This window comes from Ruegeria sp. CDSA221, assembly GCF_059611825.1.
In genome coordinates, this window is the sequence record NZ_JBXWPK010000019.1 from 1 (window position 1) to 56,837 (window position 56,837).

The following is a 56,837-nucleotide window of genomic DNA, read 5'->3' on the forward strand; positions in this document are numbered from 1 at the left end:
AAGCCGAAGCCGAAGCCGAAGCCGAAGCCGAAGCCGAAGCCGAAGCCGAAGCCGAAGCCGAAGCCGAAGCCGAAGCCTCTCTTACGTCGCCTGATCAGACCGTCGCAGAACCGCCGGTCGAAAAACGCGGCGGCTTTATCCCGGCGCTGATTGGCGGTGCGATTGCTGCGGCGGCCGGGTTCGCTCTGGGTCAAAGCGGCGCGTTTTCCTCGGGTGAGTCCGGCGCAATCGCTGCGCTTGAGGCGAAGCTGACCGCACAATCCGATCAGATTTCAACACTGTCGAAGTCTCTGACCGACGGGTCGGACCTGTCCCAGAAGATTGACGCGCTGACCAGCCAAATCAGGCCAATCACCGCTGATCTGGATGGGGTGAAGTCCAGCATATCCGATCTGACCAACAAGGTTGATCCGCTTGCCAGCCGTTTGGCCGAGTTGGAAAGTGGCGCGCTGACGCAGGGCGCTTCACCTGAAACCGGCGCGGCCATCGAGGCCGAGCTGAAAAAACTCCAGGACTCTTTGGCCGCGCAACGGGCCGAGGTGGAAAAGATGGTGTCCGACGCTCAGACGCTCGAGGCCGAGGCTGCAGCAAAATCGCTGGCGGCGACCAATGCAGCCCTTCTGTCACGGGTGCATGAACAGTTGAATACGGGTCAACCTTATGGCGACCTGATTGCAGAACTGAAGGCCGCAGGCGTAACCGTTCCCGAGGCGCTGGCAGCACCGGCGACCGAAGGTGTCGCGACGATTGCAGCACTTCAGGACAGCTTTGCGCCCGCTGCGCGCACGGCGTTGGCCGATGCGCGGGACGCGGACAAGGGCACCGGAATTGTCGCGTTTTTGCAGCGCCAGACAGGTGCACGTTCGGTTACCCCGCAAGAAGGTGACAGCCCCGATGCGGTCCTATCGCGGGCTCAAGCCGCTTTGTCGGGCGGAGATGTCTCTGCTGCCCTGGATGAGCTGAAATCCCTGCCCGATGCAGCCAAAGCTGCATTTGAAGGGTGGGAACAGGCGGCCCAGACGCGGGTTTCTGCTGTGGATTCTGCAAATGCGCTTGCCTCAAGCGCGAACTCGAACTGAGGGGCCTGCTATGCTGTGGTCACTGTTTAAGATCCTTGTTTTTGTTGCGATTGTCGGCTTGCTGGCTCTTGGCGCCGGGTTCCTTATGGAAACCAAAGGCGGGGTGCAGATCACAGCGGGTGGCACGGAATACACGCTTGGTCCGCTTCAATCGGTCATTGCGCTAGGCGTGATGATCATTGCGATCTGGCTGTTCTTCAAGCTGCTGACCCTGCTGATCGCCACGCTGAAATTCCTCAATGGGGATGAAACAGCCCTGTCGCGTTATTTCGACCGCAGCCGGGAACAGCGCGGATATCAGGCATTAACCGATGGGATCATGGCGCTTGCCTCGGGTGAGGGGCGGATCGCGATGAACAAGGCCGCCAAGGCCGAAAAGCTGCTGAACAAACCCGAGCTGACCAACCTGCTGGTGGCCCAGGCCGCCGAGATGAATGGCGATACCCAAAAGGCATCTGAAACCTATAAGAAACTGGTGACGAATAATGCCACGCGTTTTGTGGGGGTGCGCGGTATCATGAAGCAGAAGCTGGCCGAAGGCGATGATGACACCGCCCGGAAGCTGGCCGAAAAGGCATTGGCCATCAAGCCACGCCATCAGGAAACGCAAGATATCCTGCTGGGCCTGCAGACCAAGTCGCAGGATTGGGCTGGGGCGCGATCAACGCTGACCGCCAAGCTGAAATCCGGGCATTTGCCGCGCGATGTGTTCAAGCGCCGCGATGCGGTGCTCGCTTTGTCCGAGGCAAAGGGCATTCTGGACGAAAGTTCGACCGTAGAACAGCAGGAACAGGCAATCGAGGCCAACCGCCTTTCCCCTGATTTGGTGCCTGCCGCAGCGATGGCTGCCCGTGCCTATATCGAAAAAGGCAAGCCGCGTGCCGCAACGAAGATTCTGAAAAAAGCATGGGAGGCACAGCCACATCCCGATCTGGCCCATGCTTTTGCCGATATTGCACCGGATGAATCACCGGCCGAGCGCATCAAACGCTTTGCGACGTTGACCCGCATACACGCGCAGAATCCGGAAACCTGCCTGATTCTGGCCGAGTTGAACATCGTCGCCGAAGATTTCCCCGAAGCCCGCCGCGCGCTGGGGGATGTGGTCGAAAAACAGGCTGATGCCCGCGCCTACACGCTGATGGCAGCGATTGAACGCGGCGAAGGGGCCTCGGATGTGGTTGTGCAGGGCTGGCTGGCAAAGGCGCTGAACGCGCCGCGCGGGCCGCAATGGGTCTGCGACAACTGCCATGACATTCAGCCGGAATGGGGTCCGGTCTGTCAGAACTGCCACAGCTTTGACACGCTCAGCTGGCAAACGCCTCAAACTCCAGAGATCGCCTCAGCCACCGGTGTTCACATGTTGCCATTGATTGTTGGCGCGCTTGAGGACAAGGCCAAGCCCGACATGGAAGAGGTCGACGAGGCCGATGAGCCTGAGGTTATCGAGGCTGAGATCGAACCGGTTCGGCCTGATATCGAACCTGCCATCGACGAAAAGACCTAGCGCGCACTTTCCACGTCGAAGGCGTCGTTCCACAGCTTAAACAGCTCGGCCCGTCGGTTCTGATCTCTGGCTACCAATAGGGCCGGCGATAGGGCGATGAACCTTCGGGCGCTGGGCGTTAACCCCGTATCGGCGGTGTCCATCTGGGCGACGAGACCCGAAGTTGCCAGCAGGGTTTGCGCCTGTGGCGACAGGAGAAAATCCAAGAATTCCGTGGCGGCTTGTTTGTTCCGCGCCTGGCGCGGGATCATCAGGGCACGTGACAGGACCAGAGTATAGTCTTCTGGCAGGATCACCCCAATGCCCGGGGCCTTGGCATTGGCCACATAAGACCCCAAAACGTTATAGGCGATCAAAAAGCGCCCGTTAGCCACATCGCGGATGATTTCCGCAGAACAGCAAGTGGCCACCGCGTCGATACGTGCAAAACCTTCGATCAAAGAGCCGAAAGTCGTGGCCTCAAGGCTGTCTCCATAGGCAAACAGATAACCCAGACCCGAGGCCGCGATGTCATAGGTTGCCACGCGCCCACGCAGTAGATCCGGCTGGGTCCGCATCATGTCCAGCAGGGCGAACCGGCTGCGTGGGACGTTCTGATCCTTTAACAAGGTCTTGTTGTAGACGATGACGGCGGGTTCGGTGGTGATCCCCCACAGCTCATCCCGCCAGCGTCGCGCGGCGGGCAGGGCATTGGTAAGGTCGGATTGAAACCGGTGTCCGCAGGCCGAATTCACCAGCCAGACCATCTGTTGAATCGCGGATGAGAACACGATGTCTGCAGGATTCTCACCTGATTTACAGACCGTGCGGCTGTGTTGGAACAGAGCGTTAGATCCCCATTGTTCATAAGTGACCTGCAGATTGGGGTTCAGCGCCGTAAATCGTTCGAGCACGGGGGCGATGATCGCAATGTCGGTGGTTGACCGGATCAACATCGGATCCTGACCTGCGCCGAATTCTGCGATGGCTTCTTGGGCGCGCGAAAGCGAAGGAATCAAACTTAGCGCTACAAGGGCTAGGGCTCGGATCATGTGCTGCTCTCATCTGTTCTGGCCGGGAAACTCAGCGCAGCGCGAAACCCGGTTTCATCCCGCCCCATCTCAACTCGGCCGTCAAAGGCCTCAGCGGTGGATTTCACGATGGACAGGCCCAGGCCGGTGCTGTCCTCGCCCGAACCGGTGCTGCGATTGAACCGGTCCCCCAGCTGATCGGCGATTATGGTCGCAGGTCCGGGACCCTGATCGCGCACCCACAGAACAGCGCGCGCGCCCTCTTGCGCGGCGCCAATACGGACGGGTGGCAAACCATGACGCAGAGCGTTGCCAAGCAGGTTCTTGGCGGCTTCGCCGATCGAAAAGGCATCGCCATTCACAAGAACTGGCGTATCGCCGATTTCCAGACGCACCTCGATGGTGGGGGCCATCAATTCATGATCGCTGTGTTCCAGCACGTCCAGCGCCACTTCGCGCAGGTCGACGGGCAGCCGCGGGGCGCTGTCGATACGGTGGATCACCATGGCGCGCGACAGCAACTGATCCAGCAGCGTGCCCAGTGACCGGGTGCGCCCCAACAACCGATCCAGCGCGCGCGTGCGGGCTGGAAGGTCGGGATCGTCCTGCGCAATCTCGGCCTGGACCCGGATGGCGGCCACGGGTGTGCGCAGCTGATGAGCGGTGTCGGCAATCAGGTTGCGCATCGTGTCTACCTGCCGGTCCAGCCGCCCCATGAACCGGTTCATTGCGCTTAGCATCACCTGCAATTCGCGTGGCAACCCGTCGCTGGCCATCGGTGTCAGGTCATAAGGATCGCGACGGGTCAGGTCATCGGACAGCGCCTCAAGCGGGCGCAGGGCCGAGCGGGTGACAAACCACGACATGATCAGCAGCAACATCCCGGCCACCGCCATGGGCAGCAAGGCATCGCGCATCAGGCCCACGGTCATGGATTGGCGCGCGCGCAGGGTTTGGCCGACCAGAATTTCCACCTCGCCCGAGAAATCGCGCTCGGCAAACAGGCGGGTAACGCGGACGAAACGGGCGGGTTCCCCGTTCAGATCAGAGGCGAAATAGACCGGCGCAGTGCCAGTCTGTGGCGGCACCTCGATCGCGGTGTCCCGGTCCAGCCCGGTGATGAAGGGGCCATCCGGCACCTGTACCGCATAGAAAATCCGGTCATCCGGCGCCTGTGCCAACAGTTGAAAGGCCGAGACTGGAAGATCGACAAAGGGTTGGCCATCTTGAATGCGAACGGATTCGGCAATGTCACTGGCCGCGCCCAGCAGCAGCCGGTCATAGGCCTGCCGCGCAGCAAGGCGACCATTGGCCCAGATCGACAGACCAACGAGAAACCCGCCCAGAATCAGGATCAAAACCACCGCGCTTAGAACGCGGGCCGTCAGGCTGTGGGGCAGGCGCAGCCTAGTCATTCAGACCGATCCGATACCCCACCCCACGCTGGGTGGTAATGCTGATGGCGCTGCCGGTGAATTTTTTGCGGAGCCGTGCGATATACAGCTCGATCGCGTTTTCCCCCACATCGGCGTCTTCGAACCCGTAAAGCGAGTTATACAGCCGTGATTTCGACAGATACTGACCTTCGTGCCGGATCAGGGCGTCCAGGACCGCCGCCTCGCGCGCGGTTAGGTTCAGGCGTTTACCGTTCAGCGTGGCGCTGCGATCCTTGGCGGCATAGCTCAGCGGACCCAGCGTGATCTGTTCGCTTTTGCGATCGGCATCGCGCCGGACAAGGGCGCGCAACCGCGCCTCAAGCTCGCGCTGGTCAAAAGGCTTGCCCAAATAATCGTCGGCACCTTTGTCCAAAGCGGCGACACGATCTTCGACCGAAGTCAGTGCCGTCAGCATTAGCACTGGGGTGCGGTCGCCGCTGTCTCGGATTTTGCCCAGAAAGTTCAGGCCGGACCCGTCAGGCAGGTTTATATCCAAAAGCATCGCGTCATAGGTTTGAACTGCGCGGAAATCACGCGCGGATTCGACAGTGGTCGCCAGATCGCAGACAACGCCCGACCGCGCCAGATGAGCTATTACGCCTTCGGCCAGATCTACGGCATCCTCGATCATCAATACGCGCATTGTCCCCCCGCGCCCTGCCCTGAATTTCTGTGACAGGTTCGTGACAGCATTATTCTGTAAACAGTACCAGCCCGCAAGGACAGTCCCTTGCGGGAACAGGTTTCGGTTGCAGGACGCAGCCCAAAAAGACCAGAGGAGGAGACACGAATGAAACTGTTTGGAACAAGCGGCGCGATTGCGGCTGCTGTTTTTGCCCTGTCCGGCGTGAGCGCCAGCGCACAGGAATGTATTGCCCCGGCCAACCCCGGCGGCGGTTGGGATTTCACCTGCCGTCAGGTCGGTAAATCTCTGCAGGATCTGGGTCTGATCGACCAGACCATGCAGGTTGTGAACCTGGCCGGCGGCGGTGGCGGTGTTGCCTTTGCCGAGGTCGTCAACAAGCGCGGCGAGGATAATGAGCTGATCGTAGCGGCCAGCGCAGCCACGGCGACCCGCCTGGCGCAGGGCGCCTATCCAGGCAACACCATGGATCAGGTGCGTTGGCTAGCGGCCATCGGTGCGGATTATGGCGTGATCGCCGTTGCAGCCGATAGCGCGGTTAACACGCTGCCCGACCTGTTGGATCAGATCAAATCCGATCCGACGTCTGTGTCCGTGGCGGGCGGTTCCGCCGTGGGCGGTTGGGATCACCTGAAGGTTCTGATCGCGGCCAATGCCTATGGCATCGAGGACGTACGGTCGGTCAAATACATCGCCTTTGATGGCGGCGGCGAAGCTGTGACCCAGCTGTTGGCCGGTTCGGTTCAAGCCTTTACCGGTGACATCTCGGAAGCCAAGGGTTTTGTCGACTCGGGCGATATCAAAGTCATCGCCGTATTGGCGCCTGAACGTCTGCCCGGCGAATTCGCTGATTTCCCGACGGCCAAGGAACAGGGCATTGATGCCATCGGCGCAAACTGGCGCGGGTTCTACGCCCCTGGCGGAATGAGCGATGAGGCCTATGGCGATTGGGTCGGTAAGATCGGTGATCTTTACGCCTCGGATGAATGGAAAGAGGTCATGGCCGCCAATGGTCTGGCCCCGCTGGACCTGCAAGGCGCAGCTTTCCAGGATTTTGTTGCGCAATCCGTGGGTCAGATCCAGACCATCTCGAAAGAGATCGGTATCATCAAATAAGACCAGCACTCACCTGAGAGCGGGGTGTCGCGCCGGGCGCGCGGCACCCCGACCAGGCCCATACTTCCCTTACATAGGAGATACCCATGAGTGATCGCATATTCGGGGTCTTCGGCATTCTTCTTGCCATCGGCTTTGCCCTGTCAGCGCTGGCGATTGAAGAGAGCTTTCTGTCAGACGCGGTTGGCCCCAAGGCCTTTCCACTGATTGTCGCCGCCATCCTTGGCCTGTCCAGCGCGGTCATCGCGTTGCGCCCGGATGCCGAGCCCGAGTGGCCCGCGCTGGGCCGGCTGGTCGAAGTCGGCGCCGCTGTAGTCGTGATGATGTTCTATGCCGAGCTGTTGCCGGTTCTGGGATTTGTAATCTCTACCGCCTTTGCTGCGGCTTACCTGGCCTGGCGGCTGGGATCTGGTCCGATCGAAAGCGTAATGGTCGGAATCGGTACTTCTGTCGGTATCTACGTCATCTTCCATCTGGTTCTGGGCCTGTCACTGGCTCGCGGACCATTGGGTTTCTAAGGGGAACGTCATGGAAACTCTTGCATCCCTTGGCGATGGATTCGCTATCGCGCTAACATGGCAAAACTTGTTGCTGGCCCTGCTGGGTTGTTTTCTGGGCACGATCATGGGCGCGTTGCCCGGTCTGGGCCCGTCGAACGGCGTGGCCATTCTGATTCCTCTTGCGTTCACGCTGGGGCTGGGCGCGACGCCGTCTCTGATCCTGCTGACCAGTGTTTATTATGGGGCAATGTATGGCGGGAGAATCTCGTCGATCTTGCTGAACATCCCTGGGGACGAGCCTGCGATGATGACCTGCTTGGACGGGCATCCGATGGCCAAAAAAGGCCTTGCGGGCGAGGCGCTCTCGCTGTCCGGTATCGCCTCATTCATTGGTGCGTTTCTGGCCACATGGGGCCTGATCTTTCTGGCGCCGCAGCTGGTCAAGATCGCGCTGCTGTTTGGACCGGCTGAGTATTTCGCCCTGTTCGCGCTGGCCTTCATGACGCTGGGCGGCGTGTCCTCGACCAATCAGGCGAAATCGGCTTTTGCCGCTGCGCTGGGCCTTGGGTTGGCGACCATTGGTGTCGATACCCAGACCGGCGTACCGCGGTTCACCTTTGGTGAGGTGCACCTGTATGATGGGCTGGATTTCCTTGTCGCCATTGTCGGCCTGTTTGCCCTGTCCGAAGTGTTCATCTTTCTGGAAAACCGTCATGGCGGGTCGGATGCCGCTGGGCGCAAGTTGAATATCGGGCGGCTTTACCCGCCGATGTCAATGATCAAGCAATGCATGCCGACCATGCTGCGCACCTCATTCCTGGGCTTTCTGGCGGGGGTTCTGCCGGGGGCCGGGGCGTCTTTGGGCTCGTTTATTTCCTATTCGATGGAGAAACGGCTGGTCGACAAGGACAACACATTTGGCACCGGTGATCCGCGTGGCGTCGCCGCGCCCGAGGCCGGCAACAACGCCGCCGCCGGGGGGGCCTTGGTGCCGATGCTGGCGCTGGGCGTGCCGGGGTCAGGGACCACCGCCGTGCTGCTGGCGGTTCTGCTGGCGTTGAATATCACGCCCGGACCGCTGCTGTTCACCCAGAACCCGGATGTGGTCTGGGGCCTGATTGCGGCACTGTTCATTGCCAACTTTATGTTGCTCGCGATGAATATCCCGATGGTGGGCTTGTTCACCCGCGTCCTGATGGTGCCCTCGCGTATCCTGATGCCCGTCGTGGCGATGGTCAGCTTTGTGGGTATTTACGGCATCTCGGGGTCCAGCTTTGATCTGCTGGTGATGATTGGGTTCGGTGTCATGGGCTGGGTTCTGCGCAAGCTGGACGTGCCGCTGGTGCCGATCATTCTGGGCACGCTGCTGGGCAACTCGATGGAGAATAACTTGCGCCGCGCAGTCACCATCGACAATGGCAACTGGTGGACGCTGGTTGACAGCCCGCTGGCCATCGGCTTGTGGTCCATTGCCCTGATCGGATTTGTTCTGCCTCTGATCGTAGGCGCGCGTGTCAAAGCCAAGATGCATCAGCGCCGCGACGAAGAGGGCGCGATCAGCGACTGACCGCATTGGGCGTCACCGCAAACCGGTGGCGCCCGATTAGGTAAGATTTGGGGTCGCGTATCCTGATCTGAAACAAAAAATTGAAACATTTGGCAAAAACCGCGTTATTGATAGGCACAAAGCTGTTGTGCGAAGGATGCCAGAATGGAACTCAGTGACGAAATCCGCATCGCTGCCCCGCGGGACGTGGTGTATGAGGCGCTGAACAACCCCGATATCCTGCAGGAATGTATCCCCGGCTGCGAAGAGCTGACCCAATCTTCGCCGCAAGACCTTGAGGCAAAGGTGGTTCTGAAAATCGGTCCGGTGAAAGCGCGGTTCGCGGGTCAGGTCACGCTGGATAAATCCAAGGCACCGGACGGATTTTCGCTGCAGGGCGAGGGCAAAGGCGGGGCTGCGGGGTTTGCCAAGGGCGGTGCCGATGTGACCCTGACCGAAGACGGGTCCGAGACGGTTCTTGCCTATACTGCTAAGGTGGATGTCGGCGGCAAGATCGCCCAGCTTGGCAGCCGTTTGATTGCCGGGACTGCCAAGAAACTGTCGGGGAAATTCTTTACCCGGCTCGGAGAGATCGTCTCAGAACAATCCGGCAGCTAGCCAGTTTCGCGCATTTCAGTTGACGGCGACCTCATTCGGCGCAATCACAAGAAAAACTGGCGGGCCAAACCCGAAGCAGGAGGCCAGAGTGATGGATTACGCGCAGCTGGAACGTCTTGAGAAGCGGGTTTCACTCAAGCCCAATGACCGACAGGCCATCCGGCAGCTTGTGACGATGCTGGAATACTCCAACCTGCCGAAACAGCATCTGGGCGCCTACAGCAAAGCGCAGCTTGAGGTGACGGGCGGGTTGAAAAAGGGCTGGCAGGCAGCCCTGGTCGACACAGGGCGGCAGACCACCGCCTATTCTGGTTGGATGAAAGCCCTGGACATACAGAATATCCAGTTGGCCGTGCCCATCGCCCAGATCTATGTGGGTCAAACCATCACCATCAATGGCGAGCATGGGAATTGCGGCCAACGCCTGAATTTCTTTGAAGAAACCAAGGTGATTTGTGGCCTGTGCCACGAGTGCTACAAGGTGCAGATCCTGCCAGAGAACCTTGAGGGGATGTTTCAGGTCTATTTCTTGCTGCTCATTCTGCAGCTGCCCAGGGACAATGCCAGAAAAAGCATGATCGAGCTGCGCGAAGCGGTCAAGTTTCCCTATAAGGCGTATATCTATTGTGAGTCGATCGAAGAGGCGAAAGAGTGTCTTGCGATTTTCCGTGCCGCACAGGTGGAATTTGAGATCACCGGGGTTCATTCGAAAATATCCCACGGATGTTCTGAATACAGTATGGAATACCCCGCGTTTAAGTATTCCGAGGATGCTGGGGACAACTTTGAAACACCATCCGATTGGAGCGGGATCGAAGAGGCGTATTTCACGGACATTCCGATGCCTGCCCCGGAAAGACCAAGCAATTCCAAACCGATCCTCAGCTTGCGGGACGTTTTTGCCTTTCGCACATGGGTCAGGTTCGCTGAGCTGATCGGTGATAAATCCTGCGAAAAATATGGAACACGTCTCGGCCCGGAGCTGCCTCAGCCCTTCGTCAAGCGTGTACAGGGGCAGGCGCGGGACCGGCACAGGGAAATGGTGGAGCTTTCTGCACAGGGTTAGCAGCTGTAGCCCATGTGCCAGTGCTGACGCGCGACCGTGGTCTAGACCGGAAAGTCCAATCCCAAATCCACGGTGCGCGCCGAATGGGTCAATGCACCTGAAGAGATATAGTCAACACCCGTTGCCGCGATTGAGGCGATGCGATCCAGCTTTACATTGCCCGAGGCTTCGGTCTTGAGCCTGCCATCCACCATCGCCACCGCCTCGCGCAGCATGTCATTGTCCATATTGTCCAACAGGACGACCGAGGCGCCTCCGACCTCAAGCACTTGGGCCAGTTGGTCCAGGCGATCCACCTCGATCTCGACGGCCATCATGTGGCTGGCATGGGCCTTGGTGGCCTCCAGCACCTGACGCACCCCGCCAGCGGCTGCGATGTGGTTGTCCTTGATCAGGATCGCATCTGACAGAGAGTAACGGTGGTTGAAGCCGCCGCCATGCAGCACGGCCAGTTTTTCAACCAGACGCATTCCAGGGGTTGTTTTGCGGGTGCAGGTGACGCGGGCCTTCGTGCCTTTGGTCTCGGCCACAAAGCCTGCGGTCTTTGTCGCGATCCCGGTCAGACGACCGGCAAAGTTCAGGGCCACCCGTTCGCCCGACAGGATTGAGGCGGCAGATCCCTTGATGGTCATCAGCGTATCGCCTGCCTTACAGGGTTGGCCATCGGCAATATGCGTGGTGATGTCCAAAGAGGGGTCGATCAGGCGAAACGCCAGCGCCGCGACCTGCATGCCGGACACGACCGCATCCTCGCGCGCGTTCAGGCAGGCATCATAGGTGGTATCCGCCGGGATCACCGCGCGGGTGGTGACGTCGCCATAGCTGCCAAGATCTTCCATCAGGGCAATGCGGATCATCGGTTCAAGGACAAGATCGGGAACGGTAGAGAAGCTCATGATTGCTCCTTGCAGGCCTGCGCCCGGATGGCGAGTGCTTGGGAAAAGTACATTTCGGACCTTTTGCCGGGTCCGGCCGAGGGGTCGGGAAAATCGGATCGCTCATGCGCGCCGCGGCTTTCTTCGCGCGCTAAAGCGCCCGCCGCGATCAACGTGGCGGTGGCGCACATGTTCAGGAAAGACGGGTTGTCGCTGTTCGCCGCCTCTAGCCGCGCGATGATGCCAAGCGCTTTGGTCAGGCCCTTGCGATCACGGATAACGCCAACATAGCAGGTCATGGTTTGGCGCAGCTTGGACACGGCTGCAGGGTCAGATGGGGTGCTGCCGTCCTGAAAGTTGATTTCCAGCGGCGGCGTCGCGCTAGGTGTTGGCAGGGTCCGGGCGATGCCTTCCGCGCAGATGCGGGCATAGACCAGCGCTTCAAGCAGACCGTTCGAGGCCAGACGGTTGGCGCCGTGCAACCCGGTCGAGGATGCCTCACCGCAGACCCATAAGCCGTCGATACTGGCGCATCCGCTGGTGTCGGTCGCGATGCCACCCATGTGGTAATGCGCTGCGGGGGCGACGGGGATGGGCTCCTGCGCCGGGTCGATTCCATTGCGGGCGCAATATTCCGCGACCGAGGGGAACTGAGCCTTGATCTCCTCGCCCAGAACCTCGCGCGTGTCCAGCATGGGGCGGTTGCCCGCCTGAACCTGAGCATAGATGGCGCGGGCGACGACGTCGCGCGGGGCAAGCTCGGCATCCGGGTGGATGGCCTGCATGAACCGCGCGCCATGACGGTTGACCAGAATGGCGCCTTCACCGCGCAGCGCTTCGGTTGCCAGCGGCGCAGGGTCTTCGCCGACATCCATGGCGGTGGGGTGAAACTGCACAAATTCGGCATCCGAAATCAGCGCCCCCGCGCGCGCAGCCATACCGATGACCTGCCCACGGATACGCGGCGGGTTGGTGGTCAGCGCATAGAGCCCACCGGACCCGCCCCCGGCCAGCAACACGGCAGCCCCGCGCAGCATCACTGGGGCTGACCCGCCCTTATCCGCACGCTGAATGCTGACGCCGGTAACACGCCCATCCTCGACATCCAGCCCTAGGGCCATGGTGCCCTCCAGCACCTGGATCGAGGGTGTTTCCCGGACCTGCTCGATCAGGGCGGCCATGATCTGTGCGCCTGCCTGATCGCCCTTGACCCGGACGACGCGGGCAAAGCTGTGCGCGGCCTCGCGCGACAGCACGTAATCGCCGCCCGCGGTCCGGTCGAAAGGCGTGCCCAGCGTGGTCAGGTCCAGAATATAGTCGCGCGCCTGACGCGTCACCAATTCGGCCACCTGCGGGTCAACGGTGCCCGCACCGGCATTTACGGTGTCGTCCGCGTGGCTTTCCGGGCTGTCATGGGCGTCCATCGCCGCAGCCACTCCCCCCTGCGCCCAGGCGGAACTGGCACCGTCGCCCAACGCTTCAGGAGAGATCACCACCACCGGATGCGGGGCCAGTTTCAGCGCAGCATACAGCGCGCCCAACCCGGCGCCCACGATGATAACGCGGTCGGTGGTGAGGGTTTCCATCTCGGATCAGAGACCCAGCTTTCGCGACAGATCGATCATCGCCTGCACCGAATGGCGCGCTTTTTCCGCGATCTCGGCGTCAACCTCGACCTGACCTTCCATCGTGTGCAGCACATAGAGGATCTTTTGCAGCGTGATCTTCTTCATGTAGGGGCACATGTTACAGGGGCCGACAAAGTCGACCTCGGGCAGTTCATCGGCGATGTTCGAGGCCATCGAGCATTCGGTGATCAGCATCGCCTTTTCGGGCTTCTCGGTGCTGACATATTTGATGATCCCGCTGGTCGAGCCAGAGAAATCGGCCTCGGCCACCACTTCGGGCGGGCATTCCGGGTGGGCAATCAACCGCGTGCCCGGATTCCATTTGCGAAAATCGCGCAGGTCCTGCGCTGTGTATTGTTCATGCACGATGCACGAGCCCGGCCAGTACACGATGTTCTTGCGGCTTTCATTTGCCACGTTCTGCGCCAGATACTGGTCCGGCGTCATGATGACGGTGTCGGATTCCATCGCATCGACGATCTGAACGGCATTGGACGATGTGCAGCAGATATCGGATGCCGCCTTCACCTCGGCGGTGGTGTTCACATAAGAGACGACCGGCGCGCCGGGATATTTGGCGCGCATCTCGTCAATCCCCTCGGCGGTGATGCTTTCGGCCAGCGAACAACCCGCGGCCATGTCTGGCATCAGCACGGTTTTCTGGGGGCTCAGGATTTTCGAGGTTTCGGCCATGAAATGCACGCCCGCCTGCACGATCACATCGGCTTCGACGTCGCTGGCCTTCATTGCCAGCTGCAAGCTGTCACCCACGAAATCCGACACGCCATGAAAGATTTCAGGCGTCATGTAATTGTGGCCCAGAATGACTGCGTCCCGCTCTTTCTTGAGCGCATTGATCGCCTTGATATAGGGCGCATAGATTGCGAAATCCGGTGGCGCCACCACCCGGTCCATCCGTGCATAGATATCCTGCATATCCGCGACCAATCCGGTCGAAGGTGTCAGGTCATAATGCTGAGAAAGCACATTGGTGATGCTCTGGTGAGTGACATTCATCTCGGCAGTCCTGCCTTGCGTATTGGGGTGGGAAGGGGGTCGGAATTCGTGCTGCCCGACCGTCCAAGAAAACGGTTGATTTCAAAGGCGCACGCCTTTGATCGCACAATTCGAGCGGTTTTGGTCATGCGATCTGGATCATTCCGCATAACCGATGCCTTCGGTCGATACACATGCATAGCAAATCGGCATGAAAAACCGCTCTGAATGTCCTACTCAGTTGCGGGATGCATACGGTGAATTCCGGGCGCGGTAAACATACAAAACCCCAAGCCAATACCGGTATACGTGGATGAATGCGCTTACCTGCTGCAAATTTGCAGTTCGCGGAACAGTTTGTGGTCATCTCGGGCCGGGTCTCTGACGAGGTGTATGGTCCGGGCGGCACGGCCCAACTTGTTACATTTCGTAAGAATTTAGAAAACATCAGGCAAAACTTGACGCTGATCGTGTCGACGTCCCTTATTCGGGGCGTTGGCGTCCGGGCCAGACCCGGACCCGCCATTTCCGGCCCGGGGAGGGGCCGGGTGGGGAGGAGAAAAAGATTGACTCAGACGCAGTCAGGCGCTGAAGGGATGCAGTCTCTTCCGGCGCTGCTACACCGCAATGTGATTCAGTTCGGGGATGCCCCGGCCTATCGCGAAAAGGAATTCGGGATCTGGCAATGCTGGACCTGGGCCGAGGCGGCCAAGGAAATCCGCGCCATTGCGCTGGGGTTTCTTGAGATTGGCGTTGAGAAGGGCGACCATATCGCCGTCATAGGCCGGAACCGCCCGGCGCATTACTGGTCGATGGTTGCGGCCCAAATGGTGGGTGCGATTCCGGTGCCGCTCTATCAGGACGCGGTCGCCGAAGAGATGACATATGTGATGGAACATTGCGGGGCGAAATATGTCGTCTGCGGTGACCAGGAACAGGTCGATAAGGTCATCGAGATTCAGGAAAAAGTTCACCAGATCAAACACATCCTCTACACTGACAAGCGTGGGATGCGGAAATATGATCATTCCCAGATGAACGCGCTGGACGACATCAAGGCCGAAGGCAGCGCAGGTCATGCTCGCTTTGATGCCGAGCTGGACGCGCGTATCGCTGCGATCACCTATGATGACACTTGTGTGATGCTGTATACCTCGGGCACCACAGGCAAGCCGAAAGGCGTGGTGCTGTCGAACCGCAATGTGATCGAAAGCGCCAAGAATTCTGCAGAGTTTGACCACCTGACCCGGAATGAGGACATCCTGTCCTATCTGCCGATGGCTTGGGTGGGTGATTTCATCTTTTCCATTGGTCAGGCCTATTGGTGCGGGTTCTGTGTAAACTGCCCCGAAAGCGCTGACACGATGATAACCGACCTGCGCGAGATCGGTCCGACCTATTTCTTTGCCCCGCCGCGGGTATTTGAAACGCAGCTGACCAACGTCATGATCCGGATGGAAGATGCGGGCAAGCTGAAGCAGCGTATGTTCCACCATTTTATGGCCCATGCCAAAAAGGTGGGTGGGTTACTGCTGGATGGCAAAGCGGTCGGGTTTGGTGATCGGATCAAATACGCGCTGGGCAATCTGCTGGTCTATGGGCCGCTGAAGGATACGCTGGGGTATGGCCGGTTCCGGGTCGGTTATACGGCAGGCGAGGCGATCGGGCCTGAGATTTTCGATTTCTACCGCTCGCTGGGGATTAACCTGAAGCAGCTTTATGGGCAGACCGAGGCGACGGTCTTCATCACCGTGCAGCCCGATGGCGAGGTGCGCGCCGATACGGTTGGTGTGCCCGCGCCAGATGTCGAGCTGAAGATCGCCGAAACGGGCGAGATCTACTATCGCTCGCCAGGTGTGTTTGTCGAATATTACAACAACCCGGACTCGACCGCCTCGACCAAGGATGCCGAGGGTTGGGTGGCCACGGGTGATGCCGGGTTCATTGAGGAAAGCAGCGGTCATCTGCGGATCATCGACCGCGCCAAGGACGTCGGAAAAATGGTCGATGGCTCGATGTTTGCGCCGAAATATGTTGAGAACAAGCTGAAGTTCTATCCCGATATTCTTGAGGTCGTGCTGTTCGGCAATGGCAAGGATCGCTGCGTGGCGTTCATAAATATCGACCTTACCGCCGTGGGGAACTGGGCCGAACGCAACAACGTCGCCTATGGGTCCTATCAGGAACTGACGGCACATCCGCAAGTGTTAGAGACAATCAAGTCCCATGTGGAAGCGGTCAACAAATCGGTCGCCGCCGATGAAATGCTGTCGGGCTGCCAGGTGCATCGCTTTGTGGTGCTGCACAAGGAACTGGATGCGGATGACGGCGAGATGACCCGAACCCGCAAGGTGCGCCGGGGCTTTGTCGAAGAGAAATTCCACGACATCATCACCGCGCTTTATGACGGGTCTTCAAGCGTTTCGACCACGACCGAGGTGACCTATGAGGACGGCCGCAAGGGTTCGATCAGTGCCACACTTGAGATCGTGGATGCGCCGGTTGTAACGGTCGCGCAACACAAGGTAGCGGCGGAATGAAGTCCGGTCCTGCGCCGCTCGACCTATGGTCATCGCCCGCCCGCCATTCCGTGTATTGCGTAAGTCAAGGAGGGGCTGATGTTGGATAGTTCCGAAGGATATGTCACCGAAGACGGCCGCAAGATCGGCGGCGTCGTGATGGAGATGAAGAACATCACTCTGCGCTTTGGCGGTGTGGTGGCGATCAAGGATATCTCGTTCGACATCCGTGAGGGTGAGATCCGCGCCATTATCGGTCCGAACGGGGCGGGTAAGTCCTCGATGCTGAACGTGATCTCGGGGTTCTATGTCCCGCAAGAGGGCGAGGTCTGGTTTCACGGGGCCAAGCGCCCTCCAATGCGGCCCTATGAGGTCGCGCGGCAGGGGATTGCACGAACATTCCAGAACATCGCCCTGTTCGAAGGGATGAGCGTTTTGGACAACGTCATGACCGGGCGCCTGAACTATATGAAGACCAATATCCTGCAGCAGGCTTGGTGGAAGGGTAAGGCCGAGGCCGAAGAGACCGAAAACCGCGAGGCGGTCGAACGGATCATCGACTTTCTCGAAATCCAGCATATCCGCAAGACGCCCGTTTCACGCCTGCCCTACGGCTTGAAAAAGCGGGTCGAACTGGCCCGGGCGCTGGCCGCTGAACCCAAGCTGTTGCTGCTGGATGAGCCGATGGCCGGGATGAATGTTGAAGAGAAAGAGGACATGAGCCGCTTTATCCTCGACGTGAATGATGAATTCGGCACCACCATCGCCCTGATCGAACATGACATGGGCGTGGTGATGGATCTGAGCGATCGTGTGGTCGTGATGGATTACGGCAAGAAGATCGGCGACGGCACGCCTGATGAGGTGCGCAACAATCAGGAAGTCATCGATGCCTATCTGGGGGTGAGCCATGACTGATCTACGGAACGGGCTGAGAAAATTCGACGAATTTTCCGGGATGACGCGCCAGATGAAATCTGTTCGGAGGACATAGGATGCCTGAACAACTCGTATTTGCGATGGAAGTCATCCTCAACGGTCTTATGGCCGGGGTGCTCTATGCGCTGGTCGCGCTGGGCTTTGTGCTGATCTACAAGGCGTCAGGGATTTTCAATTATGCGCAAGGGGTTATGGCCCTGTTTGCCGCGATGACTCTGGTCGGGATCATGAACGGGCAGGTGCCGTTTGCACATCTGATCAATGCGACTTTCGGGACGCATATCCATTACTTTGGCTGGAGTGTCCCTGCGCTGCTGGCGATTATTCTGACTATGGCGGTGATGGTTCTGCTGGCTTGGGCGGTGCAGCGGTTCGTGATGCGCCACCTGGTTGGCCAAGAGCCGATCATCCTGTTCATGGCCACCATCGGGCTGGCCTATTTCCTTGAGGGCGTGGCCGACCTGATGTGGGGGTCCGAGATCAAGACGCTGGATGTAGGCCTGCCGCAGGGCATCAACCTCTGGCTCGATGAAGCGACCTTTAACGTCTTCGGCTATGGGTTCTTCATCGACAATCTGGACATTGTGGCAACGGTAATTGCGGCGCTGCTGGTGGCGGCGCTGGTTGTGTTCAGCCAATATACCAAGCAGGGCCGGGCGATGCGCGCGGTGGCGGATGACCATCAGGCGGCGCTGTCGGTCGGGATTTCGCTGAACTTCATCTGGATCATGGTCTGGTCTGTGGCCGGGTTTGTAGCGCTGGTCGCGGGTATCATGTGGGGCACCAAGTCTGGCGTGCAGTTCTCACTGTCGCTGATCGCGCTCAAAGCGTTGCCGGTGCTGATGCTGGGCGGGTTTACCTCGATCCCCGGAGCCATCGTTGGAGGGTTGATCATCGGTGTGGGTGAGAAACTGTTCGAGTTCGCCATTGGCCCGATGGTTGGCGGTGCGACCGAGAATTGGTTTGCCTACGTGCTTGCGCTGATCTTCCTTGTGTTCCGGCCGCAGGGTCTGTTCGGTGAGAAAATTATCGAGAGAGTATAGATGGATAAGCTGGCACCCCTTTTCAAATCACTCCCCGTTGTATTGCTGGTTTACGGATTTGCTCGGTCGCTGGGTGATTGCTTCGAGATCGGTCTCTCAGGGTCCAGTATGGCGCTGGTGGGTGATACAGAGTGGGAGATGAGAATGCTGCTTTATGTCGGATATCTCAGGGCTCTGGACTCGCTGTTCTTCTACGCGGCCCTAGCTGGTGTCTTACACTGGCTTAACAAACGCCGGTCTGAGGTGAGCGTATGACTAAACTCATCGCCATTCTCAACGTTATCGCATGGGCCGGGTTCTGGGCGTTTGGGTATATCGCCCTGACCTCGGACGATCTGACCGACAGCCAACTGACGATTGCCGCGATCCTGGCTTTTGCCGGGTTGGTCACGGGTGTCATGGCCTACATGAAACTTGTGCGCGCCTCAGAGGCGAGCGGATATGCCAAAGGCTCCAGCCAACTGAACACTGTCGCCCGCGACCGGGCGCAGGAAGAATGGGGAAAGTAAGACATGTTTTATCGCGAGGCCGGAGATTTCAAAACCTCTTACGTGGAAGACAGCCAGACCTTTCCGATCAAATTTGACCGGTATCGGTACTATGTGGTGCTGGCAGTGGCATTTGGGATCATTCCATTCATCATCAATGACTACTGGGCGAACGCGCTGTTGCTTCCGTTTCTGATCTATGCGATCGCCGCCATCGGATTGAATGTATTGGTTGGCTATTGCGGGCAGGTGTCGCTGGGTACCGGTGGGTTCATGGCTGTAGGAGCCTATGCCTGCTACAAGCTGATGACGGCCTTTCCCGAAGTCAGCATGTTCATCCATGTCATCCTTGCGGGCGGGATCACCGCCATTGTCGGTGTTCTGTTTGGATTGCCTTCGCTTCGGATCAAAGGGTTCTATTTGGCCGTGGCCACGCTTGCGGCGCAGTTCTTTCTGGTGTGGCTGTTCAACCGTGTGCCGTGGTTCTACAACTACTCGGCATCTGGGCAGATCAACGCGCCCGAGCGGGATGTGTTCGGCATCATCATCACAGGCCCGAATGCTCCGGCCTGGGCAACCTATCTGTTCTGCCTGATCTTCCTGACATTCTGCGCCATCATTGCACGGAACCTGACTCGGGGAACGACTGGCAGGACATGGATGGCAATCCGCGACATGGATATCGCGGCCGAGATCATCGGGGTAAACCCGCTCAAGGCAAAACTGACCGCCTTTGCTGTCAGCTCATTTTTTGTGGGTATCGCGGGGGCGCTATTCTTTGCGGTCTATCTGGGCGCGGTTGAGGTTGGCGAAGTCTTTGGCATCCAGAAATCGTTCCTGGTCCTATTCATGGTCATTATCGGCGGATTAGGGTCTATCTTCGGCTCCTTCGCCGGGGCAGCATTCTTGGTATTGTTGCCGGTTGTTTTGAAGGTGGTCGGTGTCGATCTATTGGGCTGGCCCACTGATATCGTTGCGCATCTCAATCTGGTGATCGTCGGCGCACTCATCATCATGTTCTTGATTCTGGAACCGCATGGGCTGGCGCAGCTTTGGCGTGTGGCGAAAGAGAAACTCAGACTCTGGCCGTTTCCGCACTGACGGGCAGGCCCAAAGACAAGACGGGTGCAAAGCCCGAATTCAACATCGGACCAATCAAGGGAGGAGACACCCGATGAAGACGAAACTGGCAACCCTGGCGCTGGGCGCCATGATGGCCGCAGGTCCGGCCATGGCCGACCTTGTGTTCCCGTCGCTCAGCTATCGAACGGGACCATATGCGGCAGGCGGTATCCCGTTTGCTGACGGCTATGCCGATTATTTTACACTGCTCAACGAGCGTGATGGCGGCATCGGAGGTGTTTCGGCCAATGTGATCGAATGCGAAACCGGCTATAACACCGAAAAAGGCGTGGAATGCTATGAATCCACAAAGGGCGAAGGCGCCTTGGTATATCAGCCATTGTCGACCGGCATTACATACCAGCTGATCCCAAAAGTGACTGCAGATGGCATTCCGCTGCACACGATGGGCTATGGCCGGACCTCTGCTGCGAACGGCAAGGTATTCAGCCACGTGTTCAACTATCCGGCCAACTACTGGAACGGAGCGTCGGGCGCGATCAACTATCTGCTGAGCGAAAACGATGGTGACCTGAACGGTAAGAAAATCGCACTGGTCTATCACAACTCGGCCTATGGCAAGGAACCGATCCGCACGCTGGAGACTCTGGCTGAAAAGCACGGGTACGACCTGACGCTGCTGCCTGTTGACCACCCCGGTCAGGAACAGAAATCGCAGTGGCTGCAAATTCGCCGCGAAAAGCCTGATTATGTAATCATGTGGGGCTGGGGCGTGATGAACCAGGTCGCGGTGCAGGAAGCTGCGAACATCCGCTTCCCGATGGAAAACTTCATCGGAGTCTGGTGGTCTGGCGCTGAATTTGACGTGCAGCCCGCGGGCGACAAGGCAAACGGCTATAAGGCACTGACCTTTACCGGGCTGGGCATGGACTATCCGGTCTATGACGATCTGCAGAAATACGTGGTGGATGCAGGCAAAGCGGCGGGTGCGGGCGATCAGCTTGGCTCGGTTCAGTATAACCGCGGTCTCTATGCCGCCATGCTGGCCGCTGAAGCTGTGAAGACTGCGCAGGGAATCCACAATACCGCTGATATCGACGCATCCATGATGCGCGATGGTATGGAGGCGCTGGAAATGACCAACGCCAAGATGGAAGCGCTGGGCATGACCGGTTTCGGGCCTGAATTCTCGGTCTCGTGCGAAAATCACGGCGGACCCGGCCTTGTCGGCGTTGTGCAGTGGGATGCTGCGGCCGGAACCTGGAACCCGGTTCAGGACTTCCAGCCGACCGATGCAGATGTGATCAACACGTTGATCGAAGAAGATTCTGCAGCCTATGCAGCGGAAAACAACATCACACCTGGGTGTGAATAAGTGGCTGGCCCCGGTCTTGATCCGGGGCCGCGAAACTGACCAGAGCGGCGGGTAGCCGCCGCTCTATCCCAACGGTCCCTCTCGGGACAGGCATGAGGACACGCGCTGATGCTGGATGCGGCACAAACCACTGACGTGCAGGCGGAAACCCTGCTTGAGGTCAACAATATCGAGGTGATCTACAATCATGTGATCCTTGTGCTGAAAGGCGTCAGCCTAACGGTGCCCAAAGGGGGCATTACGGCCCTGCTGGGCGGCAACGGGGCAGGCAAGACCACCACACTCAAGGCGGTGTCGAACCTGCTGCATTCGGAACGGGGCGAAGTCACCAAGGGATCAATCAAGTATCGCGGGACCAGCGTGCATGAAAGTGAGCCTGCCGATCTGGTGCAAAAAGGCGTCATCCAGGTGATGGAGGGTCGCCATTGTTTCGAACATTTGACGGTCGAGGAAAACCTGCTGACCGGCGCCTATACCCGCAAAGATGGTAAGGCCGCGATCCAACAGGATCTGGACCTTGTTTACACCTATTTCCCACGTCTGAAGGAACGCCGCCGCAGCCAGGCGGGTTACACGTCGGGCGGAGAGCAACAGATGGTTGCGATGGGTCGGGCGCTGATGTCGCGGCCCGAGACGATCCTGCTGGATGAGCCGTCCATGGGGCTGGCCCCGCAGCTTGTCGAAGAGATTTTCGGCATCGTCCAAGATCTGAACGAAAAAGAGGGCGTCTCGTTTCTGCTGGCCGAGCAGAACACCAATGTGGCGCTCAGGTTCGCACATTACGGCTATATTCTTGAATCCGGCCGCGTGGTGATGGATGGCCCAGCTGCCGAGCTGCGCGAAAACCCCGATGTTAAGGAATTCTATCTGGGCATGTCGGATGACGGCCGCAAAAGCTTCCGCGATGTGCGCTCATACCGCCGCCGCAAGAGGTGGCTGTAGGCGGATGGAGGATTTGGCGATGACGAAATTCTACGATGCGCTAGAAACCCGCTCGGCCGACCAGCGCGCCTCTGAACAGTCTGAGGCGTTGCAGGTACAGATCACGCGCGCGAACTCGGCTCCGGGGTTTGCGGCGCATATGGCGGATGTTGATACGGCAGCTGTAAAGTCGCTGGATGACCTTGTGAAGCTGCCAGTTCTGCGCAAGTCCGATATGGCTAAGGCGCAGGCGTCGCGCCCGCCCTTTGGCGGGTTTACCGTCAAACCGGCCCGGCATTTCCATCATGTTTTCCAGTCGCCCGGCCCGATCTATGAGCCCGGCAGCACCGATCACGACTGGTGGCGGATGGGGCGGTTCCTGCACGCAGCAGGTGTCGGGCCCGGAGACATCGTTCAGAATTGCTTTGGCTATCACCTGACCCCGGCGGGCATGATCTTTGAAAGTGGCGCGCGGGCGGTGGGGGCTGCGGTGCTGCCTGCCGGCACAGGCCAAACCGAACTGCAGGTAACCGCCGCGCGCGATGTCGGCTGCACCGCTTATGCGGGCACACCGGATTACCTCAAGGTCATTTTGGACAAGGCCGATGAGATGGGCGTGGCACTGGATTTCGTGACTGCCGTTGTTGGCGGCGGTGCTTTGTTCCCGTCTTTGCGTCAGGAGTACGCCAATCGCGGTATCGCCTGTCTGCAATGCTATGCCACCGCCGATCTGGGCAGCATCGCTTATGAAAGCCCCGCGATGGACGGGATGATCATTGATGAGCATGTCATCGTCGAGATCGTCACCCCCGGAACCGGAAACCCGGTCGCGCCGGGTGAAGTGGGTGAGGTTGTCGTGACCTCACTGAACCCCGATTATCCGCTGATCCGGTTTGCCACCGGTGATCTGTCGGCGGTTCAACCTGGTCAGTCACCTTGCGGTCGCACCAACATGCGCATCAAGGGCTGGATGGGACGCGCGGATCAGACAACCAAGATCAAGGGTATGTTCGTGCGCCCTGAACAGGTCGCGGCGCTGGTCGACAAGCATGATGAAATCGTCAAGGCGCGCGTCATTGCCGCCCGCCAGGGTGAGATGGACACGATGACGGTTCAGATCGAAAGCGCCGGCGGAAATGACTTGGCTTATGCGAAATCCGTCGTCGAGGTGCTGAAGTTGAAAGGCGCGATCGAAGTCGTGGCGCCGGGATCGCTGCCGAAAGATGGTTTGGTGATCGAGGATCAGCGCGTCTACGAATGAAGGCTGTGCAACTCTGCGGCAGTATGTGTCGCAGATTTGTTTCGCTGCCCACTGGTGTTTCCGAGCGTTTTGGTCGATTAAAGACGGACTCTGCGCCTTAGCCAGTTAAAGCCGGGATCATGGCCGATATCGAAATCTCTGAGCACGGAAGGCGCAACCGCGGCGCTGTAGGTACACGCCTCGTCGGCGTGGTGGCCTGCCTTGTGGCGGCAGCCTGTCTGTTGCCGATGCTTGCGGTTGTTCTGGCCGCAACGACGGGCGGCACGGATACGGTTTCGCATCTCCTGGAAACCGTTCTGCCCGGCTATGCGATGACGACACTGATACTGGTCGTGCTGGTGGCCACGGGCACGTTTTCCATCGGCGTGGGCGCAGCCTGGCTGGTGACGATGACGCGGTTCCCCGGCGTGCGCATTCTGGAAATTGCGTTGGTGCTGCCGCTGGCCTTTCCGGCCTATGTGCTGGCCTATGCCTATACATTCATTCTTGATCACCCGGGCATCGTCCAGACCACCCTGCGTCAGGTAACGGGCTGGGGCCCGCGCGACTATTGGTTCCCCGAGATTCGGTCGACTGAGGGTGCGGCAGTGATGTTGATCTTAGTCTTGTATCCTTACGTCTACCTGCTGGCCCGGGCCGCTTTTCTGCAGCAGAGTGCAACGGCCTTTCTGGCAGCGCGCGCGTTGGGCAAAAGTCCGTGGCTGGCCTTTTGGCACGTTTCGCTGCCGATGGCGCGTCCCGCGATTGCGGGTGGCGTGCTACTTGCCATCATGGAAACCATCGCCGATTTCGGAACCGTGGCCTATTTCGGGGTGCAGACATTTGCCACGGGTATCTATACCAGTTGGTTTTCGATCGGTGATCGGGTGGGTGCGGCGCAGCTGGCGCTCTGCCTTCTGGGCTTTGCGCTGGTCATGGCCGTGGCAGAACGGATGCAGCGCGGGAAGGCCAAATACTATCAGGCAGGCAAAAGCCACGCCTCGCTGCCATCCGCTCGGCTGAAGGGCTGGCAAGCGGGCGCGGCTTTTGCCCTGTGTGCCATACCGGTGCTGTTCGGATTTCTGTTGCCGGTGTTCATTCTGGTTCAGATGGGGATGGAGTCCGAACAGAACCTTCTGTCACGGCGCTATCTCGGGTTCATTCAGAATTCGCTGACGCTGGCCGGTGTGGCGGCGGTTGTCACGGTTTTTGCGGCCATCAGCGTTGGGTTCTTTCAGCGATTGCGGCCGGGGAGGGTGTCCTCTGGTGCCGGGTACATGGCGCGGCTGGGCTATGCGGTTCCAGGCGGTGTGATCGCAGTCGGGCTGATGGTGCCATTTGCCAGTTTCGATAACGCACTGGATGCATGGATGCGGCAGAATTTCGACCTGTCGACCGGGTTGCTTGTTACCGGTTCGATCTGGCTGTTGGTAGCCGCTTATATGGTGCGGTTTCTGGCCGCCGCGCTCAGCGCATATGAGGGCGGGCAGAGCACGGTGCATGCCAATATGGACGCAGCCTCGCGGTCTCTGGGGCAGACGCCGCTGGGGACGTTGCGCCGGGTGCATTTGCCGATTCTGACGCCATCGCTGCTGACAGCGCTGTTGATCGTCTTTGTGGACGTGATGAAAGAACTGCCCGCGACCCTGATCATGCGGCCTTTCAATTTCGATACGCTGGCCGTGCAGGCCTATAGGCTGGCCTCAGACGAACGGCTTGAGGGCGCCGCCGTGCCCTCGTTGGTGATACTGGCAGTGGGGTTGTTGCCGGTGATCCTGATCTGCCGACAGGTTGGGCGACAGCGCTAGCACCGACGAAAAAGTCACACCCGATTGCGGATAGGCTTGATTCGAACACGTTTTCCGGCAAGGCTTGGGGCATGAACATGCAGCCTCCCAGCCGGTTTTCTGCAAACCCGACCCAGATGCCTGTCGCGTTTGACCGCCACGAGATGTCCCAAATCCTTTCTGTCTATGGCCGGATGGTCGCCGCCGGAGAATGGCGCGATTACGGGATCTCGAACCTGCGTGATATGGCGGTGTTTTCCATCTTCCGCCGCACGGCAGAGCATCCGATTTATCGGGTCGAAAAAGATCCGCGTCTGCGCTCCCGGCAAGGGATGTATTCGGTGGTCGGTATGGATGGCCGCATCCTGAAGCGCGGCCATGATCTGCGCACGGTGCTGCGGGTGTTGGAGCGCAAGCTGATACGGTCGGTCGACTTGGATTAGAGCCTTTTATGGGCGGTCACGGGCCCATCGCCCTGTTCCAGAATGCGCGTGATTGCAACATCCATCGGCTCAAAGGTCACGTCCATGTGGAACGCATTTGCGTGCAGCAGCATATTGTCGCCGTAGACCCAGGCCACATGCCCATTCCAGAACAGCAGATCACCGCGCTGAGCGGGTGTGCCAGGGGTCAGCGCCTGACCCAGATCACGCTCTTGGTCGCCACTATCACCGGGGCAGGGCAGCCCACAAGCCAGCATTCCGGCCTGAACCAGACCTGAACAATCCAGCCCGAACCTGCTGTTGCCACCCCAAAGATAGGGCGTTCCCAGAAACATTTCGGCCACGGCGACCGGATCGGTCAGGGTTATGTTGATCTGTTTGGCGTGTATGGCCGGGATAAAGCCCAACTCCGTCTCAATAAATCCATTCTGTTCGGACATTGTCTGAACCTTGCTGCCAAAGCTTAACGAGGTTCGGTCCCGGGATTTCATGTTCGGTTGCTCATATGCATGTGTTGACGGTGCCGTGATCCAGTGGGTGGCAGGCACATCTGGGGCCAGACAGTCTGACCGGACCCAGCCCGCATAGCCGTCCTTGTCCGAGGTGATCCGGCTCCAGCCGTCACGCTCTTCATCTGTGCGAACGCTATCCCCATACAACAGCTGGCGATCGCGGGGCCCGTCGGGATCACGCATCAGGTCGATGACCGGCTGTATGATGCGGTGCCGGGTCATATGCCCAAAATCTCAGGCAGGGCCGTCAGAAGGGCGCGGGGCCCCTGACCGAATCCGCCCTTGCTGCGTCCGGGTTCTTTGCTGCGTTGCCACGAGAAGATGTCGAAATGCATATAGGGACTGTCACCAACAAATCTGCGCAAGAACAAGGCGGCAGTAATCGAGCCTGCAAAACCACCCGCCGGTGCGTTATCCAGGTCGGCAATGCCGGGTTCAATCAGACCCTCATAGGGGTTATGGAATGGCATGCGCCAGACAGGATCGGCTGCTCTGCCTGCGGCGCGGTTCAAGGCATCAGCCGCGGCATCGTTGTCGGTATAGAATGGTGCAAGATCGGCGCCCACCGCCACACGTGCCGCCCCGGTCAGTGTCGCCATCGAGATCACCAAATCCGGCTCGCCCTCATCCGCCAGCGCCAATGCGTCGGCCAAAACCAAGCGCCCTTCGGCATCGGTATTGTTAATCTCAACCGTCAGCCCCTTGCGCGAGGTCAGGATGTCGCCGGGCCGGAAGGCGTTCCCCGCAACCGAATTCTCAACCGCCGGGATCAGCACCCGCAGTTGCACGGGCAGCTCCAGCGCCATTATCATCCGGGCCAGCCCCAATACATTTGCGGCCCCGCCCATATCTTTCTTCATCAGCCCCATCGAGGCGCCGGGTTTCAGGTTTAGCCCTCCAGTGTCAAAGCAGACGCCCTTGCCGACAAGGGTCAGCTTTGGGCCTGTCACGCCCCAATTCATCTCAATCAGACGGGGCGCTTGTGCGGCGGCGCGGCCAACCGTGTGGATCATGGGGAAGTTCTGCTCTAGCAGGGTATCGCCCAGAACAACCTCGAAAGAGGCGCCGAATTCCTGTGCCAGGGCTTCGGCTGCGCTATGAAGCTGTTCCGGTCCCATATCCGAGGCCGGAGTATTGACCAAATCGCGGGTCAGCGCCTCGGCCCCGGCCAGTACCTCAAGCCGGGGGGCGTCGATCCCGTCGGGGGCAACCAAACGAGCCTTGGCCGGGGATTGGCTGGCATAGCGGTCAAAGGCATAACCGGTCAGCAACCACCCCAGGCATTCAGTTTCCAGATCAGCTTGGTCTATGCCCGACGCGATGTGATATGCGCCTTCGGGCAGGGCTTCGGCGGCGGCGGCCAGCGGAAACCGCTTGCGGGACCGGCCAGTGGCTGTGCCATACCCCGCCAAAGCAGACTGTACCGCACCGTCAGGCCCTGGAATCAGCAAAACCTGACCCATCGCACCGGTGAATCCGCTGATCTTGGCCCAGGCCGTCACTGTTTCGGGCTGACCCGTCAGCCAGTCGTCCAGATCCGGCTGGGCAATGACGTGAAGGGGGACAGATGCGTCCGACGATGGTGCGAAAGACAGGGTCATGAAAATCTCGACTGTTGTGGCTTATGCCCAACCTAGCCGTCCATGGACCGTCCGCAAGCCCTGTCAGACCGAAAGATCTTGCTGATCCCAGATCACGGTCAGCGATTTCTCACCCACCCTGATCAGCCGCGACAGCGTGGCCCCGGCGGCGACCGAGTCGCCCGCGTCCACATTCTGCGCCACATCATTCGCCACACAGGCCAGCGCCATCATTCCGATCTGTTCGGCAATGGCCACAATGGATCGTGCACATTTGCGCAGCCCGGCCCAGTCACGCTGTCTCCAGAACCGCTCGCAATTCGACAGGCGCACCGCCAATTCCTCGACCGTGCGACACAGCACGTCCAACGCGTTTTTCTCACCCAGTTGTCGATACAGCCCATTCAGACGATCCGAATCCAGCCGCACTGTTTCTTTGTGTTCAAGCGTGACGATCTTTTCCACCACATTCACCCCAATTCTATACGCCCCCACGGCATAGCCCGAATGTGGTGCGCAATTCCTTTGCAAAACCTTGCCATGGGGCAGGATAATGGCTCGAATTTTCTTCGAATTCAGGTTACAGCAGTCCACCGAGACATGAACAGGGACACAAGAATGGAATTCGCCAAACCTCTGCCAAACTATCTGGTCAATCGGTATCATGGCTGGAAAGCCACGACATATTCGGAAAATCAGGTCTGGTATCGCCGTCTTGCCACCGAAGGGCAGCGTCCGCGGGCCATGGTGATTTCCTGTTGCGACAGCCGGGTTCATGTCACCTCGATTTTTGGGGCGGATCAGGGTGAGTTCTTTATTCACCGCAACATTGCCAATCTGGTGCCGCCTTATGCGCCCGACGGCGATCATCACGGCACCAGTGCTGCCATCGAATACGCGGTGACCGCGCTGAAAGTGGCGCATCTGATCGTGCTGGGCCATTCCCAATGCGGTGGTGTGCAGGGCTGTATCGACATGTGCAAGGGCCAGGCACCACTGCTGGAAGCCAAAGAAAGCTTTGTTGGTCGCTGGATGGATATCCTCAAACCAAAATATGATCTGGTTGCCGATATCGAAGACAGCACCGACCAAGCGCGCCAGTTCGAACGGCAGGCGGTTGTTGCTTCGCTCGAAAACCTGATGACCTTCCCCTTCATCTCCGCGGCGGTAGAGAGCGGCTCGCTCAGCCTGCACGGTTTGTGGACAGATATCGGTGAAGGTGGCCTTCAGTGTTATGATCCCGGCGAAAAGAAATTCGCGGTCGTCTGACCCGGCGGATTTTCGACAATTTCAGGCAGCGCGGATCAGACTACTGATTCCGCGCTGTTTTTTTGATAAGTTTGGGATGTCATTTTAGGGATTCGGAGCATTCCATGCGATTGATCAAACGTGTTCTTGTCACCGTGATAGTCTTGATTCTGGTTCTGGTAGGGGTGTCCTTTATATTGCCAGGCAAGGCAGAAGTTTCGCGTAGCATCACGATTGATGCCTCGCCCGAGGTCATCTTTCCTTATGTCAACTCCATGCAAGAGACCGAGAAATGGTCGCCATGGTTATCTCGTGATCCCGAGACGAAGCTGACCTATGGCGGGCCTGATTCTGGGGTCGGGAATGTGCTGAACTGGTCGTCGGATCACCGGCAGGTCGGCACCGGTTCGCAAGAGATCACCGAAAGCGTTGAAAACCAGATGGTCAGAACCGCCTTGGATTTTGGTCCAATGGGCACTGCTATTGCCATGTTTGAACTGCAGCCGGAGGGCAGCGGCACCAAAGTGACCTGGGGGTTTGAATCCGAATTGGGTATGAATCCCATGTCCCGCTGGATGGGGCTGATGATGGATAAATGGGTTGGCGGAGATTACCAGCGCGGGTTGGATAATCTGAAAGCGCTGGTCGAAGGGTAAACGAGGTCAAACCCTTGACCGGAGTGATCAGCCGAGGGCCGGATTGGCCAGTTGAAACTCAAAAAGCCACCATTATTTCATTTTCTGAACACCGTGTTGGGACATTTAACGCGCTTTTTCCTCGATAAACACATGTTAAAGCAGCAGGGTTAGGTAGACCGCCATGAGTATCAATCGTCGTGTTTTCGCCTCCGGAGCGTTGGGAATCGGGCTAACGGCATTCTTACCGGTTGGGGGCTATGCGTTGGCTATGGCCGCGGGTCAGGTCGCGCACCGAATTCTGGCCGCTGAAAAGCTGAGCTTTCTGTCCGAGAAGGTCGCCAAATCCGCAGTTCTGGTCAGCATCGGCGGAGCAGTTGATCGGAACCTGAGTGAATTGCAGCAGGCGCATGATGAATTTGACGATATCCTGCTTGGCTTCAAAGAAGGCAAAGGGTCGTCCGGTATTGACCGGGAAAGATTCTATTCCGTCAACAAAGCGCTTGAGGAAGTCGCCAGCGTTTGGGTGCCATACCGGACCGCGGTCGAAGACATCGTTGCTGACAAGTCGATCAACGAAGCGCAACTGAACATGATCGTTGGCAATGTCGAGGCACTTGAAGAATCCTGCCACGCCGTGGTCCGCAAGCTAGAAGCGGCCTATGGCGAGGTCGATATTGAACCGTCGATGGCCCTGGCATTGGAATTCGCAGGTCGTCAGCGGATGATCACCCAGAAGATCTGCAAAGAAATTGCGCTGGCCGCCACCGGAAAAGAAACCGCAGAACACCACGAAAAGTTCAAGAAGAATGCTGCCAAGTTTGGCAAGATCGTCGATGCGTTGATTGGCGGCGGCAATGACTATCTCAAGATGTCTGAACCGCCCAGCGATGCCTCGCTTGAGGCACTGGAACAGGTAAAGGCCCAGTGGAATGAGCTGCAACCAACCGTCGAGGCCCTGAACGCCGCAGAGGTGCCAAGCCTGGAGGACGTTATGCAATTCTGTGCAAAAATGGATGTGCTCGAGAAAGAATCCGAACGTGCGGTTCTGCTGTACGAGGATGCGATCAAGATCGCCTCTTGATTGGGGCTGCGCCGTATCGGCGGGCTACACGAACAACAATCACTTTAATCTGATCCGGGTCCACTACAGAGATGGGCCCGGATTTCTTTTTGCGGCCTAAGAAAAAACAAACCCCGCAAGCGGCGCTGCGGGGTTTGGTCAATACATAAAGAAAGGGTATCAGTTATCCCTTCTTCAGGACCTCACGGCCCAGCAATTCGGCGATTTGTACCGCGTTCAGCGCTGCGCCCTTGCGCAGATTGTCACTGACGCACCACAGGTTCAGGCCGTTCTCGATGGTTGAATCCTGACGGATGCGGCTGATGAAGGTGGCGAAATCACCCGCGCATTCGACCGGTGAGACGTAGCCGCCCGGTTCGCGCTTGTCGATCACCATGATACCTGGTGCTTCGCGCAGGAGGTCACGGGCTTCGTCTTCGTCCAAGAATTCCTCGAACTCGATATTCACGGCCTCGGAATGGCCAACGAAGACCGGAACGCGGACGCAGGTCGCGGTGACCTTGATCGACGGGTCGATGATCTTCTTGGTCTCGACAACCATCTTCCACTCTTCCTTGGTCGAGCCGTCTTCCATGAAGACGTCGATCTGCGGAATGACGTTGAAGGCGATCTGCTTCTGGAACTTGTTCGGCGGAACTTCGGTGGTGGGGTTGTAGATGGCTTTGGTCTGGTCCCACAGCTCATCCATCCCTTCTTTGCCCGCGCCGGAAACCGACTGATAGGTCGACACGACGACGCGCTTGATCTTGGCGCGATCATGCAGCGGTTTCAGCGCGACAACCATCTGCGCGGTCGAGCAGTTGGGGTTGGCGATGATGTTCTTGTTCTTATAGTCGTGGATCGCCTCGGGGTTACATTCCGGCACGATCAGCGGAATTGCAGGGTCATAGCGATACAGGGACGAGTTGTCGATCACCACGCAGCCAGCCGCCGCCGCCTTGGGGGCGTAGACCTTGGTCGCCTCGGATCCCACGGCAAACAGCGCCATGTCCCAGCCGGTGAAATCAAACGTGTCCAGGTCTTTGGTCGTGAGTGTCTTGTCGCCAAAGCTTACTTCGGTTCCCAGCGACCGACGGCTTGCCAGCACGGCAAGTTCATCGATGGGGAACTGGCGTTCTGCCAGAATGTTCAGCATTTCGCGGCCCACATTACCTGTGGCGCCGACGACTACGACGCGATAGCCCATTTCATGTCTCCAAAGTTAAGGACGCGCGTTCATAGCCGCGTTGCAGCAAAGAAAAAAGAGGTTTCGCGGGATATTTCCCCCAATGACACCGATTTGACGCGGTGCATCGCCTCAGGCGTCGGTCAGAAGCCGTTCATAGAGCGCTACCAAGGTCTTTGCCTCGCCGTCGATGTCGAAATTCTGTTCCACATGGACGCGGGCGGCGCTGCCGGATTGCGCCAGCGACTCGGGGTTCGACAGCATTTCAGCGGCGGCATCAGCCAGGGCGGGAATGTTCCCCGCTTCGACCACATGGCCCAATGAGGGGTCGGTCACGATCTCTGCAAAGGCACCGACATCGGTTGCCACCACAGGCACGCCGCAGGCCATCGCCTCGAGCGGGGTCAGGCCAAAGCCTTCCCAGCGTTGCGGCGCGATGAACAAGTCCAGCACCTGGTACCACTCGGCGATCTGATCCACCGTGACCTCGGGTTTGAATAGGATGCGGTCAGACAGGCCCGCCTTGGCGACCTTGTCTTTCAGCTCGGCCAGAAAGCCGGTGTGTTTTTCGGTCGCGCGGCCCATGACGATGCCATGGACGTCTTCGAAACGGCCACAAAGGTCGATCATCGCATCGACGAAAGCATCGGTGCCTTTCTGGTGCCGGATACGGCCATAGCACCCAAGCAGCAGACCACCGGGCAGGCCGAGTTTGCCCCGCAGGGCGTCTTTGTCCTCGGGCGGGGTGAAATCCTGCAGGTTGATGCCATGCATGATGACCTGCGCGTCCCGCTCAAGATATCCGGCGGTTTTGCGCGATGTGGCGACTACCGCGTCCATTTTGTCGATCAGCCATTTGCTATAGCCCGTATGCGACCGCTGCGAGGCGCTGGTGAACAGTAGTTTCAGGCGCAGACGAAAGACATTGCGCAGGATCAAGCCCAGCAGCATCTCGGTATTGCGCCGCGCGTGCCAGACGCGCGTGGTCTTGCGCGACAGAAATGGCAGACGGCCCAGCGGGATATGGGGCAGATCGGCCGGTAGGCCCGGTCCGGTTGCGGCGATGTCGATCCATTGCACTTGCAACGGCACCAGCCGCGCGATCGTCGCGGTCACGCCGGAAAGCCTGCGCTTGAGGTTCGGTGCGATGACAACAGGGTCGGACATGGGCTCTCCCGATGGTTCCAGCGTCAGTCAACGCTGTCGCGGCTGAATAGGTAAATCACGCATCCAATGGCAAGCGTGACTGCAAAAAAGCCGAATATCGCTGTGTAGGGCGCGGTTGGACTGATGTCCACTGTCGCGGCATGGACTCGGCCGGTGACAAATTGCGCCAGACCCACTCCGCCAATGCCGAACAGATTCAACAGGGTCATGCCACGCCCGACCAGATGCGGCGGCACGAAGGCGCGGCCATGGGCCATGATGACCGGAAAGCTGGCGCCCATGAAACCGATCACCGCCATCAGACTTACTGACACCCAGACCGCCATGTCGATCCACAGGCACAACAGCCCCAGCGCCGCCGCGCCCAAGGCATTGCCGCCAAAGATCACCCATTTCCGTGTGCCCAAAAGCCGGTCGAGCGGCCCATAGGCAAAGGTGCCGGCAATCATAGCCGCCCCCATGACCAGCGTCGCGGTTCCGATCTGCGTGGTGCTGAGGGCGAAAACGTCGTTCAGATATGGACCTGCCCACAAGCCTCGTGTCGCAGCCGCGGGGGCGTAGGCCACCAGCATCAGCGGCAGGATGGCCCACAGGGCAGGTTCTTTCAGCAGGTCCAGCACTGACCCGCGATGCTCGGTCACAACCGGTTTGGGGTCGTGAACGCTGATCCAGATGCCCGCTGCGATAATGGCCGAAACGACGGCCAGTGTAGCCATTGTGGCGCGCCAGCCCATCAGTTCGACCGCAAGTGCTGTGGGGTAGGAGGCCACCAGATTGCCGACCGACCCAACGCCCAGCATGATGGCTGCTAGCGTGGCAAAGCGGGCGGGCGGGTATTCGCGGGCAAAGATGTAATAGGATGCCATCAGAACGGGCGAGCACCCGACTCCGATCAGCCCCATCGCGACTGCGATATGAAACGGGGTGCTGGCCACTGCAAACAACGCAGCGCCGCCCGCGCCACCTGCCAGCAACAAAACCGCAGCCGTCAAACGCGGCCCGATCCGGTCCAGCGCCCAACCCACTGGCAGTTGCATGGCGGCAAAGACGAGAAACCAAAGCCCCGAGGCAAAGGCCAGATCTTCGGGCCTTGCCCCGATGTCACGCCCCAGATCGACGCTGAGAACGGCAAGAAAGGCGCGAAAAAATTGGCTGAGCACATAGCCCAGACACAGAACCACCAGTCCGGTTTTCATGAGACGCCTCTTTCGCCCAACCCGCCAGCAAATGCTTGGCATGTCCCCGTGATATGTACAAGCGCGTGTGCTATGATGTTTTCAGCGGACATCGAACAAATTTGGGCTATCTGAAGGTCTATTCATATTGTCGAGGAACGAATGAAAGATGCACAGGCCGCATTTTATGACAGCCTTCCGCTGTTGCGGGACTTTAACAATCTGACCGATCCTGAACGCTTTACCGCGGTGCCGACGGAATGGGTTCTTGGTGTCGCAGATGTCGTGGATTCCACTGGTCAGATAGAGCGGGGACGATACAAGGCCGTGAACATGGTTGGGGCCGCGGTGATCTCGGCCATGATCAATGCGCTGCGCGGGCAAGAATTTCCCTATGTCTTTGGGGGTGATGGTGCCGGGTTCGCCGTACCGGCAAGCGCGGCAGAGGCAGCACGTAGCGTTCTGGCCGATTTGCGGCGCTGGGCGGAAGAAGAGTTCGAGATCGCACTGCGCGGGGCCGTCGTGCCCGTCGCCGAAATCCGGCAGGCGGGCAAGGATCTTCGGGTTGCGCGTTACGCGCCATCCGAGGGGGTGGATTATGCGATGTTCTCGGGCGGTGGTCTGGCCTGGGCCGAGGCCGAGATGAAAGCAGGTCGGTTTGAGGTTCCGTACGCAGCCCCCGGTGCGCTGCCGGATTTGACCGGGCTGTCCTGCCGCTGGTCCAACAGCAAGGCGCAGAATGGTCAGATTGTCTCGGTGGTGGTGCAGCCAACTGCCCGCGCTACCGAGACCGATTTCGCCGACCTGTCACGGGCTGTTCTAGTGGCCGCTGAAGGATTGGACCGGTCCGGCCACCCGATGCCGGAAAGCGGCCCTCCGATCCGCTGGCCGCCGCCTGGTTTGGCGCTGGACGCCCATGTGTCCCGTGCGGGTCGCAATCTTTTGCTGCAGAAAATCAAGCTGTTGGCGCAGAATTTGATGATCGGGCTGCTGTTCAAATCTGGCAAGCGATTGGGGAATTTTGAGCCGGAACACTATAAGCGCACGGTCAGTCGCAATGCGGATTTCCGCAAATTCGATGACGGGCTGAAAATGACGCTGGATTGTGACCCGGCCACCCTGAACCAGATTCAGACCGTTCTTGAACAGGCCCGGAAACAGGGCAGGATCCGATACGGGCTGCACGCGCAGGATGAGGCGATGATGACCTGCTTTGTCCCCTCGGCCACCCGTGACGATCACGTCCATTTCGTCGATGGTGCCTCGGGCGGGTATGCTCAGGCGGCCTCGGCGATGCGGGCTTAGGCCTTCCACCTTGCGGCCAGGGCACGCGCCGCCTGTGTCAGCAGCATCACGTCGATCCCCACCGCCTGGAACTGGGCGCCCATGTCCTTATAGGCCTGCGATGCCTCATCCGTGACACCAAGAATGCCCGGGGCTTTGCCTGCTGCAACGATGCGCTTCATCGCGTCGGCGATCACCGCTTGGACCTCGGGCGCGGCGCTGTTTCCCTGAAAACCCATGTCAGTGGACAGGTCAGACGGACCGATAAACACGCCATCCACGCCTTCTACCTGTGCAATGGCATCCAATGCGGCGATACCGGCGCGGTTTTCCACCTGTAACAGCAGACATATCTGATCGTCTGCGGTCTGAATGTAGTCCTGAACCGTTCCGTATTGCGTTGCGCGTGAGGCCATCGCGCCGACGCCCCGCACACCTTGGGGCGGATAGTGGCAGGCACGAACCAGATCGCGCGCCTGTTCGGCACTTTCCACCATCGGTACCAGGATTGTCTGAGCACCTGCGTCCAACACCATCTTGATCAATGCGGTGTCGCCCACCGGGATTCGCACGACGGGATGTGTCGGACTGGCGGCCAGCGCGATCAGCTGATCCCGGATGGACCGGATATCATTCGGCGCGTGCTCACCGTCGATCACCAGCCAGTCGAATCCGGCAGTGCCCATGATCTCGGCTGTTACCGCCTCAGCAAAGCTGGACCAACAACCAATCAGATGGTCGCCGTTTTTCAGGGCTTGTTTGAACGTGTTGACGGGTGCGGACATGTGGAACCTCTAGTTTAGCGAGCGGGCGATTTCAGTGATCACGTCAAATGCCATTTGGACGTCTGCCTGCGTGGATTCAAACTGACCGGCCTGAAAGCGGATCACCAAGTCGCCATCAACGCGGGTTTGAGTCAAGTAAATGCGGCCATCATCATTGATCGCATTGACCAGCCGTAGGTTCAGATCGTCCAGATCGGTTGACCCAAGGGGGGCATAGCGGAATGTCCACAATGACCACATCGGGTTAGTGGTGATTTCGAAATCGGATTCAGCTTTCAGCCGGTCATGCAGAGCCACTGACCATGTTATATGATTGCGCAACCTTTCACGTAGCCCTTCCAGACCATAGGCGCGGATGACGAACCACAGTTTCAGGGCTCGGAACCTGCGGCCCAGCGGTACCGACCATTCAGAATAATTTATGATCCCGTCCTTGCCGTGGGTCTTCAGGAATTCCGGGCTGATCGCGAGTGTCCGTACCAGATCATCGGGGTCCTTCAGAAAATGGGCGCAGCAATCGAACTGAACACCCAGCCATTTATGCGGGTTGAACACGATGCTGTCGGCTTGCTCGACTCCCTCCCAGTAATGGCGGTATTCGGGGCATATCATGGCCGAGCCAGCCCAAGCTGCATCGACATGCGAATATAGCCCGTATTTTTGCGCAATCTTCAGACATTCCTCTACCGGATCGGCCGCGCCGGTTCCGGTGCCGCCGACGCAGAGGATCACGCCGGTTGGTTGATAACCAGAGTCTAAATCGGCTTGGATTGCTGTTTCCAGCGCCTGTGGGTCCATCCCGCGCCAGTCGCCTTGTATGGGCACCCGCACCAGATTTTCCTGCCCGATCCCCGCAACCCATATGGCACGATCAACCGAGGTATGGACCTCGGCCGAGCAATATACGCGCAGCGGTTTCTGTCCGAACAACCCTTGTTGGTTGCCCTGCCAATTCAGCGCCTTTTCCCGCATGGTCAGCACAGCGGCTAGGGTCGCGGACGAGGCGGAATCCTGAATGACACCTGCAAAGCCCGTGGGCAGATCCAGGGCCTGCCGCAACCAATCCATCATCCGCGTCTCCATCTCGGTCGCGGCGGGGGATGTCTGCCACAACATGCATTGCGGAGCGATGGCGCTGGTTAGAAACTCGGCCAGAACCGACGGGGCCGAGGCGTTTGCATTAAAATAGGCAAAAAAGCGAGGATGTTGCCAATGGGTAATCCCAGGCATCACGATCTGTTCGAAATCGTGAAAGATTTCCTCCATCGCCTGGGAGCGCTCGGGAGGGCGCGCGGGTAAAGCGTTAAGAATATCACCGGGTTCCGTTCTGGCCCTAACCGGATTGTCGCCGACAGTCAGATGGTAATCCTGTGCCCACTCAGCAATCTTGGCGCCCCAATCCGAGAATTCATCCCAGTTCATTTTATCTTCCAATCTTCTCTGAACACCGCTTTCGATCCTGTGCCAGTGATGAATATCCGGGTTGAAACGTCAACGCCCTTTGCAGGAATCCAGTGGTCTGAGGTTTTTCTGAATATGTTTCCGCAGAGAGAAGTGGAATAATCTAGGCTCTAATAAGCCATGAATGCCTGGAATCCCGAACACGGAAAGGTCAGTTGAAGAATGAACCGAATTCGGCCAGAATTTAACATGGCTCATGAAATTCCATTGACGTCCCGGTCTTTGCCTATTGCGCTGCTGCGCGCGAGGGAACGGGTTATGGGGCCTATCCGTAGAATGCTTGTAGAGGCGGGCGTAACCGAACAGCAATGGCGGGTTCTGCGGGTGCTGGAAGAGGAAGGCCCGCAAGAGCCCACCCATATTGCTGACCGTGCCTGTCTGCTTTTGCCCAGCCTGACCCGCATTCTGCAAAAGCTTGAGGCCAAGGGCCTTGTCGTGCGGAAAAGCCATCCGGTCGACAAGCGCAGGCAGATTGTTGAGATCACGGTCAAAGGGGCAGGGATTATCCGGGATAACATCGACTATACGTTGCTTTTGGCTGAAGAAATCCGCAACACGCTGGGACCAGCGCGGCATGAGGCGTTGCTGGATCTTCTCAACGATCTGCACCAGTTGAAATTACAATCAGATTCTCGGGACTAACAGTGTGTGGGCCCCGCCAGAGGGCCTTTGTGACCTCTCTGGCGGAGTGGCCAGGCCCGAGTGGACCATGTGCCTGGCCTACAGCCGGATACGAGGGGTGTTCAAACGATCCGGCAACGTTTCAGAGAACATCAGATCCCGAAAATCGGGTTTTCTCAGACGCAAACTTACCCAGGGGGATGGGTGTTTGGCCGTGGTCCTCTGAATACTCGCACCCGGATTTCAGCGATTTCTGCCGTCCACGCGGGTGTCTTCGCAAGAAGGCGGAGGATTGGTGGTCCGCCGCCTTTGTGAGTGGTGACGTCTCAGTGCTGAACGCTTTCTGTTAGCAACAAGCTAGCGCGATACAGCGGTTTTCCAAGGTTTAACGGCTAAAAACTGAATGAGCTGTCGCCGTGTTTTCAGCCGCATGTTGAAAGTAAGCCCAGCGCCATAAGTAGCCATGTCTGCGAATTTTGAAACACGCGCAGGCTTACCGGTTCGATTTGGGCAAGCCTGTGCCGAATTATCCCCGAATTGTCGGCAAAAACCGGCGTGCGGGTTTGCAAGGATTGCGACTTGCTCTGGTTTATGCCCTTTAATATCCACTTTAACTAACCTGTTTTATGGCGGCATGATGATGGGTAGCCTGTTCTCTATTCCTGATCCGATCGCTTTGCCGGTTACCGGCGAGGACGACACATACCCGGTTGGGCGAATCTTTTGTGTGGGCAGGAACTATGCCGCACATGCGGCTGAAATGGGACATGAGGTCGACCGTGAGGCCCCTTTCTATTTCACCAAGGCCGCTGCAAACGCGGTCCTGTCTGGGGTGACGACGGCTTACCCTCCGGGGACCGAAAATTTCCACCATGAGATGGAGCTGGCTGTTGCAATCGGAAAGCCGGTTTTTCAAGCTGATACTTCTCAGGTGCAGGAAGCGGTGTTTGGCTTTGGCTGCGCCCTGGACATGACCCGACGTGATCTGCAAATTCGCGAGCGCAACAAACAGCGCCCTTGGGATCTTGGAAAAGATTTCGAGAATGCAGCCGTATTTGCCCCTCTGACCCGCGTGAGCGATTGGCAACCCGACCCGCAAAAACGCATCATTTTGCGCGTTAATGGCGAAACCCGGCAGGACGCAACCTTGGATGAGCTGATCTGGTCGATTGACGAGATCATAAGTCACTTGTCCGGCTATTATCATCTGCGACCAGGGGATTTGATCCTGACCGGAACGCCGGCTGGTGTAGGACCGGTTCAGCCCGGAGATTCACTGGAGGGGGAGATTGACGGGTTGCAGCCGGTCAAATTGAGTATATCAGACCCTAAATAGGGTCTTTTTGCCAATTCCCGGCAAATTCTATGTCATCCAACCCGGCAAAGCGACGAACCCGGTCCAGTTCGGCCTGTAGGCGGCGCGTGCGGGCATCTGACCACCGTACTGTTCGTTCTGGCCACAGGGCGCTGACCCGCAGCACCGACTGATCGCGATGGGCCTTCATGTCGATCCGGCCAATCAGCCGGTCGCCTTCGAGAAGCGGGAAAACATAATAGCCATAGGTGCGTTTCGGGGCGGGGACAAACACCTCGATCCGGTAGTGAAACCCAAACAGCCGCTGCGCACGGTCACGGTCACGCAGCATGGGGTCAAACGGGCTCAGCACTCTGATCCGACCCGGCGCTGGGGGGATCTGCGCGGCCTGTTCCGCGATTCCTGGACGTGCGAACAGCTTTCTGGCCTGGCCATTGGCGCATACGATCTCGATCTCTTCGACATGGCCTTCGGTCAAGGCGGTTTTGCACCAGTCTCGCGCCTCAGCTGCGCTGACCGTGTCCCAAAACGCCGCCAATTCGCCCGAAGTCGCAAACCCAAGCCGGTCAAGTGCCGCATGGCACAGCCAATCCACGGTATGTTCGGCGTCACAAGGCATATTGCCGGGGCAAAGATGCGTCTCGATCACCCGCTCGGTCAGGTCATAGCGTTTCTGGAACCCCTGCCTGCCGATCACGGTCAGCGCGCCCGAGCGCCAGAGGAATTCAAGCGCGGTTTTCGACGGGTGCCAATCCCACCATCCGCCGGAGCCTTTCTTTTCGTCTTTTCCCACATCCGATGACGAAACCGGCCCATGATCGCGTATATGCTGCAATACGGTTTCAAATTGCTGCTCGAACCCATCGCGACGCCAGTTTTTCCAGCGCGATTTCAGCAGGTCAGCGTCGCGCTGAAACCGTAGATGCCAATGGGGGTAGAACTCCATCGGAATGACTGCGGCATCATGAGTCCAATGTTCGAACAGCCCACGGTCACGTTCGTAGACATGCTTGAGGTTTTTGGCGCGATAGGCGGGCCTGCGCGAAAACAGGATCATGTCATGGGCGCGGGCGACCGTGTTTATACTGTCCAGCTGAACAAATCCCAGACGCCTGATCAATTCAAGCAGGTCAGGCCCTTTCGCAGCCCCGGACGGCTGTTCTGCCAGCGCGTGCCGGTCCATGAACAGGGCGCGGGCCGCCCGATTGTTCAGCCTTTGCATCGCCACGGGTCAGCGGCGTTTCAGCGTATCGCCATAGCTGATCTTGGGGGTCAGAGTTATGCGGTTTTCGACCTCGGAAGTGGGATCGGAAAGCTGAACGGCGATTATCTCGGCTGCCTTGCGCCCAATCTCGTGTCGACATGCATCCATTGTGGCCAGCTTGCGCGGCAGACCCTGTAACAGTTCGACATTATTGAACCCTGCCAAACCGATCTGGCCTGGAATGTCTATCCCCTGGTCCAACAGATACAGCAACCCGCCAGCACCAATCATGTCGTTGGAATAATACAGGAAATCCAGATCCGGTGAGCGTTCCAACATGGCTTGAGTCATCTCGCGGCCTTTGGCCAAGGCCGAGCCCCCGGAATAAAACTCGCGGTCTTCGATCTCGATCCCATGCTTGCCCAGCACTTCGGTAAAGCCTTCGAACCGTTTCCGAGCGCGGTGATCCAGGGGCATTTTGGTGCCCATAAAGCCGATATGTTCATAGCCCGCTTTCAGGATCGCCTGTGCCATCTCACGTCCAGCGCGGCGATGGGAAATCCCGACCATCGCGTCCACCGGCTTACCATCGGTGTCCATAATCTCGACCACCGGAATCCCCGCCGAATCCAGCATGGCGCGTGCGGCATCGGTATGTTCCAATCCGGCGATGATCACGCCCGAAGGCCGCCACGAGAGCATCTCGTACAGGACTTTTTCCTCTTTTTCGGGCAAATAGTCGGTGACGCCGACCACTGGCTGTAGCTCGGTATCCTCAAGAATCTGATTGATCCCGGTCAGCACCTCGGGGAACACCATGTTCGACAGCGACGGGATGATCACCGCCACAAGGTTCACCCGGCTTGAGGCAAGCGCACCAGCGATTTTGTTCGGCACGTATCCCAGTTCTTTTGCTGCGGCCAGAACGCGTGTGCGGGTCGCATCCGACACGTCACCCCGATTGCGCAGAACCCGGCTGACCGTCATCTCAGACACTCCGGACGCTTCAGAAACATCACGAAGGGTGAGTGGGCGTTTGTTTTCTGTGGTCACGGGGTGCACCTGCGTTGTTGTTTTGTCCGATGGTAGCGTGAACAGGACGCATTTTACAACTGCCCTTCAAAGCCGATGACAACCCGAAAAAACCACGTTACAGAGAGTTTTGCGCGGCCCCGTGGCTCAACTGGATAGAGCAGCCCCCTCCTAAGGGGCAGGTTGCAGGTTCGAATCCTGCCGGGGTCGCCAAAACCACCTGAAAAATATGGCTTATTTGCAAGGCGTTGTGCGGAAGCGTGCAGAAACGCCCGTTTCGTTTTCCGCCGAATTCTCCGAAAACGAGCGAAATCTCGTACAAAACCTGTACAAATTTCGCACGTCTGTGCGGCTTTTGAGGCGATCCGATGAGCTGGCGTGTGGCGAATGCGTGTGCAGAGCGGAAGTTCGGGAGTGCGACGCGCAAGCAGATCATCATGTTTCTAGCCGACAAGGCGTCTGATGATGGCTCGGGCATCTGGTGTTCGAAGGGGACGATCCAGCGGCACACGGAGCTGGGGGAGACGACAGTCAAGCGGACGATCCGGGACTTCCTGAAGGAAGGCATCCTGGTCGAGACCGGCGCGCGGGGGTGCAAGAACGGATTCACGGTCGTTTACCGGATCGATCTGACCCGGATCGAGGCGCTCGAACTCACCGCTGAGCCCGAGATCGAAACGGGGGCCACAGTGGACCCCGTCCGGACTGGACCCGGAACGGGGGCCACAGTGGCCGGGGTACCGGGGCCACCACGGCCCCCAAACCATCCTAAAACCACCCATAAACCTCCTACGCGCGAGCGCGTGGTGGCGGCGGATGAAGAAGCCAAAAAGGTATTGTCTGCCTATCCACCCGACCGTATGCGCGGGAAGGCTGAGTGTCTTGGGCGTATCAGGGCGGCGCTGGACGAAGGCGTCAGCACCAAAGACCTGACCGAAGCCGTGAAGGCCTACGCGACGCAGAGCGCTGGCTTCACCCGGTCAAAGGTCTGTTTCTCTGACAACTGGTTCAAGTCCGGGCGATGGGGGACCTTCGTCGAGGACATCGCCAAAAGCCGAGAAGCCTCGAAGGCGAAGGAGGCCGAGATGCTGGCAGGCTTGGCGAATTGGGTGACTGACAAGCATCCTCTTTGCCGCCACATCACACCTGGCCAAGTCGACGCGCTCTTGGCTGCAGAGCTTGTGACGCAGGCGCAAATCCAGGCGGCGGGCCTCAGATCATGAGCACCAATGATCCGACCGAAGAGCAAACAGCAAGGCGACCCATGTCATACGGCTGCGCCGATGACACGGGACCTTGCGAGGGGCGGCAAGCCTCCCCTTCGAACCCCACCGGCGCGGGCAAAGCCCCCGCCAAAAAGCCGCTGACCGAGACCTTCGTCTTCCGCTGTACCGCGTCCGAGAAGGCCGATCTGCGCGCGAAGGCCGAGGCCGCTGGCCTGCCTGCCTCGACATTGCTACGCGAGGCGCTTGGCCTCACCGAAGCCCGCCGCCGCAAGCCCGTCCCCCGCGTCGATCCGGCGCTTGTGTTGGCGGTCGGGCGCATCGGCGGCAACCTCAACCAGATCGCCCGCTGGCTGAACCACGCCATGAAGGTCGGACGCACCGACCTCGACGCGCTGACAGTCGCCCGCCGCCTTGTGGTGATCGAACGCCAGCTCGCCGCGCTCCTTGATGAGGCGCGGCGGTGCTGATCAAGTTCTTCCCCAATGGCAAAGGCGCGGGCGCGGGGCCGGTCGGGTACCTCGTGGCCGAACGCGTGCTGGCCTATGACGGCAATCGTGACCTGATCCGCGACGCTGACGGCCAGGCCAAGACCGTCACACGCGACCCTCTGCCTGAGGTCCTGCGCGGCAACCCCGAGCGCACCGAAGCCCTGATCGACGCCAGCCGCCACCAATGGACCTACCGCGCAGGTGTGATCAGCTTTGCCGCCGAAGACACCCCGACCGAGGAACAGCAGGCCGAGGTCATGGATCACTTCGAGCGTCTGGCCTTCGCGGGGCTGGACCCGACGCAATATGACGTGCTCTGGGTCCGACATACCCACGAAGACCGCGTCGAGCTTCACTTCTGCACGCCGCGCTTGGAATTGACCTCGGGCCGGAGCCTGAACATCGCACCACCCGGCTATGAGAAGGCCTTCGATAGCCTGCGCGATGTGATGAACCAACGCCACGGCTGGGCCGATCCGATGGAGCTGGAGCGCATCCAAGAGGTGCGCGACACCATCGAGACCCCGACACGCGCCCAAGGCCGTGACGAGCTGCATGAGTGGCTGCAAGACCAGATCAGCGTCGGCCTTATCACTGACCGCGCAACCATGATCGATGCCCTCACAGATGCAGGCTACGACCTGCCGCGCGTCGGCAAAGCATACCTGACCGCCCGCGATCCGGACACGGATGAACGCTGGCGCTTGAAAGGAGGAATTTTCCATGAAAACTGGCAAGCCGACCCGGCTGAGCGAGAAATTGAACGCGGAGCTGGACACGATCCGGCAGGACTACGCCGCCTCGATGGCATCGCAATTGGAGAGCTTCAGGACCGATTTGAGCACCATTGCGACCAACGCGCAGCGTACAATCGAGACCGATACCCGCAGCTTTCTGCGACAGAACAAGAGCTGGCTGACGATCTCGCCTTGGCTGATCACGGGGACGTTTTTGCTGGGGATCGTCTTGATGATGGGCGCGAGCTTGCTTTGGACGCTGATGCTGACCAGCTCAGAATTGACGGACTTGGGCCTGACGCGGATCGACAGGGAGGACGAGATCTGGCTGGTGCTGGACCCGACCAAGACGCGCCTGAGGACCTGCACGCTCGGCGGCAGATCAGTGACCTGCATCAAGATCGAGGAGGATTAGATGACGACACCCCTGACAGCCTTGGAACGCGACTTGCTCGCCTGCGTCGAGCGGTTGGTGACGGCCTTCGAGGTCTCAGCAAAGGAATTGAGCGGGTTAGAGGAACGCTCGACGACCAAGATGCAGAGCCAGATGGATGGATTGGCCGCCTGCGTGTCGGTGCTCATTCAATCGCAAACGGCGTCCGTGGCTGCGTTGCACGGCTTGTTGAGCGAGGGGCAGAACTACGGGAAGCTGCGCACGCAACTAGAGACCAGCTTGAAATTAGTGAAAGCCGCCGAAGAGAGGTTGAGACAGAGCTAGAGGAACGGGAGGTGGAGATGGATCGGGGGATGACGCATGGGTTGTAATCGAAGTCCCGTCCATGGGGAGCTGATTGCTCAGGCAAGAGTCCTCAACAGAAGCATTCAGGGATTGATTAAATTGAATTCCCAATCACTTCAAAAATCACCTACGTCACATTGAAGACAGGTTATTCCATTTTCACGCCACATGTCGACAACTGCTTGTCTGTCATCAACGGCAAAAAGGATATTTGCCCCATCATTTTGAATTTTTTGAAGAATTTCTTTCTTGACCTGAACGTCTGGACGAAAATCACCGGCTGGTCTCATAAGCAGTTTATTAAAGGGAATTTCATTCCAGACTAGCCAGTTCTCGGTGATTTTCCTGTGATCTTCGTTCCTCCCAGAAACAAGAATGAGCTCGTATTGTCCAGTACCCCAAAGGGTAAGGTAAAGCTCTACTATGGGGAAATTGGGCTGATCATCGCCCATGAGAGCATTAAACGCGCCCCAGTTCGGCCGATCACTGTCCAATAAGGGGCGGCGATGGCCTATGTCAGCTAGAGTTCCATCAATATCAAACAGAATGGTCTTTTTCATTGGCTTGTCGTGATGGCTCGGACGTTTTCCAGATGCCTTCGTATTTCTACTCTCAGCTCGGTACACAATTCTCCTGTGTGCACAGCTTCCAACTCTGCTTCAGTCTGATGTGCATAGTCATTTCGGTAGCTGGAGATGGATTTTCTCCCTTCGGAATTACTATAGTAGTCGACGTGAATATCTCCGTTGGACTTCAAATCAGGCTGGGCGCACAATAGTGCTTTGAGAAGCGCATTTCTAATGGATGAATCCATCATTCTCAGTTCTTTTTGCTTTTCTGGGTCAACAAAGCAGCTCTTCAGGGCATCTACATCTTGCTCTGCTAAGGCCTGAAAAAACGTCAAAGCATTTTTTGTGCCTCTTATTTTATCCTTGATGCGCTTTTTGGCATTCTTAAAAAACTCTGTAGCTTGGTCATCTGTCAACTGGTCCCAGATTTGGGCCTGTTTCAGATACGCCAGCACCAAAGCATCAATCTCACTCGTTCGATCCATGAGCAGGCCTCGACTTGCTGTCAGCTTTTGTTCTTCAGCTTGCATCTCAGCACAGATCTTTCGAAGATCGCTGGCGAGGTGGTCTCTGGAACTCAGAAATATGCACTTCCCAAACAAATCATTGTCTTCCAACGCCTGATGAAGCTGTTCAATTGCTTTAGCTTCGCCTTTGGGTTCTCCCCCAGAATAAAAGACAATAGGTCGGAACATGGTGTGAGAATTTCGTATGAATTCAATCATTTGGTGCCCACTAAGGCTACCAAGGTGAAGATCGACCAAGATCAACTCATAGGAATCTTCATCAAATGCTTTATCAATATCGCCCTTAATGCGTTCGAGGAGACGCTCGCTATCAGTTTCACGGGCAGTCGCCTTAGCTGAAACTTCATGGAAGAGGGTTTCAATACCGACTTCGTTGTTTACGTCTGTCAGGGCCGTCTTGTAGGGAGCGAGTGAATCAATTTCATCATCAATAAAAAGAACACGGTAGTCTAACTTCATTTTTTCCACCTAATCGAAACAGAGACGCCTTCGTCACTATTGTCGGAAATTTGGGCCTGAGCGTCGAGAGCAACTGCTATCCGCTTAACTTGCGACAGCCCAACCCCTGACCCCGTAGTAGTCGTAATACCTGCATCGAATAGTTCGCTTTTGGGATATCGATCCGTGAGTTTCCTACCATCGTTGCTAAACACGAGATCGATATCATCATCCCCTTCGAGAACCGAAATGTTCAGGTTCTTTGCTTTGGCTATCGAAGCATTCTCAAGCACGTTGTCTACAAGCATCGTCACTTCAATTGGACTGAAGCTCAGCGGAAGGACAGTTTTGGCAGGATTTGTGAATTTAACCGTTAGGTCGAGAGTTAATTTGTTGCTTACCAATTCTTCAACATATTGTTCAATATAGGAAAAAACATCTTCGGTTAAAGTGTCGCTCATCATGTCAAAATCTGCGTTCGAAACGATACGAGCCAATTTACGCATTTTTTCGTTGTTGAATAGAGCTGCCTGAATACGATTTTGAACACCTTGAAAGTGAAGTCTTTCGGCTACTGGAATAGCTTGAAGAACTTTCGCCGCCTCCTTCAGGTCACCACCAATTTTGTCTCCGAGCAGGCGCATATGGTGAATAAGTTCCTTATTTTTAGTCGAAGCGGGTTTTTGGCTTGCTTCAGCAAACAGTCGCCTCTTCCTTTCTGTTTTAGCTGCTTCCCTAAATTCTTTAGTAGTAACTTGTGCAGCCTGAACGCGGGCATCCAGCCGATCTACAAATTTGTTAACATCTCTTTTTTCTGCCGGACTAAGCTCATACACCGGCTTATCGACAACTTTCCGTTTTAGTTTTGCTAAGAACCGATCATAACCGTCGATTTTTTCCTGAGCGATCTTACGTATCAGACGCTCATTGATCTTGACGTCTTTCAACTTCTCCCTGTTTTCGATCTGATTGACAGCGCCAAGCATAGCTTTCAGGGTTTCGTCATAGGAGTAACTTCCGCTTTTTGGTTGTACTCGGTCCCAGTCCAAACCCCGGACAACATATGTTTCCAACGCTAAGAATGCGGCATGAACAAATCCACGCTTTGAATCACCCAGATCGTAGGTCGCCAGCTCAGTAAATGCGGGATTTATTTCCACGCCCTCACGGCTGGTTACTGGTACAATTATCCGTTTGTCATCATAGATTTCTACTCGGCCAAAAACTTCGCGACCACCTAAATAACGGGATGTTCCTTGTGTCTTACGTCGATTGAGCGCCAGCCAGTCATTGTCGGGGTCACCGTACGGCATCACTCTGAAGCCGTTTAAAAACATCATTACAGACCCGTACTCCGCGGAGGTATACCCCGTAATGTTTTTGAATGAAATTTTTGCACCGGAGTTGAGGTAGTGAATCTGCATTTTGACCTTAAGATCATGCAACTCAGGATAAGGATTACTTCGGGTGAAGCTGAGCAGCACCTCTCCATCGTGTCTGATCTCAGTGAATATATCCTCGCCGGTGTCACTGATTTCAGAGTGTACAGATGTCGTCTTTTCATCCAGTTTCTCAAAAAGACGGTTTTCGATGTAATTTGAAAAAACAAGATTTCCATCCTTGTCTTTGACGTCTTCTGATCTGAGCGAAACCCTGAATTTTTTGTCAGGATCGATTATAAACCTCTCAAGCTCTTTCTTAAGACGTGCTAGTTTGTCATGGTCCCAAATGCCTCTGAGGCCTTCGATTTCCAACCTAGTACCGGTTCCAGAATGGCCGGATTTTTGTGCGTAGTCGGCGTCAGTTAAACTCCGTGCAATGACATCCACTGAAGAAATTTCTCTGTCAATGTCATCAAGTTCGAAATCCTCCCAATTCACAATAGCTTCAAATGCGTTGCCCGCCACGCTCTTGGAGATCAGTCTCAAACGTCGACCTAATCTGTCACAAGAGAACCTTCCGACACCCTTTTCACCTGCGAAGGCGCGCCCGTTGTTGCTTTGATTTCGCTTTCCGGAAAAGGCGATATTGAGCCACTTGTCTTTGAAGTCTGTCAGGCTCATCCCTTCGCCAAAGTCTTGTACAACAAGCTCGGAGGCGTCTGAGATCGTGAGAGCACGTTCAAAAGCGATGCTGACCTCTGGCGAGTTTGCATCACTTGAGTTTTTGATTAGCTCAATAATCGCCACGTTGTCATTTAGGATAAGCCCGCGACCGATCAAATCCTTGAGGCGGGTGTTTGCTCGGAAATTTAGAGTTTGGTCGCTCATTTTGATAGACCCTGCGCAATTTGCAATATCCGTTCACCGAGCGCTTCAGCCATCAACGGGGGCACTGCGTTGCCGACTTGTGTATAACGAGGGCACTCTTCTTTGCGCCGCGCCCCACCTGTCGTATACTTTCCTTTAAATTCAAAGCTATCAGGGAACGATTGCAGTCTTGCAGTCTCTCGGACGGTCAAAATGCGCGGCTCCGAATAGTGCAGAAGATCATCTGGTAGGGTTGTGATTGTCTTTGACATTTGTTCAGGGTGAAGAGGCGTAAAGCATTGCTTCTTCATCTTATGTTTCTCTCGGAAGTCTTTTGGTAGCGACACCCCTTTGGGACAGGTCTTCAAGATTTCAGTAAATCTTGAAACTGTCTCCGGTCGGTGTTTTGGGACGCGAAGGCTATTGAGTGTGCTTGTTTCATTGCTGCAGGTCCGCATCAATTTTTGATAGGGTGTTCTTGAATACTTTGGCCTGTAGTCGATCTCCTTGAACCCACTAGTGTCAGTGCTTTCGACAAGACCACACAAACTGATTTCGAGGTCTGAGATGGCTTCGCTAACCGAAATTTCATGCCCATTCAGGGATCTCTTTTCCCTAAACTGCGCCGCAAAGCTTTCAATTTCAGCAAAAGGAGACAAGATTGAGCTGCAAAGATCTTTGCGTACAGCGATCAAAATGAAGCGGGCCCGTGGTTGAGGCACTCCAAAGTCGGAAGCATTTAAGATATCGCTAAAAACATGATACCCACCCCATTCGAAGCCTTCGAGAGTTTCAATGACCTGCTCGGAGTGAAGCTTTTCTTTTCCATCTTTGAACGGGGCGCTGAAGCCTTTTACGTTCTCAAAAATCAAGAATTTTGGGCGGACCAAATCGACGATTTCCAGATACTCATTCTTCAGTTGATTTCTGGGGTCTTCAAATTGGCGTTTCCCAGCGAAAGAGAAGCCCTGGCAAGGTGGCCCACCCGCTATCATTTCAACCTGTTCTCTAAGCCCCAGTAGTTTCTCTCGGTAAGTGGACATAAGTTCGGCAGTAGACATCGCCTGACACGGTAACCAATCTGGCCAATCAAATGGTGATTCAGATCCATCGCACAAATTGTGTCGTAACGTACTGAAAGCATCCGTGTTTTTTTCGACAGCAAACAGGCCGCGCCAACCAGCCTTGGTAAGCCCAAGTGACAGCCCGCCGCACCCCGCGAACAAATCAATAAATCTCTTGTCCGTATTCACTGATGTGCCTTCTACTTTCGTTGTTCTTCGGTCGAGTTATTCATAGATCTTCGGCGTTTAAGAGCTATTCAGTCCATGCAGGTTCAAATTGAACCCGTTCTCACGGAAACGAGGATAATGTAGATAGCATACATATGCCAGGTTCATTTTGTAACTCTCATTGGCTATCTACTTCGATGCTATCTGTCGGCCATTTCCTGCAACCTTCGGCTGGTGAACGAGAGGGTCAAAACCGATCCCGTCAGTACGAGGACCAAAAGTCCTGAAGCTCCCAATGTCACTATTTGGAAGGTTTCGAACACTGAGTATCTGTCGGGGTGCTCAAGGAAGCTGAATCGAACAAAGCCGATTAAATAGTAAACACAAAGTGCCCCATAGATTGAGAACAGAGGTTCTAGCGGTTCCACAGAATGTCGTTTGGCTCGTTCAAGAGCGGCTTGGCGTGTGCGCCTCCAATTTTTGCTTGGCTCTTGCATGCTCTTACTCCCTTACCAATTCGATCCAAGTGTGAACGTCATCGTCCGTCACTTCGCGCCCTTCGACGTGTGACTGATACCAGCGGGCTACGATGGCCCCGCGCTTCTCGCTCTTGATTTTGATGGTTTCTTCGTTGAGATGCTGATCGAGAGACGCTTCGATCCGTTTCAAAGCCTCGAAATCATGGCCGACGCGGATCGACTTTGTGCCGAGCAGCAACCAGGCAACGTCAACCTCGTACTTGTCCTGCATCTTGACGAGGGCTTCGACAGGGACGCCGCGCTTTCCTTTTTCGTAGCTGTGGTAAGCCCTATGCGAGACGCCAACGGCTTCGGCCATCGCGGCCTGAGAGACGCCTATTTCGCTGCGACAGATCGCCAGGCGTGCGCCTATCTCAGCAAATAAATCAGCATCTTCTCGCGGCATGCAAGTTTCCTATTTGACCATTGCGCACTTTTGTATAAATATAGCACAAAATGACGTACAATTACGTTTCAACCCATCTGACCACGTCAGAAGGTGCAGAACAAGCGATTCCATGCGTACAGAAAATTCAACCCGAACGGATAAGGATGACTGAAATGGCAGAAATCGACAAAACAGACAGCTCGCAAATTCTGGGGCTTGGCAAGACGCCAGCTCAATGGGTCGAGATCATGGCCGAGCGAGAGATTGAAATTTCCGAACGCACTTTGCGCGAACGGGCGAATGATACCGGCGCATTTTATCGGTTGGGGCGGACCATGCTGATCACGCCTGCCCAGATCGACACCATATTTGAGGGAGGACAGGCATGCCGATCAAAATCGTTGAGAGGGGGCGCTTCTACTACGTCTACGGCCAGATCGAATACAACGGCCGCCCAATCACCGGTACATACCGACACAGCACTAAATCGACTACAAGAGCAGGCGCGGAAGACTGGTTAGCCCGTGAGACGGAAAACCAAATTCGCCAGTATTTGCTCGGCGACGAACCAAGCAAAACGTTTTCCGATGCGATCATGCTGTACAACGCGTCCCCGAAAGCGGCTAAGCAGTTGATCCCAATCGTCGAAGAAATTGGGAATTCGCCGTTGCGAGCGATTTCCGGTGCGTTGCTGAAAGGGTTGGGGCCGAAGCTGAAGCCGAGGGCGTCTACCGACACGTGGTGGCGCGAGATCGTGACTCCTGCCAGCGCAGTGATCAACAACGCACATGAGTTGGAAGGTACGCCGCTGATCCGGGTGAAGCCCTATGACAAGTTCGAGCGGATCGCACAGGACAGGCGGCGCGGGAAAATCAGCCGGGTTGAGCGCACACCAGCTGACAAGGAATGGATCGAAGCGTTTTGTAGCGCCGCCGATCCATACAACGCTGCTTTGGTGCGGTTCATGTTCGAGACGGCGGCTCGGATCGATCAGGCCGTATCTTTGGAGTCTGACGATTTGAGGCCCGCCGAGAACAAGGTCAGGGTGAAGGCTCAGAAGGGACACCCCGAAAGCTGGATAACTGTTTCGCCTGAAATGATGGACGAGCTGCTGGCTTTGCCACCTAAACGGCCCAAGAACCGCAAGACCGGCAAATTCATGAAGCCGCGCGTTTTCGGCTATGGCAGCTCGACAGGCTACAACACGCGCTGGAAGACGATCTGCAAGCGGGCGGGCATCCAGTATCTGTCTGCGCACCCGGCTGGGCGGCACGGGTTTTTCACCGAATTGGTAGTGCGCCAAGGTGTTGATCCCGTCACCGCGGCCAAGGCGGGCCGCTGGTCAGACCCCAATTTGCCTATGCGCATCTATGCCCACGCAGAGACGGGTGAGGCCGATGTCAGGGCCCGTTTTCGTACAAACCTTGTACAGGAAGACCCTGTACAAACGCTCAAACAACAGAAATCAAAGAAGGAATAGCGCTATGAACGGTTCCCTCCTAAGGGGCAGGTTGCAGGTTCGAATCCTGCCGAGGTCGCCAAGATATCTAATGAAATCATTTATTTTCCGAACTTTAGACAATTCACTCGCTTCGAAAGATGACACATGACTAAAAATTGGTTCGGATGAGCCAATCAAAAAATCCATCGCCGAGAATGAATTTCTTTTGGGGCGAGAGCGGCAAAACAAATTACTGGTCCGAAAGTCGACCGGATATTGTCCGTTCTTGCTCTGTGACGGGGCCAGCCTCGCGAATTTGTGGCATTCGCCAGCTTAGGCCACCGGTCCTGTTGCGCACCCAGCCAATGAGCGCGGCGCTAGATTTATTCTTCGCTGATCTCAGATTGCATAACACCAGTCTGACCACGGCCGGCCTCCCAAAGCCTTATAAAAAACTGGCTTCAATAGGGGGGTAAAAGAAAAAGGGCCCCCAAGCGGCGGCCCTTGATCGTTTTGCAGTGAAAGCTGGGATCAGCCGTTCACGCTGTCCTTCAGCGCCTTCGCAATGGTCATTTTGACCACTTTGTCGGCTTCTTTCTTGAACTGCTCGCCGGTGGCAGGGTTACGCACCATGCGCTCGGGGCGCTCGCGACAGTAGATTTTGCCGACACCAGGCAGGGTCACCGCGCCGCCCGCCGACACTTCGCGGGTGATCAGGCCGGTCATGGCCTCCAGCGCAGTGTTCGCAGCTTTCTTGTCGGTTCCCATTTCCTCAGCGAGAGCAGCAACCAGCTGAGTCTTTGTCATAGGCTTTGCCATTTCTTGGTCTCCTTAACGTGCCCGATAAATAGGGCCTCACCGCGTAACTGTAACGGGATATTGTAGGTGAACACAACGAATAGTAGCGTCGAAAACCCTAAAAATAGGGGGAATTCGTTGCTTTTTTGCTTCAGAGAAAGGCCGTTTCATCAAAGGAACGCAATTTCCGGCTGTGCAGGCGCTCCAGCGGCATGCCCCTCAGGTGCTCCATCGCACGAATTCCGATCGCGAGATGGCGGCTGACCTGCGTGGTATAGAAGGCAGAGGCCATGCCAGGAAGCTTTAATTCGCCGTGCAACGGCTTGTCTGAAACACAGAGCAACGTGCCATAGGGAACACGGAACCGATAGCCGTTGGCGGCAATGGTCGCGCTTTCCATATCCAGCGCGATTGCCCGTGATTGGCTGAGTCGCTGTACCGGGCCGGATTGGTCGCGCAGTTCCCAGTTGCGGTTATCGACCGAAGCGACGGTGCCTGTGCGCATGACCCGTTTCAGCTCATAACCTTCCAGCTCGGTGACCTCGGCTACAGCCTGTTCCAGCGCAACCTGAACCTCGGCCAAAGGCGGAATCGGCACCCAGACCGGCAGGTCATCATCCAGAACCTTGTCTTCGCGCAGATAGGCATGGGCCAGAACAAAATCGCCCAATGCCTGTGTGTTGCGCAGCCCGGCACAGTGGCCAACCATCAGCCAGGCATGCGGGCGTAGCACGGCGATATGATCGGTCGCGGTTTTGGCGTTCGACGGACCGACGCCGATGTTGACCAGCGTGATACCCGATCCATCCGCCCGCTTTAGGTGATAGGTCGGCATCTGCGGCAGCTTCAGGGGTTGTTCCAGCGTTCCGCCTTCGGTGGTGATCTCGACATTTCCGGTCGAGACAAAGCTGGTATAGCCACTGTCTGGTTCGGCCAGCTGCGCGCGTGCATAGTTTTCGAATTCCGAGACGTAGAACTGATAGTTGGTGAACAGCACATGGTTCTGGAAATGACTGGGATCAGTCGCAGTGTAATGTGCCAGACGGGCCAGTGAATAGTCGACCCTTTGCGCAGTAAACAAAGACAGCGGGCCGTCTTCTTCCTCGTGGTCATGGACGCCATTGACGATGTCGTCATGGGTGGTTGTCAGGTCCGGTACGTCGAATACATCGCGCAGGGTAAATCCGGCGGCGCCCTGATGCGGAACGATCAGATCAGGATTGTTGGCCACGGCGAAATGAACCGGAATGGGTGTGTCCGAAGCCCCGATCGTGACCGGCTGGTCATGGTTTCTGATCAATAGGGCAATCTGTTGGGTCAAATAGGACCGGAACAGATCTGGCCGCGTTACAGTGGTCGAGTGGATGCCCGGTTCCGAGACGTGACCAAAACTTAGCCGGCTGTCGACCCGCGCATAGGAGGAGGTTTTGATGCGAATTTCCGGGTAATAGGCTCTGAAGCGTTCAGTTGGTGCTCCGTGCTCGATCACATTAGCAAAGTTCTCGCACAGGAAGCTGGTGGCTTGCTCGTACAGTTCTTCCAACCTTGCGACCGCGGCTGCGGGATCGGTGAAGTTCTCGGGCGCGGGGGCCTTAGGTGCTCGTATTATTGTCATGCAAGGGGTTCCAAAAGATCGATCTTTTCAAATTTGCGCACATCCACCAGCCCGACATCCGAGATCCGCAATTCCGGGATCACCACCAGGGCCAGCAATGAGTGCTGCATATAGGCGTTGTTCAGTTTACAGCCACAGGCCTGCATGGCCCGAACCATTTGTTCGGCCTTGGCGGCCACTTCGGCTGCCGGGCTATCAGACATCAGTCCAGCGATGGGCAGTTCCACCAGCGCCAGTTCCTCACCGTCTCGGAAAATCGTGATGCCACCGCCGATCTCGGCCAGCCGATTTGCGGCAAGGGCCATCTGTTCGCGGTCGGTCCCAACAACAATCATATGGTGACTGTCATGGGCAACGGTCGAAGCCATTGCCATGCGCCCCTGATATCCAAACCCCGAGACAAAGGCATTTGTGACCCCGCCCGTTGCGCGGTGGCGTTCGACAAGCGCAATCTGGCAGACCTCACCCTCGGCTTCAACCAGGCCGCCAATGATGGGCAGTTCGGCCTTTAGCGCTTTGGTCGGGGCCTGGTTTTCGACCACACCAATCACATTGGCCTGAACGCGGTTCGCCCCCTTAGGGGCCTCGATCTGAAAATCCGCGCTGGTCAGGGCATGGCCTAGATGCACGGTTTTTCGAGCGGCTGCAGGCCAATTCAGATGCGGGCAGTCCACAGTGATCTTGCCGTCCTCTGCCACGATTTGGCCGCGCGCTATGACAAGCTCGATGGGCAGGTCCTTCAGGTCCGAGCTGAGGATGATATCCGCCCGGCGCCCGGGCGTGATCGAGCCGATATCGCGCTCCAACCCGAAATGCGTAGCTGTATTGATCGTTGCCATCTGCAGCGCCACCAAAGGGTCACAGCCACAGGCAATCGCATGGCGCACCACGCGGTTCATATGCCCTTCATTGACCAGGGTACCAGAATGGCAATCATCCGTGCACAGGATGAAGTTGCGCGGATCCAGCCCTTTTTCGGTGATGGCGGTGATCTGAGTTTCCACGTCATACCAGGCCGATCCCAATCGCATCATCGACCGCATCCCTTGACGCACCCGCGCGATGGCATCGGCCTCGCAGGTGCCTTCGTGGTCGTCGGCAGGGCCGCCTGCGACATAAGCTGCGAAATCAGGCCCTAAATCAGGCGAAGCATAGTGCCCGCCAACGGTTTTCCCTGCCCGTTGGGTCGCGGCAATCTCGGCCAGCATCTTGGGATCGCCATGAATGACGCCTGGGAAATTCATCATCTCGCCCAGTCCGATGATGCCCGGCCAGTTCATCGCCTCGGCCACGTCTTCGGGGGTGATCTCATAACCGGTGGTCTCAAGCCCTGGCGCCGACGGCGCGCAAGAAGGCATCTGGGTGAAAATGTTAACGGGCTGCATCAGCGCCTCGTCATGCATCATTCGAACGCCGTCCAGGCCCAGCACGTTGGCTATTTCGTGCGGGTCAGTGAACATGCTTGTCGTGCCATGAGGGATAACGGCCCCCGCAAATTCGGCCGGGGTCAGCATTCCTGATTCGATATGCATATGCCCGTCGCACAGGCCGGGCAGCATATACCGCCCCTCTGCCTCGATGATCCGGGTGTTCGGGCCGACGCAGTGCGAAGCATCGGGGCCAACATAGGCGATACGTCCATCGACAATCGCGATGTCATGATCGGGCAGGGCTTCGCGGCTGTGCACGTTAACCCAGATCCCGCTGCGGACAACAAGGTCAGCGGCTTGACGCCCTGCGGCGACA

At 57.4% G+C, this 56,837-nt stretch carries 51 protein-coding genes and 1 tRNA gene (1 of these 52 running past the window's edge); 28 read left to right on the forward strand and 24 right to left on the reverse strand.

Annotated features, from left to right (window positions below):
- Together AC2FJ5_RS19710 and AC2FJ5_RS19715 are read left to right on the forward strand one after the other, a co-directional pair.
- The coding region (locus tag AC2FJ5_RS19710; RefSeq protein ID WP_496794363.1) for a COG4223 family protein at positions 1–1,079 on the forward strand (1,079 nt) is incomplete at its 5' end.
- Positions 1,080–1,089: 10 nt separating this feature from the next.
- Positions 1,090–2,586, forward strand: coding sequence for a heme biosynthesis protein HemY (locus tag AC2FJ5_RS19715; RefSeq protein WP_496693127.1), 1,497 nt, complete (start codon positions 1,090–1,092; stop codon positions 2,584–2,586).
- On the opposite strand, the gene AC2FJ5_RS19720 is transcribed toward AC2FJ5_RS19715, so the two are convergent.
- Genes AC2FJ5_RS19720 through AC2FJ5_RS19730 form a run of 3 tightly spaced genes read right to left on the reverse strand, consistent with a single transcriptional unit; the run spans position 2,583 to position 5,675 of the window.
- A complete protein-coding gene (locus tag AC2FJ5_RS19720) occupies positions 2,583–3,617 on the reverse strand; it encodes an ABC transporter substrate-binding protein (protein ID WP_496794364.1) in 1,035 nt (344 codons plus the stop codon). The two genes, AC2FJ5_RS19715 and AC2FJ5_RS19720, sit on opposite strands and share 4 nt — an antisense overlap.
- On the reverse strand, positions 3,614–5,011 hold the full coding sequence (locus AC2FJ5_RS19725) for a sensor histidine kinase (RefSeq protein WP_496794365.1): 1,398 nt from the start codon (positions 5,009–5,011) through the stop codon (positions 3,614–3,616). Before AC2FJ5_RS19725 ends, AC2FJ5_RS19720 begins: the two co-directional genes overlap by 4 nt.
- Positions 5,004–5,675: a response regulator transcription factor gene (locus tag AC2FJ5_RS19730; RefSeq protein ID WP_496679327.1), complete on the reverse strand. Its 672-nt coding sequence runs from the start codon at positions 5,673–5,675 to the stop codon at positions 5,004–5,006. Before AC2FJ5_RS19730 ends, AC2FJ5_RS19725 begins: the two co-directional genes overlap by 8 nt.
- A gap of 147 nt (positions 5,676–5,822) precedes the next feature.
- Between AC2FJ5_RS19730 and AC2FJ5_RS19735 the strand changes: the two genes are divergently transcribed.
- From AC2FJ5_RS19735 to AC2FJ5_RS19755, 5 genes are all read left to right on the forward strand, one after another.
- Positions 5,823–6,791: a Bug family tripartite tricarboxylate transporter substrate binding protein gene (locus tag AC2FJ5_RS19735; RefSeq protein ID WP_142637503.1), complete on the forward strand. Its 969-nt coding sequence runs from the start codon at positions 5,823–5,825 to the stop codon at positions 6,789–6,791.
- 86 nt (positions 6,792–6,877) lie between these two features.
- Positions 6,878–7,309, forward strand: coding sequence for a tripartite tricarboxylate transporter TctB family protein (locus AC2FJ5_RS19740; RefSeq protein ID WP_496693124.1), 432 nt, complete (start codon positions 6,878–6,880; stop codon positions 7,307–7,309).
- Positions 7,310–7,319: 10 nt separating this feature from the next.
- The gene (locus tag AC2FJ5_RS19745; protein ID WP_142637508.1) at positions 7,320–8,858 is read left to right on the forward strand and encodes a tripartite tricarboxylate transporter permease; all 1,539 of its coding nucleotides are present in this window, start codon (positions 7,320–7,322) and stop codon (positions 8,856–8,858) included.
- Positions 8,859–9,002: 144 nt separating this feature from the next.
- Complete coding sequence (locus AC2FJ5_RS19750; protein WP_142637510.1) at positions 9,003–9,455, forward strand: SRPBCC family protein; 453 nt, start codon at positions 9,003–9,005, stop codon at positions 9,453–9,455.
- Between the two features lie 91 nt (positions 9,456–9,546).
- The gene (locus AC2FJ5_RS19755) at positions 9,547–10,521 is read left to right on the forward strand and encodes a hypothetical protein (RefSeq protein ID WP_496794366.1); all 975 of its coding nucleotides are present in this window, start codon (positions 9,547–9,549) and stop codon (positions 10,519–10,521) included.
- 41 nt (positions 10,522–10,562) lie between these two features.
- Here the strand turns inward: AC2FJ5_RS19755 and nadC are convergent, their stop codons facing one another.
- From nadC to nadA, 3 genes are read right to left on the reverse strand one after another with little or no spacing between them, the layout of a single operon-like run.
- A complete protein-coding gene (gene nadC, locus AC2FJ5_RS19760; RefSeq protein WP_496794367.1) occupies positions 10,563–11,417 on the reverse strand; it encodes a carboxylating nicotinate-nucleotide diphosphorylase in 855 nt (284 codons plus the stop codon).
- A complete protein-coding gene (locus tag AC2FJ5_RS19765) occupies positions 11,414–12,982 on the reverse strand; it encodes an L-aspartate oxidase (protein ID WP_496794368.1) in 1,569 nt (522 codons plus the stop codon). Before AC2FJ5_RS19765 ends, nadC begins: the two co-directional genes overlap by 4 nt.
- Positions 12,983–12,988: 6 nt before the next feature.
- Complete coding sequence (gene nadA / locus AC2FJ5_RS19770) at positions 12,989–14,041, reverse strand: quinolinate synthase NadA (protein ID WP_496679315.1); 1,053 nt, start codon at positions 14,039–14,041, stop codon at positions 12,989–12,991.
- 575 nt (positions 14,042–14,616) lie between these two features.
- Here nadA and AC2FJ5_RS19775 point away from each other — a divergent pair.
- The 10 genes from AC2FJ5_RS19775 (at position 14,617) to AC2FJ5_RS19820 (ending at position 25,858) form a co-directional block, all read left to right on the forward strand.
- On the forward strand, positions 14,617–16,560 hold the full coding sequence (locus tag AC2FJ5_RS19775; protein WP_496679343.1) for an AMP-binding protein: 1,944 nt from the start codon (positions 14,617–14,619) through the stop codon (positions 16,558–16,560).
- A 78-nt stretch (positions 16,561–16,638) separates the two neighbouring features.
- Positions 16,639–17,457 (forward strand): ABC transporter ATP-binding protein, encoded by an 819-nt coding sequence (locus tag AC2FJ5_RS19780; protein ID WP_142637523.1) that lies wholly within the window; start codon positions 16,639–16,641, stop codon positions 17,455–17,457.
- Between the two features lie 77 nt (positions 17,458–17,534).
- Positions 17,535–18,521: a branched-chain amino acid ABC transporter permease gene (locus tag AC2FJ5_RS19785; RefSeq protein ID WP_142637525.1), complete on the forward strand. Its 987-nt coding sequence runs from the start codon at positions 17,535–17,537 to the stop codon at positions 18,519–18,521.
- A 251-nt stretch (positions 18,522–18,772) separates the two neighbouring features.
- Positions 18,773–19,030, forward strand: a complete 258-nt coding sequence (locus tag AC2FJ5_RS19790) for a hypothetical protein (protein ID WP_496693118.1) — start codon at positions 18,773–18,775, stop codon at positions 19,028–19,030.
- A 3-nt stretch (positions 19,031–19,033) separates the two neighbouring features.
- Positions 19,034–20,110: a branched-chain amino acid ABC transporter permease gene (locus AC2FJ5_RS19795; RefSeq protein WP_142637529.1), complete on the forward strand. Its 1,077-nt coding sequence runs from the start codon at positions 19,034–19,036 to the stop codon at positions 20,108–20,110.
- Positions 20,111–20,183: 73 nt separating this feature from the next.
- Positions 20,184–21,467 carry an ABC transporter substrate-binding protein gene (locus tag AC2FJ5_RS19800; RefSeq protein WP_271950686.1) on the forward strand — a complete coding sequence of 428 codons (1,284 nt, stop codon included), beginning with the start codon at positions 20,184–20,186 and terminating at the stop codon, positions 21,465–21,467.
- Between the two features lie 108 nt (positions 21,468–21,575).
- Positions 21,576–22,409 (forward strand): ABC transporter ATP-binding protein, encoded by an 834-nt coding sequence (locus AC2FJ5_RS19805; protein WP_496679309.1) that lies wholly within the window; start codon positions 21,576–21,578, stop codon positions 22,407–22,409.
- Positions 22,410–22,428: 19 nt separating this feature from the next.
- Positions 22,429–23,649 carry a phenylacetate--CoA ligase family protein gene (locus AC2FJ5_RS19810; RefSeq protein ID WP_496794369.1) on the forward strand — a complete coding sequence of 407 codons (1,221 nt, stop codon included), beginning with the start codon at positions 22,429–22,431 and terminating at the stop codon, positions 23,647–23,649.
- Positions 23,650–23,768: 119 nt separating this feature from the next.
- Complete coding sequence (locus AC2FJ5_RS19815; protein ID WP_271950692.1) at positions 23,769–25,436, forward strand: ABC transporter permease; 1,668 nt, start codon at positions 23,769–23,771, stop codon at positions 25,434–25,436.
- 71 nt (positions 25,437–25,507) lie between these two features.
- A complete protein-coding gene (locus AC2FJ5_RS19820) occupies positions 25,508–25,858 on the forward strand; it encodes a DUF2794 domain-containing protein (RefSeq protein WP_496699043.1) in 351 nt (116 codons plus the stop codon).
- Here the strand turns inward: AC2FJ5_RS19820 and AC2FJ5_RS19825 are convergent.
- From AC2FJ5_RS19825 to AC2FJ5_RS19835, 3 genes are all read right to left on the reverse strand, one after another.
- A complete protein-coding gene (locus tag AC2FJ5_RS19825; protein ID WP_496794370.1) occupies positions 25,855–26,592 on the reverse strand; it encodes a C40 family peptidase in 738 nt (245 codons plus the stop codon). The two genes, AC2FJ5_RS19820 and AC2FJ5_RS19825, sit on opposite strands and share 4 nt — an antisense overlap.
- Positions 26,589–27,971 carry a leucyl aminopeptidase family protein gene (locus AC2FJ5_RS19830; protein WP_496794371.1) on the reverse strand — a complete coding sequence of 461 codons (1,383 nt, stop codon included), beginning with the start codon at positions 27,969–27,971 and terminating at the stop codon, positions 26,589–26,591. Before AC2FJ5_RS19830 ends, AC2FJ5_RS19825 begins: the two co-directional genes overlap by 4 nt.
- Before the next feature lie 63 nt (positions 27,972–28,034).
- Positions 28,035–28,424 carry a hypothetical protein gene (locus tag AC2FJ5_RS19835; protein WP_496690522.1) on the reverse strand — a complete coding sequence of 130 codons (390 nt, stop codon included), beginning with the start codon at positions 28,422–28,424 and terminating at the stop codon, positions 28,035–28,037.
- A 144-nt stretch (positions 28,425–28,568) separates the two neighbouring features.
- Between AC2FJ5_RS19835 and AC2FJ5_RS19840 the strand changes: the two genes are divergently transcribed.
- The 3 genes from AC2FJ5_RS19840 to AC2FJ5_RS19850 all read left to right on the forward strand — a co-directional run bounded on the left by AC2FJ5_RS19840 (position 28,569) and on the right by AC2FJ5_RS19850 (position 30,917).
- Positions 28,569–29,219 carry a carbonic anhydrase gene (locus tag AC2FJ5_RS19840; protein ID WP_496794372.1) on the forward strand — a complete coding sequence of 217 codons (651 nt, stop codon included), beginning with the start codon at positions 28,569–28,571 and terminating at the stop codon, positions 29,217–29,219.
- Positions 29,220–29,323: 104 nt separating this feature from the next.
- On the forward strand, positions 29,324–29,854 hold the full coding sequence (locus AC2FJ5_RS19845) for an SRPBCC family protein (RefSeq protein ID WP_496794373.1): 531 nt from the start codon (positions 29,324–29,326) through the stop codon (positions 29,852–29,854).
- Positions 29,855–30,017: 163 nt separating this feature from the next.
- On the forward strand, positions 30,018–30,917 hold the full coding sequence (locus AC2FJ5_RS19850; protein ID WP_496794374.1) for a type IV pili methyl-accepting chemotaxis transducer N-terminal domain-containing protein: 900 nt from the start codon (positions 30,018–30,020) through the stop codon (positions 30,915–30,917).
- A gap of 163 nt (positions 30,918–31,080) precedes the next feature.
- Here AC2FJ5_RS19850 and AC2FJ5_RS19855 read toward each other — a convergent pair whose 3' ends face one another.
- The 3 genes from AC2FJ5_RS19855 to AC2FJ5_RS19865 all read right to left on the reverse strand — a co-directional run bounded on the left by AC2FJ5_RS19855 (position 31,081) and on the right by AC2FJ5_RS19865 (position 34,445).
- Positions 31,081–32,103, reverse strand: a complete 1,023-nt coding sequence (locus AC2FJ5_RS19855) for an aspartate-semialdehyde dehydrogenase (protein WP_496794375.1) — start codon at positions 32,101–32,103, stop codon at positions 31,081–31,083.
- Between the two features lie 111 nt (positions 32,104–32,214).
- Positions 32,215–33,249, reverse strand: a complete 1,035-nt coding sequence (locus AC2FJ5_RS19860) for a glycosyltransferase family 4 protein (RefSeq protein ID WP_496679287.1) — start codon at positions 33,247–33,249, stop codon at positions 32,215–32,217.
- A gap of 23 nt (positions 33,250–33,272) precedes the next feature.
- Positions 33,273–34,445, reverse strand: coding sequence for an MFS transporter (locus tag AC2FJ5_RS19865; protein ID WP_496693087.1), 1,173 nt, complete (start codon positions 34,443–34,445; stop codon positions 33,273–33,275).
- Positions 34,446–34,586: 141 nt separating this feature from the next.
- On the opposite strand from AC2FJ5_RS19865, the gene AC2FJ5_RS19870 reads away from it, so the two are divergent.
- Positions 34,587–35,729 (forward strand): DUF3095 domain-containing protein, encoded by a 1,143-nt coding sequence (locus AC2FJ5_RS19870; RefSeq protein WP_496702974.1) that lies wholly within the window; start codon positions 34,587–34,589, stop codon positions 35,727–35,729.
- On the opposite strand, the gene AC2FJ5_RS19875 is transcribed toward AC2FJ5_RS19870, so the two are convergent.
- Entirely contained in the window at positions 35,726–36,493 is a 768-nt protein-coding gene (locus AC2FJ5_RS19875) for an HpcH/HpaI aldolase family protein (protein WP_281973863.1), read from the reverse strand. The two genes, AC2FJ5_RS19870 and AC2FJ5_RS19875, sit on opposite strands and share 4 nt — an antisense overlap.
- A 9-nt stretch (positions 36,494–36,502) precedes the next feature.
- On the reverse strand, positions 36,503–37,915 hold the full coding sequence (locus AC2FJ5_RS19880) for a pyridoxal phosphate-dependent decarboxylase family protein (RefSeq protein WP_496794376.1): 1,413 nt from the start codon (positions 37,913–37,915) through the stop codon (positions 36,503–36,505).
- A 228-nt stretch (positions 37,916–38,143) separates the two neighbouring features.
- On the opposite strand from AC2FJ5_RS19880, the gene hpaR reads away from it, so the two are divergent.
- Together hpaR and AC2FJ5_RS19890 are read left to right on the forward strand one after the other, a co-directional pair.
- Positions 38,144–38,596 carry a homoprotocatechuate degradation operon regulator HpaR gene (gene hpaR / locus AC2FJ5_RS19885; protein ID WP_496707750.1) on the forward strand — a complete coding sequence of 151 codons (453 nt, stop codon included), beginning with the start codon at positions 38,144–38,146 and terminating at the stop codon, positions 38,594–38,596.
- A 616-nt stretch (positions 38,597–39,212) separates the two neighbouring features.
- The gene (locus AC2FJ5_RS19890) at positions 39,213–39,911 is read left to right on the forward strand and encodes a fumarylacetoacetate hydrolase family protein (protein ID WP_496693083.1); all 699 of its coding nucleotides are present in this window, start codon (positions 39,213–39,215) and stop codon (positions 39,909–39,911) included.
- Here AC2FJ5_RS19890 and AC2FJ5_RS19895 read toward each other — a convergent pair.
- Positions 39,904–41,118 carry a winged helix-turn-helix domain-containing protein gene (locus AC2FJ5_RS19895; protein ID WP_496794377.1) on the reverse strand — a complete coding sequence of 405 codons (1,215 nt, stop codon included), beginning with the start codon at positions 41,116–41,118 and terminating at the stop codon, positions 39,904–39,906. The two genes, AC2FJ5_RS19890 and AC2FJ5_RS19895, sit on opposite strands and share 8 nt — an antisense overlap.
- Before the next feature lie 3 nt (positions 41,119–41,121).
- The gene (locus AC2FJ5_RS19900) at positions 41,122–42,147 is read right to left on the reverse strand and encodes a LacI family DNA-binding transcriptional regulator (RefSeq protein ID WP_142637565.1); all 1,026 of its coding nucleotides are present in this window, start codon (positions 42,145–42,147) and stop codon (positions 41,122–41,124) included.
- Positions 42,148–42,262: 115 nt separating this feature from the next.
- On the opposite strand from AC2FJ5_RS19900, the gene AC2FJ5_RS19905 reads away from it, so the two are divergent.
- The 4 genes from AC2FJ5_RS19905 to AC2FJ5_RS19920 all read left to right on the forward strand — a co-directional run bounded on the left by AC2FJ5_RS19905 (position 42,263) and on the right by AC2FJ5_RS19920 (position 45,342).
- Positions 42,263–42,339, forward strand: a tRNA-Arg gene (locus AC2FJ5_RS19905).
- Between the two features lie 155 nt (positions 42,340–42,494).
- Positions 42,495–43,349, forward strand: coding sequence for a hypothetical protein (locus AC2FJ5_RS19910; protein ID WP_342078773.1), 855 nt, complete (start codon positions 42,495–42,497; stop codon positions 43,347–43,349).
- Positions 43,346–43,819, forward strand: a complete 474-nt coding sequence (locus tag AC2FJ5_RS19915) for a plasmid mobilization protein (RefSeq protein WP_496794378.1) — start codon at positions 43,346–43,348, stop codon at positions 43,817–43,819. The genes AC2FJ5_RS19910 and AC2FJ5_RS19915 overlap by 4 nt, the downstream gene beginning before the upstream one ends.
- A complete protein-coding gene (locus AC2FJ5_RS19920; protein ID WP_496794379.1) occupies positions 43,813–45,342 on the forward strand; it encodes a relaxase family protein in 1,530 nt (509 codons plus the stop codon). Before AC2FJ5_RS19915 ends, AC2FJ5_RS19920 begins: the two co-directional genes overlap by 7 nt.
- A 90-nt stretch (positions 45,343–45,432) precedes the next feature.
- On the opposite strand, the gene AC2FJ5_RS19925 is transcribed toward AC2FJ5_RS19920, so the two are convergent.
- The 5 genes from AC2FJ5_RS19925 to AC2FJ5_RS19945 form a co-directional block, all read right to left on the reverse strand.
- On the reverse strand, positions 45,433–45,876 hold the full coding sequence (locus AC2FJ5_RS19925) for a phosphatase domain-containing protein (RefSeq protein WP_496794380.1): 444 nt from the start codon (positions 45,874–45,876) through the stop codon (positions 45,433–45,435).
- Positions 45,873–46,871 (reverse strand): response regulator, encoded by a 999-nt coding sequence (locus AC2FJ5_RS19930; protein WP_496794381.1) that lies wholly within the window; start codon positions 46,869–46,871, stop codon positions 45,873–45,875. Before AC2FJ5_RS19930 ends, AC2FJ5_RS19925 begins: the two co-directional genes overlap by 4 nt.
- The gene (locus tag AC2FJ5_RS19935) at positions 46,868–49,120 is read right to left on the reverse strand and encodes an ATP-binding protein (protein WP_496794382.1); all 2,253 of its coding nucleotides are present in this window, start codon (positions 49,118–49,120) and stop codon (positions 46,868–46,870) included. Before AC2FJ5_RS19935 ends, AC2FJ5_RS19930 begins: the two co-directional genes overlap by 4 nt.
- The gene (locus tag AC2FJ5_RS19940) at positions 49,117–50,352 is read right to left on the reverse strand and encodes a DNA cytosine methyltransferase (protein ID WP_496794383.1); all 1,236 of its coding nucleotides are present in this window, start codon (positions 50,350–50,352) and stop codon (positions 49,117–49,119) included. The genes AC2FJ5_RS19935 and AC2FJ5_RS19940 overlap by 4 nt, the downstream gene beginning before the upstream one ends.
- Before the next feature lie 480 nt (positions 50,353–50,832).
- Positions 50,833–51,255 carry a helix-turn-helix domain-containing protein gene (locus AC2FJ5_RS19945; RefSeq protein WP_496794384.1) on the reverse strand — a complete coding sequence of 141 codons (423 nt, stop codon included), beginning with the start codon at positions 51,253–51,255 and terminating at the stop codon, positions 50,833–50,835.
- Positions 51,256–51,622: 367 nt separating this feature from the next.
- Between AC2FJ5_RS19945 and AC2FJ5_RS19950 the strand changes: the two genes are divergently transcribed.
- On the forward strand, positions 51,623–52,717 hold the full coding sequence (locus AC2FJ5_RS19950) for a tyrosine-type recombinase/integrase (RefSeq protein WP_496794385.1): 1,095 nt from the start codon (positions 51,623–51,625) through the stop codon (positions 52,715–52,717).
- Between the two features lie 492 nt (positions 52,718–53,209).
- Here AC2FJ5_RS19950 and AC2FJ5_RS19955 read toward each other — a convergent pair whose 3' ends face one another.
- The 3 genes from AC2FJ5_RS19955 to ade all read right to left on the reverse strand — a co-directional run.
- Positions 53,210–53,497 (reverse strand): HU family DNA-binding protein, encoded by a 288-nt coding sequence (locus AC2FJ5_RS19955; protein WP_142637567.1) that lies wholly within the window; start codon positions 53,495–53,497, stop codon positions 53,210–53,212.
- A 130-nt stretch (positions 53,498–53,627) separates the two neighbouring features.
- On the reverse strand, positions 53,628–55,091 hold the full coding sequence (locus AC2FJ5_RS19960) for an AMP nucleosidase (protein WP_496794386.1): 1,464 nt from the start codon (positions 55,089–55,091) through the stop codon (positions 53,628–53,630).
- Positions 55,088–56,837, reverse strand: partial view of an adenine deaminase gene (gene ade / locus AC2FJ5_RS19965; RefSeq protein WP_496794387.1) — the 3' portion only. The gene runs 53 nt beyond the window's last position; the window shows 1,750 of its 1,803 coding nt (coding positions 54–1,803); its start codon lies off the right edge, out of view; its stop codon occupies positions 55,088–55,090. The genes AC2FJ5_RS19960 and ade overlap by 4 nt, the downstream gene beginning before the upstream one ends.

What these genes read in the sequence shown, in the direction of transcription:
- nadA (WP_496679315.1), bottom strand. Translation starts at nt 14,041, where the DNA reads ATGAATGTCACTCACCAGAGCATCACCAATGTGCTTTCTCAGCATTAT.
- AC2FJ5_RS19845 (WP_496794373.1), top strand. Translation starts at nt 29,324, where the DNA reads ATGCGATTGATCAAACGTGTTCTTGTCACCGTGATAGTCTTGATTCTG.
- AC2FJ5_RS19720 (WP_496794364.1), bottom strand. Translation starts at nt 3,617, where the DNA reads ATGATCCGAGCCCTAGCCCTTGTAGCGCTAAGTTTGATTCCTTCGCTT.
- AC2FJ5_RS19865 (WP_496693087.1), bottom strand. Translation starts at nt 34,445, where the DNA reads ATGAAAACCGGACTGGTGGTTCTGTGTCTGGGCTATGTGCTCAGCCAA.
- hpaR (WP_496707750.1), top strand. Translation starts at nt 38,144, where the DNA reads ATGGCTCATGAAATTCCATTGACGTCCCGGTCTTTGCCTATTGCGCTG.
- AC2FJ5_RS19730 (WP_496679327.1), bottom strand. Translation starts at nt 5,675, where the DNA reads ATGCGCGTATTGATGATCGAGGATGCCGTAGATCTGGCCGAAGGCGTA.
- AC2FJ5_RS19715 (WP_496693127.1), top strand. Translation starts at nt 1,090, where the DNA reads ATGCTGTGGTCACTGTTTAAGATCCTTGTTTTTGTTGCGATTGTCGGC.
- AC2FJ5_RS19890 (WP_496693083.1), top strand. Translation starts at nt 39,213, where the DNA reads ATGATGGGTAGCCTGTTCTCTATTCCTGATCCGATCGCTTTGCCGGTT.
- AC2FJ5_RS19930 (WP_496794381.1), bottom strand. Translation starts at nt 46,871, where the DNA reads ATGAAGTTAGACTACCGTGTTCTTTTTATTGATGATGAAATTGATTCA.
- AC2FJ5_RS19800 (WP_271950686.1), top strand. Translation starts at nt 20,184, where the DNA reads ATGAAGACGAAACTGGCAACCCTGGCGCTGGGCGCCATGATGGCCGCA.
- nadC (WP_496794367.1), bottom strand. Translation starts at nt 11,417, where the DNA reads ATGAGCTTCTCTACCGTTCCCGATCTTGTCCTTGAACCGATGATCCGC.
- AC2FJ5_RS19765 (WP_496794368.1), bottom strand. Translation starts at nt 12,982, where the DNA reads ATGGAAACCCTCACCACCGACCGCGTTATCATCGTGGGCGCCGGGTTG.
- AC2FJ5_RS19850 (WP_496794374.1), top strand. Translation starts at nt 30,018, where the DNA reads ATGAGTATCAATCGTCGTGTTTTCGCCTCCGGAGCGTTGGGAATCGGG.
- AC2FJ5_RS19740 (WP_496693124.1), top strand. Translation starts at nt 6,878, where the DNA reads ATGAGTGATCGCATATTCGGGGTCTTCGGCATTCTTCTTGCCATCGGC.
- AC2FJ5_RS19755 (WP_496794366.1), top strand. Translation starts at nt 9,547, where the DNA reads ATGGATTACGCGCAGCTGGAACGTCTTGAGAAGCGGGTTTCACTCAAG.
- AC2FJ5_RS19840 (WP_496794372.1), top strand. Translation starts at nt 28,569, where the DNA reads ATGGAATTCGCCAAACCTCTGCCAAACTATCTGGTCAATCGGTATCAT.
- AC2FJ5_RS19955 (WP_142637567.1), bottom strand. Translation starts at nt 53,497, where the DNA reads ATGGCAAAGCCTATGACAAAGACTCAGCTGGTTGCTGCTCTCGCTGAG.
- AC2FJ5_RS19805 (WP_496679309.1), top strand. Translation starts at nt 21,576, where the DNA reads ATGCTGGATGCGGCACAAACCACTGACGTGCAGGCGGAAACCCTGCTT.
- AC2FJ5_RS19950 (WP_496794385.1), top strand. Translation starts at nt 51,623, where the DNA reads ATGCCGATCAAAATCGTTGAGAGGGGGCGCTTCTACTACGTCTACGGC.
- AC2FJ5_RS19935 (WP_496794382.1), bottom strand. Translation starts at nt 49,120, where the DNA reads ATGAGCGACCAAACTCTAAATTTCCGAGCAAACACCCGCCTCAAGGAT.
- AC2FJ5_RS19860 (WP_496679287.1), bottom strand. Translation starts at nt 33,249, where the DNA reads ATGTCCGACCCTGTTGTCATCGCACCGAACCTCAAGCGCAGGCTTTCC.
- AC2FJ5_RS19875 (WP_281973863.1), bottom strand. Translation starts at nt 36,493, where the DNA reads ATGTCCGCACCCGTCAACACGTTCAAACAAGCCCTGAAAAACGGCGAC.
- AC2FJ5_RS19815 (WP_271950692.1), top strand. Translation starts at nt 23,769, where the DNA reads ATGGCCGATATCGAAATCTCTGAGCACGGAAGGCGCAACCGCGGCGCT.
- AC2FJ5_RS19750 (WP_142637510.1), top strand. Translation starts at nt 9,003, where the DNA reads ATGGAACTCAGTGACGAAATCCGCATCGCTGCCCCGCGGGACGTGGTG.
- AC2FJ5_RS19790 (WP_496693118.1), top strand. Translation starts at nt 18,773, where the DNA reads ATGACTAAACTCATCGCCATTCTCAACGTTATCGCATGGGCCGGGTTC.
- AC2FJ5_RS19785 (WP_142637525.1), top strand. Translation starts at nt 17,535, where the DNA reads ATGCCTGAACAACTCGTATTTGCGATGGAAGTCATCCTCAACGGTCTT.
- AC2FJ5_RS19945 (WP_496794384.1), bottom strand. Translation starts at nt 51,255, where the DNA reads ATGCCGCGAGAAGATGCTGATTTATTTGCTGAGATAGGCGCACGCCTG.
- AC2FJ5_RS19775 (WP_496679343.1), top strand. Translation starts at nt 14,617, where the DNA reads ATGCAGTCTCTTCCGGCGCTGCTACACCGCAATGTGATTCAGTTCGGG.
- AC2FJ5_RS19910 (WP_342078773.1), top strand. Translation starts at nt 42,495, where the DNA reads ATGAGCTGGCGTGTGGCGAATGCGTGTGCAGAGCGGAAGTTCGGGAGT.
- AC2FJ5_RS19780 (WP_142637523.1), top strand. Translation starts at nt 16,639, where the DNA reads ATGTTGGATAGTTCCGAAGGATATGTCACCGAAGACGGCCGCAAGATC.
- AC2FJ5_RS19725 (WP_496794365.1), bottom strand. Translation starts at nt 5,011, where the DNA reads ATGACTAGGCTGCGCCTGCCCCACAGCCTGACGGCCCGCGTTCTAAGC.
- AC2FJ5_RS19960 (WP_496794386.1), bottom strand. Translation starts at nt 55,091, where the DNA reads ATGACAATAATACGAGCACCTAAGGCCCCCGCGCCCGAGAACTTCACC.
- AC2FJ5_RS19925 (WP_496794380.1), bottom strand. Translation starts at nt 45,876, where the DNA reads ATGAAAAAGACCATTCTGTTTGATATTGATGGAACTCTAGCTGACATA.
- AC2FJ5_RS19830 (WP_496794371.1), bottom strand. Translation starts at nt 27,971, where the DNA reads ATGACCCTGTCTTTCGCACCATCGTCGGACGCATCTGTCCCCCTTCAC.
- AC2FJ5_RS19795 (WP_142637529.1), top strand. Translation starts at nt 19,034, where the DNA reads ATGTTTTATCGCGAGGCCGGAGATTTCAAAACCTCTTACGTGGAAGAC.
- AC2FJ5_RS19735 (WP_142637503.1), top strand. Translation starts at nt 5,823, where the DNA reads ATGAAACTGTTTGGAACAAGCGGCGCGATTGCGGCTGCTGTTTTTGCC.
- AC2FJ5_RS19915 (WP_496794378.1), top strand. Translation starts at nt 43,346, where the DNA reads ATGAGCACCAATGATCCGACCGAAGAGCAAACAGCAAGGCGACCCATG.
- AC2FJ5_RS19745 (WP_142637508.1), top strand. Translation starts at nt 7,320, where the DNA reads ATGGAAACTCTTGCATCCCTTGGCGATGGATTCGCTATCGCGCTAACA.
- AC2FJ5_RS19820 (WP_496699043.1), top strand. Translation starts at nt 25,508, where the DNA reads ATGAACATGCAGCCTCCCAGCCGGTTTTCTGCAAACCCGACCCAGATG.
- AC2FJ5_RS19810 (WP_496794369.1), top strand. Translation starts at nt 22,429, where the DNA reads ATGACGAAATTCTACGATGCGCTAGAAACCCGCTCGGCCGACCAGCGC.
- AC2FJ5_RS19870 (WP_496702974.1), top strand. Translation starts at nt 34,587, where the DNA reads ATGAAAGATGCACAGGCCGCATTTTATGACAGCCTTCCGCTGTTGCGG.
- AC2FJ5_RS19880 (WP_496794376.1), bottom strand. Translation starts at nt 37,915, where the DNA reads ATGAACTGGGATGAATTCTCGGATTGGGGCGCCAAGATTGCTGAGTGG.
- AC2FJ5_RS19825 (WP_496794370.1), bottom strand. Translation starts at nt 26,592, where the DNA reads ATGACCCGGCACCGCATCATACAGCCGGTCATCGACCTGATGCGTGAT.
- AC2FJ5_RS19855 (WP_496794375.1), bottom strand. Translation starts at nt 32,103, where the DNA reads ATGGGCTATCGCGTCGTAGTCGTCGGCGCCACAGGTAATGTGGGCCGC.